The 57377-nt window shown below is 54.8% G+C and carries 52 protein-coding genes, 3 tRNA genes and 1 riboswitch (2 of these 56 only partly in view); of the genes, 26 read left to right on the top strand and 29 right to left on the bottom strand.

The window, feature by feature from the left end; translation table 11 throughout:
- Together ACR0L3_RS11605 and ACR0L3_RS11610 are read left to right on the top strand one after the other, a co-directional pair.
- On the top strand, positions 1-1177 hold the 3' portion of the coding sequence (locus ACR0L3_RS11605) for an ABC transporter permease (RefSeq protein WP_480745884.1). Its footprint begins 488 nt before the window's first position; 1177 of the gene's 1665 nt are visible here — the last part of the coding sequence; the start codon falls outside the window, past its left edge; its stop codon occupies positions 1175-1177.
- Positions 1178-1254: 77 nt separating this feature from the next.
- Positions 1255-1605: a DUF2794 domain-containing protein gene (locus tag ACR0L3_RS11610; RefSeq protein ID WP_480745885.1), complete on the top strand. Its 351-nt coding sequence runs from the start codon at positions 1255-1257 to the stop codon at positions 1603-1605.
- On the opposite strand, the gene ACR0L3_RS11615 is transcribed toward ACR0L3_RS11610, so the two are convergent.
- The 3 genes from ACR0L3_RS11615 to ACR0L3_RS11625 all read right to left on the bottom strand — a co-directional run bounded on the left by ACR0L3_RS11615 (position 1602) and on the right by ACR0L3_RS11625 (position 4172).
- Positions 1602-2339: a C40 family peptidase gene (locus tag ACR0L3_RS11615; RefSeq protein WP_480745886.1), complete on the bottom strand. Its 738-nt coding sequence runs from the start codon at positions 2337-2339 to the stop codon at positions 1602-1604. The two genes, ACR0L3_RS11610 and ACR0L3_RS11615, sit on opposite strands and share 4 nt — an antisense overlap.
- A complete protein-coding gene (locus ACR0L3_RS11620; RefSeq protein ID WP_480745887.1) occupies positions 2336-3718 on the bottom strand; it encodes a leucyl aminopeptidase family protein in 1383 nt (460 codons plus the stop codon). Before ACR0L3_RS11620 ends, ACR0L3_RS11615 begins: the two co-directional genes overlap by 4 nt.
- Before the next feature lie 64 nt (positions 3719-3782).
- On the bottom strand, positions 3783-4172 hold the full coding sequence (locus tag ACR0L3_RS11625; protein ID WP_480745888.1) for a hypothetical protein: 390 nt from the start codon (positions 4170-4172) through the stop codon (positions 3783-3785).
- 144 nt (positions 4173-4316) lie between these two features.
- Between ACR0L3_RS11625 and ACR0L3_RS11630 the strand changes: the two genes are divergently transcribed.
- From ACR0L3_RS11630 to ACR0L3_RS11665, 8 genes are all read left to right on the top strand, one after another.
- Positions 4317-4967 carry a carbonic anhydrase gene (locus tag ACR0L3_RS11630; protein WP_480745889.1) on the top strand — a complete coding sequence of 217 codons (651 nt, stop codon included), beginning with the start codon at positions 4317-4319 and terminating at the stop codon, positions 4965-4967.
- A 309-nt stretch (positions 4968-5276) separates the two neighbouring features.
- Entirely contained in the window at positions 5277-6407 is a 1131-nt protein-coding gene (locus ACR0L3_RS11635) for a LacI family DNA-binding transcriptional regulator (protein ID WP_480745890.1), read from the top strand.
- A 21-nt stretch (positions 6408-6428) separates the two neighbouring features.
- Positions 6429-7784, top strand: coding sequence for an ABC transporter substrate-binding protein (locus tag ACR0L3_RS11640; protein WP_480745891.1), 1356 nt, complete (start codon positions 6429-6431; stop codon positions 7782-7784).
- 65 nt (positions 7785-7849) lie between these two features.
- Positions 7850-9085 carry a carbohydrate ABC transporter permease gene (locus tag ACR0L3_RS11645; protein WP_480745892.1) on the top strand — a complete coding sequence of 412 codons (1236 nt, stop codon included), beginning with the start codon at positions 7850-7852 and terminating at the stop codon, positions 9083-9085.
- Positions 9085-10293 carry a carbohydrate ABC transporter permease gene (locus ACR0L3_RS11650; RefSeq protein WP_480745893.1) on the top strand — a complete coding sequence of 403 codons (1209 nt, stop codon included), beginning with the start codon at positions 9085-9087 and terminating at the stop codon, positions 10291-10293. The genes ACR0L3_RS11645 and ACR0L3_RS11650 overlap by 1 nt, the downstream gene beginning before the upstream one ends.
- A 5-nt stretch (positions 10294-10298) precedes the next feature.
- On the top strand, positions 10299-11546 hold the full coding sequence (locus ACR0L3_RS11655; RefSeq protein ID WP_480745894.1) for an MGH1-like glycoside hydrolase domain-containing protein: 1248 nt from the start codon (positions 10299-10301) through the stop codon (positions 11544-11546).
- On the top strand, positions 11546-12592 hold the full coding sequence (locus ACR0L3_RS11660) for an ABC transporter ATP-binding protein (protein WP_480745895.1): 1047 nt from the start codon (positions 11546-11548) through the stop codon (positions 12590-12592). The genes ACR0L3_RS11655 and ACR0L3_RS11660 overlap by 1 nt, the downstream gene beginning before the upstream one ends.
- 147 nt (positions 12593-12739) lie before the next feature.
- On the top strand, positions 12740-13672 hold the full coding sequence (locus ACR0L3_RS11665; protein ID WP_480745896.1) for a YHYH protein: 933 nt from the start codon (positions 12740-12742) through the stop codon (positions 13670-13672).
- 88 nt (positions 13673-13760) lie between these two features.
- Here ACR0L3_RS11665 and ACR0L3_RS11670 read toward each other — a convergent pair whose 3' ends face one another.
- The 3 genes from ACR0L3_RS11670 to ACR0L3_RS11680 all read right to left on the bottom strand — a co-directional run bounded on the left by ACR0L3_RS11670 (position 13761) and on the right by ACR0L3_RS11680 (position 17127).
- The gene (locus ACR0L3_RS11670) at positions 13761-14783 is read right to left on the bottom strand and encodes an aspartate-semialdehyde dehydrogenase (RefSeq protein ID WP_480745897.1); all 1023 of its coding nucleotides are present in this window, start codon (positions 14781-14783) and stop codon (positions 13761-13763) included.
- A gap of 113 nt (positions 14784-14896) precedes the next feature.
- Positions 14897-15934, bottom strand: a complete 1038-nt coding sequence (locus ACR0L3_RS11675) for a glycosyltransferase family 4 protein (protein WP_480745898.1) — start codon at positions 15932-15934, stop codon at positions 14897-14899.
- 20 nt (positions 15935-15954) lie between these two features.
- Positions 15955-17127: an MFS transporter gene (locus ACR0L3_RS11680; protein WP_480746107.1), complete on the bottom strand. Its 1173-nt coding sequence runs from the start codon at positions 17125-17127 to the stop codon at positions 15955-15957.
- Positions 17128-17268: 141 nt separating this feature from the next.
- Here ACR0L3_RS11680 and ACR0L3_RS11685 point away from each other — a divergent pair, with 141 nt between their 5' ends.
- Positions 17269-18411 (top strand): DUF3095 domain-containing protein, encoded by a 1143-nt coding sequence (locus ACR0L3_RS11685; RefSeq protein WP_480745899.1) that lies wholly within the window; start codon positions 17269-17271, stop codon positions 18409-18411.
- Between the two features lie 4 nt (positions 18412-18415).
- On the opposite strand, the gene ACR0L3_RS11690 is transcribed toward ACR0L3_RS11685, so the two are convergent.
- Positions 18416-19186: an HpcH/HpaI aldolase family protein gene (locus tag ACR0L3_RS11690; RefSeq protein ID WP_480745900.1), complete on the bottom strand. Its 771-nt coding sequence runs from the start codon at positions 19184-19186 to the stop codon at positions 18416-18418.
- A gap of 10 nt (positions 19187-19196) precedes the next feature.
- Positions 19197-20609 carry a pyridoxal phosphate-dependent decarboxylase family protein gene (locus tag ACR0L3_RS11695; RefSeq protein WP_480745901.1) on the bottom strand — a complete coding sequence of 471 codons (1413 nt, stop codon included), beginning with the start codon at positions 20607-20609 and terminating at the stop codon, positions 19197-19199.
- A gap of 211 nt (positions 20610-20820) precedes the next feature.
- Here ACR0L3_RS11695 and hpaR point away from each other — a divergent pair, with 211 nt between their 5' ends.
- The gene (gene hpaR, locus ACR0L3_RS11700) at positions 20821-21255 is read left to right on the top strand and encodes a homoprotocatechuate degradation operon regulator HpaR (protein ID WP_480745902.1); all 435 of its coding nucleotides are present in this window, start codon (positions 20821-20823) and stop codon (positions 21253-21255) included.
- Positions 21256-22158: 903 nt separating this feature from the next.
- Here the strand turns inward: hpaR and ACR0L3_RS11705 are convergent.
- Both ACR0L3_RS11705 and ACR0L3_RS11710 read right to left on the bottom strand, forming a co-directional pair.
- Positions 22159-23367: a winged helix-turn-helix domain-containing protein gene (locus ACR0L3_RS11705; protein WP_480745903.1), complete on the bottom strand. Its 1209-nt coding sequence runs from the start codon at positions 23365-23367 to the stop codon at positions 22159-22161.
- 4 nt (positions 23368-23371) lie between these two features.
- Positions 23372-24397, bottom strand: coding sequence for a LacI family DNA-binding transcriptional regulator (locus ACR0L3_RS11710; protein WP_480745904.1), 1026 nt, complete (start codon positions 24395-24397; stop codon positions 23372-23374).
- Positions 24398-24512: 115 nt separating this feature from the next.
- Here ACR0L3_RS11710 and ACR0L3_RS11715 point away from each other — a divergent pair.
- A tRNA-Arg gene (locus ACR0L3_RS11715) sits at positions 24513-24589 on the top strand.
- An 88-nt stretch (positions 24590-24677) separates the two neighbouring features.
- Here ACR0L3_RS11715 and ACR0L3_RS11720 read toward each other — a convergent pair.
- The 5 genes from ACR0L3_RS11720 to ACR0L3_RS11740 all read right to left on the bottom strand — a co-directional run bounded on the left by ACR0L3_RS11720 (position 24678) and on the right by ACR0L3_RS11740 (position 30977).
- On the bottom strand, positions 24678-26390 hold the full coding sequence (locus ACR0L3_RS11720; protein ID WP_480745905.1) for a glucosamine inositolphosphorylceramide transferase family protein: 1713 nt from the start codon (positions 26388-26390) through the stop codon (positions 24678-24680).
- Positions 26391-26837: 447 nt separating this feature from the next.
- Entirely contained in the window at positions 26838-27890 is a 1053-nt protein-coding gene (arsB, locus tag ACR0L3_RS11725; RefSeq protein WP_480745906.1) for an ACR3 family arsenite efflux transporter, read from the bottom strand.
- The gene (gene arsJ / locus ACR0L3_RS11730) at positions 27887-29152 is read right to left on the bottom strand and encodes an organoarsenical effux MFS transporter ArsJ (protein WP_480745907.1); all 1266 of its coding nucleotides are present in this window, start codon (positions 29150-29152) and stop codon (positions 27887-27889) included. Before arsJ ends, arsB begins: the two co-directional genes overlap by 4 nt.
- Positions 29149-30147 (bottom strand): ArsJ-associated glyceraldehyde-3-phosphate dehydrogenase, encoded by a 999-nt coding sequence (locus ACR0L3_RS11735; RefSeq protein WP_480745908.1) that lies wholly within the window; start codon positions 30145-30147, stop codon positions 29149-29151. Before ACR0L3_RS11735 ends, arsJ begins: the two co-directional genes overlap by 4 nt.
- Positions 30144-30977, bottom strand: coding sequence for an arsenate reductase/protein-tyrosine-phosphatase family protein (locus ACR0L3_RS11740; protein ID WP_480745909.1), 834 nt, complete (start codon positions 30975-30977; stop codon positions 30144-30146). Before ACR0L3_RS11740 ends, ACR0L3_RS11735 begins: the two co-directional genes overlap by 4 nt.
- Positions 30978-31314: 337 nt before the next feature.
- Between ACR0L3_RS11740 and ACR0L3_RS11745 the strand changes: the two genes are divergently transcribed.
- Positions 31315-31390 (top strand) — tRNA-Thr (locus tag ACR0L3_RS11745).
- A 509-nt stretch (positions 31391-31899) separates the two neighbouring features.
- Positions 31900-33480, top strand: coding sequence for a hypothetical protein (locus ACR0L3_RS11750; protein ID WP_480745911.1), 1581 nt, complete (start codon positions 31900-31902; stop codon positions 33478-33480).
- A 769-nt stretch (positions 33481-34249) separates the two neighbouring features.
- On the opposite strand, the gene ACR0L3_RS11755 is transcribed toward ACR0L3_RS11750, so the two are convergent.
- The 4 genes from ACR0L3_RS11755 to ACR0L3_RS11770 all read right to left on the bottom strand — a co-directional run bounded on the left by ACR0L3_RS11755 (position 34250) and on the right by ACR0L3_RS11770 (position 38108).
- Complete coding sequence (locus ACR0L3_RS11755; protein WP_170337130.1) at positions 34250-34630, bottom strand: hypothetical protein; 381 nt, start codon at positions 34628-34630, stop codon at positions 34250-34252.
- Between the two features lie 114 nt (positions 34631-34744).
- Positions 34745-35923, bottom strand: coding sequence for a carbohydrate porin (locus ACR0L3_RS11760; protein WP_170337128.1), 1179 nt, complete (start codon positions 35921-35923; stop codon positions 34745-34747).
- Positions 35920-36684 (bottom strand): DUF3299 domain-containing protein, encoded by a 765-nt coding sequence (locus tag ACR0L3_RS11765; protein WP_170337125.1) that lies wholly within the window; start codon positions 36682-36684, stop codon positions 35920-35922. Before ACR0L3_RS11765 ends, ACR0L3_RS11760 begins: the two co-directional genes overlap by 4 nt.
- A gap of 26 nt (positions 36685-36710) precedes the next feature.
- Positions 36711-38108 carry an amidohydrolase family protein gene (locus ACR0L3_RS11770; RefSeq protein WP_170337131.1) on the bottom strand — a complete coding sequence of 466 codons (1398 nt, stop codon included), beginning with the start codon at positions 38106-38108 and terminating at the stop codon, positions 36711-36713.
- 132 nt (positions 38109-38240) lie between these two features.
- On the opposite strand from ACR0L3_RS11770, the gene ACR0L3_RS11775 reads away from it, so the two are divergent.
- Together ACR0L3_RS11775 and ACR0L3_RS11780 are read left to right on the top strand one after the other, a co-directional pair.
- A complete protein-coding gene (locus ACR0L3_RS11775) occupies positions 38241-39248 on the top strand; it encodes an AraC family transcriptional regulator (protein WP_480745912.1) in 1008 nt (335 codons plus the stop codon).
- A gap of 292 nt (positions 39249-39540) precedes the next feature.
- Positions 39541-40002 carry a hypothetical protein gene (locus ACR0L3_RS11780; protein ID WP_480745913.1) on the top strand — a complete coding sequence of 154 codons (462 nt, stop codon included), beginning with the start codon at positions 39541-39543 and terminating at the stop codon, positions 40000-40002.
- Positions 40003-40034: 32 nt separating this feature from the next.
- On the opposite strand, the gene ACR0L3_RS11785 is transcribed toward ACR0L3_RS11780, so the two are convergent.
- Positions 40035-41003, bottom strand: a complete 969-nt coding sequence (locus ACR0L3_RS11785) for a tyrosine-type recombinase/integrase (RefSeq protein ID WP_480745914.1) — start codon at positions 41001-41003, stop codon at positions 40035-40037.
- Positions 41004-41386: 383 nt separating this feature from the next.
- On the opposite strand from ACR0L3_RS11785, the gene ACR0L3_RS11790 reads away from it, so the two are divergent.
- Entirely contained in the window at positions 41387-42286 is a 900-nt protein-coding gene (locus ACR0L3_RS11790) for a hypothetical protein (protein WP_480745916.1), read from the top strand.
- A 250-nt stretch (positions 42287-42536) separates the two neighbouring features.
- Here ACR0L3_RS11790 and ACR0L3_RS11795 read toward each other — a convergent pair.
- Positions 42537-42612 (bottom strand) — tRNA-Lys (locus ACR0L3_RS11795).
- 212 nt (positions 42613-42824) lie between these two features.
- Here ACR0L3_RS11795 and dapF point away from each other — a divergent pair.
- Positions 42825-43667: a diaminopimelate epimerase gene (gene dapF / locus ACR0L3_RS11800; protein WP_480746108.1), complete on the top strand. Its 843-nt coding sequence runs from the start codon at positions 42825-42827 to the stop codon at positions 43665-43667.
- Entirely contained in the window at positions 43664-44920 is a 1257-nt protein-coding gene (gene mtaB, locus ACR0L3_RS11805) for a tRNA (N(6)-L-threonylcarbamoyladenosine(37)-C(2))-methylthiotransferase MtaB (protein WP_480745917.1), read from the top strand. The genes dapF and mtaB overlap by 4 nt, the downstream gene beginning before the upstream one ends.
- A gap of 137 nt (positions 44921-45057) precedes the next feature.
- On the opposite strand, the gene ACR0L3_RS11810 is transcribed toward mtaB, so the two are convergent.
- The 3 genes from ACR0L3_RS11810 to petA are packed head-to-tail and all read right to left on the bottom strand — an operon-like array spanning position 45058 to position 47788.
- Complete coding sequence (locus tag ACR0L3_RS11810) at positions 45058-45840, bottom strand: cytochrome c1 (protein WP_480745919.1); 783 nt, start codon at positions 45838-45840, stop codon at positions 45058-45060.
- Positions 45841-45857: 17 nt separating this feature from the next.
- Positions 45858-47189 (bottom strand): cytochrome b, encoded by a 1332-nt coding sequence (gene petB, locus ACR0L3_RS11815; RefSeq protein WP_480745920.1) that lies wholly within the window; start codon positions 47187-47189, stop codon positions 45858-45860.
- A gap of 14 nt (positions 47190-47203) precedes the next feature.
- Positions 47204-47788: a ubiquinol-cytochrome c reductase iron-sulfur subunit gene (gene petA / locus ACR0L3_RS11820; protein ID WP_480745921.1), complete on the bottom strand. Its 585-nt coding sequence runs from the start codon at positions 47786-47788 to the stop codon at positions 47204-47206.
- 488 nt (positions 47789-48276) lie between these two features.
- On the opposite strand from petA, the gene ACR0L3_RS11825 reads away from it, so the two are divergent.
- Complete coding sequence (locus ACR0L3_RS11825; RefSeq protein ID WP_480745922.1) at positions 48277-48723, top strand: c-type cytochrome; 447 nt, start codon at positions 48277-48279, stop codon at positions 48721-48723.
- Between the two features lie 42 nt (positions 48724-48765).
- Here the strand turns inward: ACR0L3_RS11825 and ACR0L3_RS11830 are convergent, their stop codons facing one another.
- Positions 48766-49374 (bottom strand): glutathione S-transferase, encoded by a 609-nt coding sequence (locus tag ACR0L3_RS11830; protein ID WP_480745923.1) that lies wholly within the window; start codon positions 49372-49374, stop codon positions 48766-48768.
- Positions 49375-49429: 55 nt separating this feature from the next.
- Positions 49430-50059 (bottom strand): FMN-binding negative transcriptional regulator, encoded by a 630-nt coding sequence (locus ACR0L3_RS11835; protein WP_480745924.1) that lies wholly within the window; start codon positions 50057-50059, stop codon positions 49430-49432.
- Positions 50060-50113: 54 nt separating this feature from the next.
- A riboswitch (FMN riboswitch) is annotated at positions 50114-50261 on the top strand.
- Positions 50262-50332: 71 nt separating this feature from the next.
- Here ACR0L3_RS11835 and ACR0L3_RS11840 point away from each other — a divergent pair.
- From ACR0L3_RS11840 to cobO, 5 genes are all read left to right on the top strand, one after another.
- Positions 50333-50773, top strand: coding sequence for a 6,7-dimethyl-8-ribityllumazine synthase (locus tag ACR0L3_RS11840; RefSeq protein ID WP_480745925.1), 441 nt, complete (start codon positions 50333-50335; stop codon positions 50771-50773).
- A gap of 94 nt (positions 50774-50867) precedes the next feature.
- Positions 50868-51968 carry a chorismate synthase gene (gene aroC / locus ACR0L3_RS11845; protein WP_480745926.1) on the top strand — a complete coding sequence of 367 codons (1101 nt, stop codon included), beginning with the start codon at positions 50868-50870 and terminating at the stop codon, positions 51966-51968.
- On the top strand, positions 51952-52614 hold the full coding sequence (locus tag ACR0L3_RS11850) for an HD domain-containing protein (RefSeq protein WP_480745927.1): 663 nt from the start codon (positions 51952-51954) through the stop codon (positions 52612-52614). The genes aroC and ACR0L3_RS11850 overlap by 17 nt, the downstream gene beginning before the upstream one ends.
- Before the next feature lie 52 nt (positions 52615-52666).
- On the top strand, positions 52667-53602 hold the full coding sequence (locus ACR0L3_RS11855; protein ID WP_480745928.1) for a DMT family transporter: 936 nt from the start codon (positions 52667-52669) through the stop codon (positions 53600-53602).
- 59 nt (positions 53603-53661) lie between these two features.
- Complete coding sequence (cobO, locus tag ACR0L3_RS11860; RefSeq protein WP_480745929.1) at positions 53662-54261, top strand: cob(I)yrinic acid a,c-diamide adenosyltransferase; 600 nt, start codon at positions 53662-53664, stop codon at positions 54259-54261.
- A gap of 35 nt (positions 54262-54296) precedes the next feature.
- Here cobO and ACR0L3_RS11865 read toward each other — a convergent pair whose 3' ends face one another.
- The 3 genes from ACR0L3_RS11865 to ACR0L3_RS11875 all read right to left on the bottom strand — a co-directional run.
- Complete coding sequence (locus tag ACR0L3_RS11865; protein ID WP_480745930.1) at positions 54297-54491, bottom strand: hypothetical protein; 195 nt, start codon at positions 54489-54491, stop codon at positions 54297-54299.
- Positions 54492-54706: 215 nt separating this feature from the next.
- Entirely contained in the window at positions 54707-56275 is a 1569-nt protein-coding gene (locus tag ACR0L3_RS11870) for an alkaline phosphatase D family protein (RefSeq protein WP_480745931.1), read from the bottom strand.
- Between the two features lie 496 nt (positions 56276-56771).
- Positions 56772-57377, bottom strand: partial view of a branched-chain amino acid aminotransferase gene (locus tag ACR0L3_RS11875; protein ID WP_480745932.1) — the 3' portion only. It continues 261 nt past the right edge of the window; only the last 606 of its 867 coding nucleotides appear in the window; its start codon lies off the right edge, out of view; it ends in the stop codon at positions 56772-56774.

The raw sequence follows: 57377 nt of genomic DNA on the forward strand, positions 1-57377 counted from the left end.
GTACCCCTACGTGTATTTGCTGGCCCGCGCCGCTTTTCTACAGCAAAGCGCCTCGGCGTTTCTGGCTGCACGTGCTCTGGGCAAAAGCCCTTGGCAAGCGTTTTGGCATGTGTCCTTGCCAATGGCGCGCCCGGCGATTGCCGGCGGGGTCTTACTGGCGATTATGGAAACCATAGCTGACTTTGGCACTGTGGCTTATTTCGGTGTGCAGACCTTTGCCACCGGCATCTACACCAGTTGGTTCTCGATCGGAGACCGCGCTGCCGCTGCGCAATTGGCGCTGTGCCTGCTAGGCTTTGCATTGTTGTTGGCTGTTATTGAGCGCACCCGACGCGGCAAGGCAAAGTATCATCAGGCCGGCAAAAGCCACGCTGCTTTGCCCGCAACACCCCTGAAGGGCTGGCTTGCGGTTTGGGCTTTCATTCTTTGTTCTGTTCCGGTGCTGTTGGGCTTTTTGTTGCCGGTGTTCGTCCTGGTGCAAATGGGCTTGGGATCAGAGCAGGACCTGTTGTCGCGACGATATATTGGTTTCATCCAAAATTCCTTGACGCTGGCCGGAACGGCAGCCGTGATCACCGTATTTGCAGCGATTTGCGTTGGCTTTTTTCAACGGCTGCGCCCCGGCCGCCAGTCGCTGGCAACGGGGTATATCGCAAGATTGGGCTACGCGGTGCCCGGCGGAGTGATCGCCGTGGGTTTGATGGTGCCCTTCGCCAGTTTCGACAACGCATTGGATTCGTGGATGCGGCAAACCTTCGATATATCAACCGGATTATTGGTTACGGGCTCGATCTGGTTGTTGGTTGCCGCTTATATGGTGCGCTTTCTGGCCGCTGCCCTTAGCGCTTATGAAGGCGGACAAAGCACAGTGCACGTGAACATGGATGCAGCCGCGCGATCTTTGGGTCAGACGCCGTTGGGCACCTTGCGGCGGATTCACTTGCCGATCCTGACACCGTCACTGCTGACGGCGCTGTTGATCGTGTTTGTCGACGTAATGAAAGAACTGCCCGCGACCCTTATCATGCGACCGTTCAACTTTGATACGCTGGCAGTTCAGGCCTATCGCCTAGCCTCGGATGAGCGGTTGGAGGGTGCCGCTGTGCCGTCTTTGGTCATACTGGCGGTGGGGCTGTTGCCAGTGATCCTGATCTGCCGGCAGGTCGGGCGACGCTAGGACACAGCTGGCCAAAAATACCGCCAGCTTGCTTGCTCGGGCTTGATTCAAACGCGTTTTCCGGCAAGGCTGAGGGTATGAACATGCAGCCTCCCAGCCGGTTCTCTGCAAACTCGGCACAGATGCCCGTCGCGTTTAACCGGCACGAGATGTCCCATATCCTGTCCGTCTATGGCCGGATGGTCGCCGCCGGAGAATGGCGCGATTACGGTATTTCCAACCTTCGGGACATCGCAGTGTTTTCCATCTTTCGGCGCACAGCTGAACATCCGATTTATCGGGTCGAAAAACATCCACGCCTAAGGCAAAAGCAAGGGATGTATTCGGTGGTGGGCATGGATGGCCGTATCCTGAAACGCGGCCATGATTTGCGTACGGTTTTGCGCGTACTTGAACGCAAGCTGATCCGATCAGTTGACCTTGATTAGAGCCGTTTATGGGACGTAACTGGGCCGTCGCCCTGATTCAGAATACGCGTGATAGCTTGATCCATCGGCTCAAAGGTCACATCCATGTGATAGGCATTGGCGTGTAGTAACATGTTGTCGCCATAGACCCAAGCGACGTGACCTTTCCAGAACAAAAGATCACCGCGTTTGGGTTCGGTTCCTGCTGGTAAGGCTTCGCCCAATTCCCGCTCTTGGTCGCTGCTATCTCCGGGGCAAGGAATACCACACGCCAGCAAACCGGCCTGTACCAATCCGGAACAATCCAAACCAAAGCGGCTGTTGCCACCCCACAAATAGGGTGTTCCCAGAAACAACTCAGCCACTGAAACTGGATCGGTCAGCCGTGTCGCTGTGAGCTTGGCGTGCACGGCGGGAATAAAGCCCAATTCCGTTTCCAGGAACCTGCCTTGTTCCGACAGAACTTGTACCTTGCTGCCAAAACTCAGCGACACCTGATCAGGGCTTTTCATATCTGGTTGAGCATAGGCGTGTGTTGCGGGGGCGGTTATCCAGTGTGTATCCGGCACGGGCGCAACAAGTTGGTCCGAAGTTACCCAGCCCATGTAGCCATCTTTGTCAGCTGTCACGCGGCTCCAATTGTTCTGTGTCTCATTAACAGTGACCGTGTCTCCGAATAATAGCTGCCGGTCCCGAGGGCCGTCGGGGTGGCGCAACAGGTCGACCACGGGGTTAACGATGCGCTGTTGAGTCATAGGTTCAATATCTCGGGCAGGGCAGTCAGCAGGGCGCGGGGGCCTTGGCCAAGGCCACCTTTGCTTCGGCCCGGTGCTTTGCTGGGCTGCCAGGAATAGATGTCAAAGTGCATGTATGGGCTTTCGCCCGCAAACCTGCGCAGAAACAACGCGGCTGTTATTGAGCCAGCAAACCCGCCCGAAGGCGCATTGTCCAAATCGGCTATGCCCGGTTCGATCATCGTCTCATAGGGTTCGTGGAACGGCATGCGCCAAACCGGATCGGCGGCCTGATGCCCCGCGCGGGCCAGTGCCGCAGCAATACTGTCATCATCGGTGTAGAACGGTGCCAGATCGGGCCCCACGGCCACCCGAGCCGCACCGGTCAGTGTCGCCATCGAGATCACCAGATCCGGATTGCCCTCGTCCGCCAGAGTTAGCGCATCAGCCAAAACGAGCCGTCCTTCGGCGTCGGTGTTGTTAATCTCGACCGTAAGACCCTTTCGCGATGTCAGGATATCGCCGGGGCGAAATGCGTTTCCTGCTACTGAATTCTCAACTGCCGGGATCAGAACACGCAGTTGCAGCGGCAGCTTCAGCGCCATTATCATCTGCGCCAGACCCAGCACATTGGCTGAGCCGCCCATGTCCTTTTTCATCAGCGCCATGGAATTCCCTGGTTTCAGGTTGAGGCCACCGGTATCGAAACATACACCTTTGCCAACTAGCGTGAGTTTGGGGCCGGACTTGCCCCAGTTCATCTCGATCAAGCGCGGCTCCTGCTCGGCGGCGCGGCCAACGGCGTGGATCATCGGAAAATTCTGTTCCAGCAGGGCTTCCCCCGTGATCACGTCGAAAGACGCACCAAACCTCTGTGCCAATTCCTCGGCAGAGGCTTGCAACTGGTCAGGGCCCATATCCGCGGTTGGTGTGTTAACCAGATCGCGGGTCAGCGCCTCGGCCTGAGCCAGAATTTCGATCCGATTTGCATCGACGCCTTTGGGGGCTATCAGACGTGCTTTGGCGGGGGACTGTGATGCGTATCGGTTGAATGCGTAGCCGGTTAACAACCAGCCAAGGCATTCCTTTTCCAAAGCATCGTCAGGTAAACCAGATGCGACGCGATAGACACCTTCGGGCAGCGCCTCGGCGGCAGCGGCAAGGGGAAACCTCTTTCTCGCGCGGCCTGATGCGGTGCCGTAACCCGCCACCGCAAACTCTGGCGCGCCATCTGCACCTGGGATCAGCGTAACTTGACCCATTGCTCCGGTGAAACCGTTGGCGCGAACCCAGTTCACCACGATCTCTGGCTGGCTGTCCAACCAGCTGTCCAAATCAGATTGCGCGATAACATGGAGTGGTATGTGCGGATCGGCAGGTGAAGCGAAAGACAGGGTCATGGGCATCTCGGCTGGTTCGATTTCGCGCCCAGCCTAGCCGCCCACGGCCCGTCCGCAAGCCCCGTCAGACTGAAAGGTCCTGCTGATCCCAGATTACCGTTAGTGATTTTTCGCCCACCCGGATCAAACGTGACAAAGTGGCGCCAGTTGCCACCGCATCTCCGGCATCGACTGACTGCGCCACATCCCCGGCGACGCGGGCCAACGCGGTCATGCCGATCTGATCCGCGATCGCCACCAGTGAGCGGGCGCATTTGTGAAGCCCAGCCCAGTCTCTTTGCCTCCAGTAGCGTTCGCAATTCGACAATCGCACGGCCAGCTCCTCGACCGTGCGACAAAGTACATCCAATGCGTTTTTGTCACCCAGTTGCCGATACAGCCCGTTCAACTGCTCCGGATTCAGACGGACGGTTTCTTTGTGTTTAAGCGTGAGTATTTCATCCACCACATTCACCCCAATTCTTTATGCCCCCACGGCATAGATCGACCTTGCAGGTGAATTCCTTTGCAAAACCTTGCGCTCGCGCAGGATTATTGCTCGAATTTTCTATGAATTCGAGCTAGAGCAGCCAGCAATGAATAATCGAGGGACAACTGAATGGACCATGCCAAACCCCTGCCGTCCTACTTGGTCAAACGGTACCACGGCTGGAAGGCCACCACGTACTCGGAAAACCAAGTGTGGTATCGCCGCTTGGCCAACGAGGGGCAGCGACCGCGCGCGATGGTGATTTCCTGCTGTGACAGCCGGGTTCACGTTACCTCAATCTTTGGTGCCGATCAGGGTGAATTTTTTATTCACCGCAATATCGCCAACCTTGTCCCCCCCTACGCACCCGATGGCGACCACCACGGTACGAGCGCGGCCATCGAATACGCGGTGACGGCGCTTAAAGTGGCGCATCTGATCGTTTTGGGACATTCGCAATGTGGCGGTGTTCAGGGCTGCATTGACATGTGCAAAGGGCAGGCTCCGCAACTCGAAGCCAAGGAAAGTTTTGTTGGCCGCTGGATGGATATCTTGAAGCCAAAGTTCGACCTGGTTGCCGACGTTGAAGACCCAACGGATCAGGCGCGACAGTTCGAACGTCAGGCGGTTGTAGCCTCGTTAGAGAACCTCATGACCTTCCCATTCGTGTCCTCGCTGGTTCAGGACGGCTCACTCAGTCTGCATGGCTTGTGGACCGATATCGGCGAAGGCGGGCTGGAATGTTATGACCCGCAAGAAAAGAAATTCGTGGTCGTCTGAAGCACTAATACTTTTTTTGTTATTGGGCGCTGGATCAGTTCTCTGATTCGGCGCTTTTTTATTTGGTGTAGTCTCCTAGTCCGACATTGGACTGAAACTGATGGGTCTTCTGTCAGATAGCGAAGCACGTCCGAACTTCAGTGCTGATCGAAACAGATTGTTGTTTCGTGGCTTAACTATTTGCGCCTGCGCAATATCCCCTGACCACGTGTTTGTTTACCCAGAAAAACCGTCAAAAATTGATCAAAGTGCAACTTTTTTAACTTTTTCGTTGCCGAAACCGGTTTCGGAACCAACAAATAAAAAAAGATGGACACGAATCTTTCATATCCAAAGCGCGTTTCTGCGAACCGCCCATCGGTTTCGGGGCGCGTCAAGCTGGATGATCTGGCTGCACATCTGGGCTTGTCCAAAAGCACGGTTTCGCGAGCGCTGAACGGTTATACGGATATATCCGAAGTCACTCGGTCGCGCGTCGAGACCGCTGCCCGAAAGTTGGGGTACCGCCCGCTGAGCCACGCGCAAGCCATACGCACCGGTCAAGTGCGCGCGATTGCGATGGTGCTGAACAACGAAGAGCCGGATCAGCACTACGCTTTCCTTCACGAGTTTCTGGGCGGTGCCTGCGATGCCGCCAGCAGATTCGGTTGGACCATGACGATTGCGACAGCTACTTCTGAGCGGAATTCCCTGGAAGTGCTCAATCGTCTGTTTGAAGAGCACAAAGCCGATGGGTTCATCCTGCAGCGTACAATGGTGAAAGACCCGCGGGCCCGCCTGTTGCGCAGCCGCGATGTGCCGCACATCCTCTACGGTCGTACCGGTTACGGCCAGACGAATCCGTGGGAGGAGACCTCGTGGTTCGACATCACCGGGGAAACGGCAATGCGCAAGGCTGTTCACCGGCTTGCAGAGTTTGGGCATACCCGCATCGGCTATGTGGGCAGCGATCCAAAGTTCAATTACAGCCATCTGCGTCGGGACGGATATATCGAGGGACTGCGTGATAAAAACCTGCCACTTGATCCCGATCTGATCCGTGACAGTGCACGCACCCGCGGTGAAGGTGCTGCGCAGGCTCGTGCTCTGATGGCGCTGGATAAACCGCCAACCGCAATCGTCTTTGCCACCGACCTTGCGGCGTTGGGCTTTTATTCCGTTGCTGATGACCTGGGCCTTGAGATCGGAAGTGACGTGTCAGTCATTGCCTATGATGGTGTGCCCGAAAGCCGCCATGCACGCCCGGCACTGACAACTTTTTCGGTCGATTCCCGCATGGCCGGTGAACGGCTGGCCACACTGTTGATTCGGCAAATCCGCGGCGAAGATCCGGCAAGCCTGCGAGAACTGGCTGATGCCACTCTGATCGAAGGTGGATCGGACGGCCCACCAAGTCTGACGTCTGCGGAGCTGGCGCAGAAGCTAACACAACCAACGTGAACACAACCGGGGAGGAAACCGATGAAACTTACACCCAAAGCCGCGAAGCTGATGCTTGGCTCGTCCCTTGCACTGGCGCTGACGGCGCTATCGGTGCAGGCCGACACGATCCGCTTCTGGACCACTGAGGAACAGCCCGAGCGCCTTGCCATGCAGCAAGAGATGGCGGACCAGTTCAAGGCTGAAACTGGCACCACGGTCGAAGTGATCCCGGTTACTGAAAGCGATCTGGGCACACGCGCCACCGCCGCTTTTGCCGCCGGTGATCTGCCGGATGTGGTCTATCACACGCTGCAATATGCGCTGCCCTGGGCCGAGGCCGGTATTCTGGACACTGAAGCCGCGACCGAAGTGATCGAAGAACTGGGTGCTGACACCTTCGCGCCCGGCGCACTGGCAATGGCTGCATTCAACGACGAAACCGCCTCGGTGCCCGTTGATGGCTGGACCCAGATGGTGGTTTACCGCAAAGACCTGTTTGACGAAGCCGGTTTGGAAGCGCCTAACAGTTTTGCCAATATTCAAGCTGCGCTGGAAGCACTGCACAACCCGCCCGAGATGTATGGTTTTGTTTCGGCAACCAAGGTCGATGAAAACTTCATGAGCCAAGTGCTGGAACATGTCTTCCTTGCCAATGGTGTGTCTCCCGTCGGTCCGGACGGTTTTCAGCCGCTGGACGAAGCCAAGACCACCGAGGTTCTGGATTTCTACAAAGCGATTTCCAAGGCGTCACCTCCGGGTGAGCTGTTCTGGAAGCAATCGCGCGAGCTGTACTTTGACGGCAAGGCCGCGATGATCATCTGGTCACCCTTTATTCTGGACGAACTGGCCGGTCTGCGCGACAGCGCGCCGCCGACCATCAACGATGATCCGACTTCGCGCGATCTAGCGGGTAAAACCGGCATTGTGACCAAGCTGTCCGGTCCGTCGAACCCCGATGGTGCTGCTTGGGGTGACGTTCGTTACTTTGGCATCACCAACGACGCGGATACGGATGCTGCGATGGAATTCGTGAAGTACGCCATGGATCAGGGTTATACCCAGACGCTGGCGATTGCGCCCGAAGGCAAGTTCCCGGTTCGTCGCGGAAATGCTGACAACCCAACTGCCTTCTCGGAAGCCTGGGCCGAATTGCCCGTGGGTGTAGACCGCAAAGCGCCTCTGGGTGAGCTGTATGAACAGGCGATGATCGACGAGATTGTTGGCGGCCTGGACGTGGCGCAGCGTTGGGGCGTGGCTGAGGGTCAGTTGGCACTGGCCTCGAAAATGATCAACAGTCAGGCAATCAACCGAATTGTTCGTGAGTATATCGACGGTGAGGTTGACGCTGCTGCAGCGGTCGCAGCGATGAACGAAGAACTCGCCAAAGTCGAGTAACAGCACCACCGACTGGTATCTGCAGCGGTGTTTATGCCGCTGCTCCCAACCCTTTGAGGTACAACATGACTTCGGCCACCCCACCGAGCGGAACCGGGGCGTTAGCCAAACGCGAGGCGCGTCTGGCCTGGACGCTGCTGGCTCCGACCATCATCAGTGTGTCACTGGTTGTGATCCTGCCCCTATTGGCAATCATCTGGATCAGTTTCAAACCCTTCACACTATCTGACCTGCGCCCACCTGCGCCTGTTGTCCGTGAAAGCCTGCGTGGATCGGGTGACGATCTGCAGATCGAATACCGATTGCGCAACTCAAGTCAGGAAACCGCCGTCACAGGTGTGACCTTTCGTGACGCTTTGCCCGACGGTGTGACGCCCACAGGTGAAATTGTCGCCCCCTGCGTTCTGGACGGGCAAGAGCTGTTTTGTGATTTCGGGACATTGGAAGGTGGTCAGCGCGAGCGGATCCGCATCCCGGTTACGGTCGATGGTGACGCCGACGCGTTCGAAGATCTGGTTGAAGGGTCTGAACCTGATGTCACGGGTAGCGGTCCAAGTGTTCTGACCAATTTCGAGTTCAGTTTCGAAAACTTCGCCCGTGTCTTTGACGGGGACGAGTTCTGGGGCGTGCTTGGGGTAACCCTGTTCTACACAGTATTCGGCACCATCGGCGCGTTGGTTATGGGGCTGTTTGCTGCCCTGCTGCTGAACAAAAGCTTCAGAGGCCAAGGATTCATTCGCGGCCTCTACTTGTTCCCCTATGTGGCACCGGTTATCGCTGTGGCCTTTACATGGGTGACGCTGTTTGATCCCTTCTCGGGCTCTGCCAATGCGCTGCTGGTGCAGATGGGGTTGAGCAGTGAGCCGATCAACTTTTTCGGCGAACGCCCTCTCGCACTGGTTATGGTCACAGTGTTCGAAATCTGGCGCTATTTCCCGCTTTCCTTCCTGTTCATTCTGGCGCGGATGCAGTCCATCGACTCCAGCATGTATGAAGCGGCCGATATGGATGGGGCCTCGCCTTTCCAGAAGTTCTGGCTGCTGAGCATTCCGCAATTGCTGGGCATCCTGTCGGTGCTGTTCCTGTTGCGCTTCATCTGGACGTTCAACAAGTTCGACGACATCTTCCTGCTGACTGGCGGTAATGCGGGCACCCGCACGCTGACTGTGAACGTCTATGAACAGGCCTTTGCTGTCTCGAACATCGGGGCAGGTGCAGCGGTAGCTGTTGTGATCCTGATGTGCCTGATTGCCTTCAGCTTTGTCTTCTTCAAATTCATCAGCCGTGAGGAGGGTCTGTGATGCGTAAAGGGTATTTCACTGGCCCGGTTCTGGGCGCGCTGTGGTTGGTGGTCATTGCCACGACCATCGCGATCACAATGTCTTTCGCAACTGGCGCGGCATTCCGACCGCAGGTTCTGCTAAGCCTGATCTGGGGTGCAATTGCAGGTCTGGTCTATGTCCGGTTTCCGGTTCGCAATGCACCTGCGCGTCTGGGCGTATCGGCTCTGTTGGGTCTGGTCTGCCTGACCGGCTTCGGCCCAGTTCTGATCGGATCGGATACCACGCTGCTGGCGCTTGTGGTCACTGTGCTTGCGATTGCAGTCGTCATGCACCTATCTATGGCGGAAATCCTGAAAGAGCTGCCGTTTGACGAACTCACCCGTCACGAATTCGAGGATGCGGTGATCCGTTTCTGCACCGGCTTTGGCTATATCTTCTTTACGGCCATCGTCATCATCCCCTTCTACGTCATGGTGATGACCAGCCTGAAGTCGCAACAGGCACTCTTGCAAAACCCGCTGGATTTCTCGGTTGACCTGAGCCAAGGCTGGGCGCTGCTCCGCAGCTATACCGAGCTGTTCCGCGACTTCAACTTCGGCACATATCTGTGGACGTCCTTCTATGTTTCGTGCCTGACTGTTTTCATAACGCTGGCCTTCAGCGTACCGGGGGCCTATGCGGTCGCGCGGTTCCGGTTCAAAGGGCAAAAGGCATTCTCACGTTCGATCCTGCTGATCTACATGGTGCCGATGATCGTTCTTGCGCTGCCGATCTATATCGCGTTTTCACTGACCGGCTTACGCAACTCGATCCTTGGCATCGTAATGATCTACCCGGTCACGACGATCCCGGTTGCGCTGTACATGCTGCAAGGTTACTTCCGCGGCCTGCCGACTGAGGTTGAAGAAGCTGGGCTGATGGACGGGTTGTCACGTCTGTCGGTGATCTGGAAAATCACCCTGCCGCTCAGCTTGCCTGCTCTGGCGTCGGTTTCTCTCTATGTCTTCATGATCGCTTGGAATGAATTCCTGCTGGCCTTCATGCTGCTGGACGACCCGTCGAAATTTACCCTGACCCGAGGCGTCACAATGCTGAACTCCTCGGAAATTCCCCGCCAACACCTGATGGCCGGGGCGGTGATTGCCACCGTTCCGATCATGGCCCTGTTCCTTGGGCTTGAACGTTTCATGACCAAAGGCCTGACAGCAGGCTCGGTCAAAGGATGACAGACATGAACCACTTCACTCCGCCGACTGAGTCGGCACGCAACATCCTGATTGCCAACGATCGGGGTGGCTACACGGTCCCGACCAGCGGCCTTTATCCCTATCAGTGGAACTGGGACAGCGCGATTGCCGCGCTAGGTTTTGCCGAGTTCGACATCGACCGCGCCTGGGTTGAACTTGAGACCCTGTTCTCGGGCCAGTGGGAGGACGGCATGGTGCCGCATATCCTGTTCCATCAGCTCGATCCCGGTTATTTCCCCGGACCAGACGTCTGGGGTGGCATCGGGCCGATCCCTTCGTCAGGGGTGATTCAGCCGCCCGTGGCCGCGTCGATGGCACGGCGGGTTTGGGAACAGGACAAAAAGGTAGGTGATGCCCGCCTGCGGGCACTGTTTCCTGGCATGCTGGCCTGGCACCGCTGGATCATGAAATGGCGTTTGGACGAGCATGGCGCCGTCTGTACAACGCATCCTTGGGAAACTGGACGTGACAACGCTCCGGACTGGGACAAAGCCATGGCCGGTATCGATGCCTCGGACGTGGGTGAGTATCAGCGACGCGACATCAGCCACGTCAACAGCGCCGACCGGCCCACCAAATATGACTACGACCGTTACATAAAACTGGTGCAGATCGGCTGCGAGGCAGGCTGGGATCAGCAAAAACTGCTAACCCTAAGCCCTTTCCGCGTCGCAGATCCGACGCTGACCTTTACCACCCTGCGTGCCGCTCGTGATTTGCTGGCGATCAGCCAAGACCTGGGACTTGAGGCCGAGGGATTGACCGCGGATATTGATCGGCTCGAGGTGGGCGCGCTGTCGCTGTGGCACGCCGAACTGGGTTCGTTCGACTCTCGTGATGCCCTGACTGGGGAATGGTCTGAAAGTATTTCGAATGCCGCTTACTTGTGCTGGTATGCGGGTATAGAGTCGGATCAAATGATGGACCGCTTGAAAACGGTTCTGACCACGGTTCCGCACCCGATCCCCAGCTATGATCCAAACTCACCCAAGTTTGACGCGCGTCGCTATTGGCGCGGACCAACCTGGGCTTTCATGAACATGCTTATTGGCTTTGGACTGGCCGAGATGGGCCACGGCGACCAAGCCGAAACACTGCGGCTGAAAACCGCCCGCCTGATCGCGGGCCATGGCTTCGCGGAATATCACGACCCGATTACCGGCAGCCCAGCCGGCGGGGACACATTTACATGGACAGCCGCCGCTTGGTTGCATTGGGCAGGGAGGAACTGATGGGCAGCATCGAACTTAAAGCCGTCGAAAAATGGTTCGGCGAAGTGCAGGTGATCAAAGGTATCGACCTGCAGATCGAAGAAGGTGAGTTCGTCGTCTTCGTCGGCCCCTCGGGCTGTGGCAAGTCGACCCTTCTGCGGATGATCGGCGGGCTCGAGGATATCTCGCGCGGGTTGCTTTTGATCAACGCGAATGACGTTACCGATCACCCACCGTCCAAGCGCGGACTAACCATGGTGTTCCAGTCCTACGCGCTTTATCCCCACTTGACCGTGGCCGAGAATATGGGTTTTTCGCTTAAGGTTGCTGGGGTGCCTAAAGCTGAGATCGCCGAGCGTGTCGGTCGTGCGGCTGACGTGCTGAAGCTTGAGCCTTATCTTGAACGTCGTCCCAAGGACTTGTCCGGTGGGCAGCGTCAGCGTGTGGCCATTGGCCGATCAATCGTGCGTGATCCAACGGCATTCCTGTTCGACGAACCTCTGTCGAACCTCGACGCCGCCCTGCGGGTCGAGATGCGGTACGAGATCGCGAAGCTTCACCAAAGTCTCAACCGCACCATGATCTACGTGACTCACGATCAGGTCGAGGCGATGACGTTGGCCGACCGCATCGTGGTGTTGGAGTTCGGAAAGATCGCGCAGGTCGGCACTCCGCGCGAACTGTATGAACGCCCTGCCAACCTGTTCGTGGCGCAGTTCATCGGAAGCCCGAAGATGAACGTCATTCCTTGCACCGTATCCGGAGACCAATTCCAATTGGAGAACGGCGGCAGCGGCCCGTTTGACCGCGCTGGCGCGGCCACGATGCTCGGCATCCGCCCGGAACACATCAGTGTAGTGGAGCCTGGCGCGGGTCACAGCGACGGCATGGTCGAGGTGGTCGAATACCTTGGCGCCGACATGTTCGTGATCGTCGATTGCGGCACCGAGGAAAAGGTCACTGTCCGTCTTGGTGGTGATACTGAATTGAAGCCCGGCACCAAGATCGGTTTGCATTTCGCACCCGAAAAGTTGCAGTTCTTCGATGGTGATGGGCAGGCGCTGTGAACCCATTAGCGCGGGGGAAAACTCCCGCGCTACACATGGCAGAAGCACCGGTAAAAATTCTGCTGTAAGGTGCTTTTAGGTCACCATAAACCTGTTATCGTCCAAGTGGATTCACACATCCTAGAAATCCACGAGGAGGCCAAAAGCGTGGACAGGTTGATTTTATGCATTTCGATTGCGGTGTTTGCTGGTCCGGTGCTCGCTCAGGAGAGTGAAGGCACAGATATCAAGAACGCCATCTTGACCAACAGATCGGGTGACTGCGCGGATTACGTTGGCAGTTACACCGCGGATGTAGAGGACATTCAGAAGGGCAAATCGTACAGTGCTCAGGTCAAGATCGACGCAGATGACGAAACCTGCACCATTGCGTCAAACGGCACGCCGAACCACGATTTCAACGGTGCGACGGCGCGATTTGCAAATGACTTCCAACCCCTGCTGAGCGAATTTAAGATCGCGCGAAACCCTGAAAAAGCAGCTCAGCCCACACAATTGGGACAACAAGCGTACAACGCCATTTTGTTGAACGGTGCTCCTGTCGATTTGCTTTCAGCAGGGTGTTACCGCCCTGATGGTCCCAGAGCAGATAAGAATGGCAATGTATTGGCGGGTTGTACTACCCGCGATCCTTGGCTGATCGACCCACCATCCTACGACAAGTATTTTGGCGTGGATTTGCACAATGCTCATACACAACCGGACGGACGGTATCACTATCATGCCAATCCAAACGCTCTGTTCAATGATCGCCAGTTCAATGTGCCTTCACCCGTAATCGGATTCGCTGCAGACGGATTTCCAATCTTCGGCACGATTTTTCAGGATGCGGATGGCAACATTCGGGCTGCGGTTTCGGGTTATGAACTTAAAACCGAAGAACGCCCTGCGCCGCCCGAGGGGCCGGGTGGCATGCCAGATGGCACCTATATCGAAGACTATGAGTTTAAGGGGAATGGCGATCTGGACGAATGCAATGGCATGTCAGTTGACGGCCAATATGGATACTACGTTACGACCTCTTATCCTTGGATAATGAATTGCTATGTCGGAACGCCCGATCCGTCATTTAAAAAGTAAAACAGGTTCGAAGGCTCTGCTGTGCTGTACTAAATGAAAAACCCCGCCGAATGCTCGACGGGGTTGGCAATGTTGGCGCGTAGAACCTTCAGCCCTTTTTCAGAACTTCGCGGCCCAGCAGTTCGGCGATTTGGACTGCGTTCAGGGCCGCACCCTTGCGCAGGTTGTCCGAGACACACCACAGGTTGATGCCGTTCTCAATCGTCGAGTCCTGGCGGATGCGGCTGATGAACGTGGCGAAGTCGCCCGCGCTTTCGATCGGCGAGACGTAGCCGCCGTCTTCACGCTTGTCGATCACCATGATGCCCGGTGCTTCGCGCAGGATGTCGCGGGCTTCGTCTTCGTCCAGGAAATCCTCGAATTCGATGTTCACCGCCTCAGAGTGGCCGACAAACACGGGAACGCGAACGCAAGTGGCTGTGACCTTGATCGACGGATCGACGATCTTTTTGGTTTCGACAACCATCTTCCACTCTTCCTTGGTCGAGCCGTCTTCCATGAAGACGTCGATCTGCGGAATGACGTTGAAAGCGATCTGCTTCTGGAACTTCTTCGGTTCAACCTCGGTTGTGGGGTTGTAGATGGCTTTGGTCTGATCCCAAAGTTCATCCATGCCTTCCTTACCCGCGCCCGAGACCGACTGATAGGTCGACACAACCACCCGCTTGATCTTGGCGCGGTCGTGCAGCGGCTTCAAGGCGACAACCATCTGCGCGGTCGAGCAGTTGGGGTTGGCGATGATATTCTTGTTCTTGTAATCGTGAATCGCCTCGGGGTTACATTCCGGCACGATCAGCGGAATCTCCGGGTCATAGCGATAGAGCGACGAGTTATCGATCACGACACAGCCAGCGGCCGCCGCCTTGGGGGCGTAGACTTTGGTTGCTTCGGAACCCACGGCAAACAGCGCCATGTCCCAGCCAGTGAAATCGAATGTGTCCAAGTCCTTGGTCGTGAGCGTCTTGTCGCCAAATGTCACCTCAGTACCCAGCGAACGACGGCTTGCCAGAGCAGCAAGTTCATCAACGGGGAACTGGCGTTCTGCCAGGATGTTCAGCATTTCGCGGCCCACGTTACCCGTGGCGCCGACGACTACGACGCGATAGCCCATTTCATGTCTCCAAAGTTAAGGACGCGCGTTCATAGCCGCGTTGCAGCAAAGAAAAAAGGGCTTTCGATGCCAATTTCTACGATTAACGGCGAATTGATACTTATCAGTGCGTCCTAGGCACTGTTCAGCAATGACCGATAGACTTTTACGATGGCTTCCGCTTCGCCTTCGATTCGAAAATTTTGTTCGACATGGGCCCGAGCAGCGCGTCCTGCCTCAGCCAAATTGTCTGGGTCGTCCAGCATTTGAGTCAACGCTGTGGCCAGCGCTTCGGCGTTGTCTTTTTCGACGAGGCGGCCGGTCTCACCATCCTTAATTTGTGCGCTGAACGCCCCGACATTGTGGCAAGCGATGGCAGGCACGCCTGAGGCCATTGCTTCAAGCGGGGTAAGGCCGAAGCCTTCGTGGCGCGCAGGAGCGACGAACAGGTCCAATGCCCGATATGTCTCTACTATTTCCTCCCAAGGGCGTTCCCCTAAGAAATGCACCCGGTCAGCTAGACCTGCTTTTTGCAGCTTTTGTTCCTGTTCGCGTTGAAAAGCTTCGAATTCAGCGGTGGTGCGGCCCGTAAAGATGATGCTGGCATCGGGACGATTGGGCAAAACCTCGATGGCAGCATCCACCAATAGGTCCACGCCTTTCTGCGGACGTATACGGCCGAAACATCCGATCAGGGTGCCGCCCGGCAAACCCAGTTTCTCGCGTAGTGCCTGTTTGTCCTCTGCGGGGTGAAACAGCTCAGTGTTCACGCCATGCATGATGACGGTCGACGGATGTTGCAGGAACGAGGCCGCCTGAGGTGTCGTGGCGATCAACGCATCCATTTTCGAGATCAGCCTCTTGGTAAACCCGGAATGATCCCGCTGCGCCGCAGATGTGAATAGAAGTTTCAAGTTCCGGCGAAGGACATGACGCAAGAACAGGCCCATCAGCATTTCAGTATTGCGGCGCGCGTGCCAGACCCTCAGTTTGCGGTTTGACAAGAACGGAACTTTGATCAATCGGATATGAGGCAGGTCATCAGGCAGGCCGGGCCCGGTGGCGACAATGCCAATCATCTCTTTCTGAATTGGCAGCAAACGGATGACCGTTGTTGTCACCCCCGACAGGCTGTGTTTCAGGTTAGGTGCGATCACCTCGATGTCCTGCACAGCGCTCTCCATGTTTGATGTCAGTTCACGTTGTCACGGCTGAATAGATAGATTGCGCAGCCAATGGCAAGCGTGACTGCAAAGAAGCCGAATATCGCTGTGTAGGGTGCAGTCGGGCTGATGTCCACTGTGGCGGCGTGGATGCGACCCGTAACGAATTGCGCCAGCCCGACGCCACCAACACCAAAGAGATTGAGCAGGGTGATGCCGCGCCCGACCAGATGTGGCGGAGCGAAAGCCCGGCCATGAGCCATAATGACAGGAAAACTGGCCCCCAGCAGCCCGATGGCAGCCATCAAAATCACAGAGAGCCAGACCGCATCATCGACCCACAGGCACAAGAGTATCAAACTGGCTACGGCCATAGTATTGCCGCCAAAGATCACCCATTTTCGGGTGCCAAGCATCCTGTCCAGGGGACCATAAGCAAAGGTCCCGGCAATCATTGCTGCGCCCATGATCAGTGTGGCCTGTCCGATTTGGGTCGTGCTTAGACCGAAAATATCACTTAAGTACGGGCCAGCCCACAAGCCGCGGATTGCGCCGGACGGGGCGTAAGAGACCAGCATCAATGGCAATATCGTCCAAAGTGCCGGTTCCTTGAGTAGATCCAGAAATGACCCTTTTTGTTCTGTTTCGATCTTTTTGGGGTCTTTCACATTGATCCAGATGCCAAGTGCGATGAGCGCTGAAAATACGGACAGGCCGACCATCGTGGCGCGCCAACCCATCAACTCGACTGCCAACGCGGTGGGGTAAGAGGCCACCAGATTACCCACTGACCCGACACCCAACATCACAGCAGCCAGCGTTGCAAAGCGCGCCGGAGGGTATTCGCGCGCAAAAATATAATAGGACGCCATGAGGACTGGAGAGCACCCGATCCCTATCAACGACATAGCAATTGCGATGTGTAGTGGTGTGCTGGCTGCTGCAAACAGCGCCGCACCGCCGGCACCTCCAACCAACAGCAGTACTGCCGCTGTCAGGCGCGGCCCAACCTGGTCCAACGCCCATCCTACGGGCAACTGCATGGCAGCAAAGATCAGAAACCAAAGGCCCGAAGCAAATGCCAGATCCTCGGGAGTTGCACCGATGTCGCGACCCAGATCGACGCTAAGTACCGCCAGAAAGGCACGAAAAAACTGGCTGAGAACATAGCCCAGACACAGAACCACCAGACCTGCCTGCATGAAATGCCCCTTCTCGCCCAAGCTGCGGGGAATGCTTGGCATGTTGCGGTGCCTTGCACAAGCACGTGTGCTATACTGATTTCACCGGACAGAGAACATAATCGGGCTACCTAAAATCTAACACGCCGCCCCGAGGTACCGATGAAAGACGCACAGGCTGCATTTTATGAAAACCTGCCCTTGCAGCGGGAGTTTTCCCGATTGGCTCAACCCACTCGGTTCGCGGCGGTGCCAGATGACTGGGCATTGGGCGTGGCTGATATTGTCGACTCCACCGGGGAAATTGCCAAAGGGCGCTACAAAACGGTCAACATGGTCGGTGCAGCGGTGATCTCGGCCATGATCAACGCCTTGAAGGGGCAAGAGTTTCCCTATGTTTTCGGCGGTGACGGGGCTGGATTTGCAATTCCCGCAAGTTCTGTAGATACGGCCCGAGCCGTTCTGGCCGATCTCCGGCGCTGGGCGGAAGAAGAGTTTTCGATCGCATTACGCGGGGCATTGGTTCCCGTGTCCGAACTCCGGCAGGCGGGCAAGGATTTGCGCGTGGCACGCTATGCGCCATCGGCCGGGGTGGATTACGCCATGTTTTCTGGCGGCGGTCTGGCCTGGGCCGAAACGCAGATGAAAAAGGGCAAGTTCGAGGTTGCACCCGCCGATTCCGGCGCGCAGCCCGATCTGACGGGACTGTCTTGCCGATGGTCCAACAGCAGGGCACGGCACGGCAAGATTGTTTCCTTCGTGGTGCAACCTACGTCAAAAGCAACCGAGAGTGATTTTTCCGATTTGGCCCAATTGGTGCTGTCAGCTGCCGAGCGGCTGGAACGCGCCGGTCACCCGGTACCGGAGAGCGGCCCACCTATTAGCTGGCCGCCACCTGACACGACGCTTGATGCGCACGTGTCGCGAGCCGGCAGAAATCTGTTTGTGCAGAAAATGAAACTTCTGGGGCAAAACCTGTTGATTGCCTTGTTGTTCAAAACCGGCAAGCGGTTGGGTCAGTTTGACCCTGAACACTACAAGCATACAGTCAGCAACAACGCCGACTTCCGCAAATTCGATGATGGTCTGAAAATGACGCTGGATTGCGATCCGGTCACCTTTTCACAGATCCAGGTGATGCTGGAGCAGGCACGCGGGCAAGGCAAAGTCCGCTATGGGCTGCATACACAGGATGAGGCAATGATGACTTGCTTTGTGCCGTCGGCCATGCGCGACGACCATGTGCATTTCGTCGACGGGGCTTCGGGTGGTTACGCGCAGGCCGCCGCCGCTATGCAGGGCTGATGCGTTATTTTTCTTTCCACTTGGTCGCCAATGCCCGTGCGGCTTGGGTCAGTAGCATCACGTCGAGCCCGACCGCCAGAAACTGCGCACCCATGTCCATATAGGCCTGGCGCGCCTCGTCATTGGTGGCCAGAATTCCGGGGGCTACTCCCGCCGCTTTGATCCGAGAGATTGCATCTGTGATTACGGCGCGCACCTCGGGTGCGGCGCTGTCGCCTTGATAGCCCATGTCAGTGGACAAATCCGCTGGGCCGATGAACACCCCATCCACGCCTTCAACTTGCAGAATGTCGTCCAATGCCGCTATTCCAGCGCGGTTTTCGACCTGAACCAGCAGGCATACCTGCGCATCGGCGGTTTTTACGTAATCGGGAATACTGCCATAGAATGTCGCGCGTGACGCGATGGCACCAACCCCACGTACACCATCAGGCGGATAACGACAGGCGCGCACCAGTTCGCGGGCTTGCTCTGCGCTTTCCACCATCGGCACCAGAATGGTCTGCGCACCGATATCCAGCACCATTTTGATCAATGCCGTGTCCCCGACGGGCACCCGCACCACCGGATGTGTAGGACTTGTCGCCAGCGCCATTAGCTGATCGCGGATCGAGCGGATGTCGTTGGGCGCATGTTCGCCATCAATCACCAACCAATCAAACCCGGCAGTGCCCATGATCTCGGCCGTAACAGCTTCGCCGAAACTGCTCCAGCAGCCGATCAGTCGATCTCCGTTGATTAGAGCCTGTTTAAATGTGTTGTTGGGCGTGATCATGTTTAAACTTTCAAGTAATTGAACGGGCGATTTCCGTGATGACATCATAGGCCATACGAACATCATTTTCTGTGGTTTCGAACTGGCCAGCCTGAAAGCGAATGACCAAATTTCCGTCGACGCGAGTTTGGGTCAGGTAGATTCGACCGTCATCGTTAATGGCGTTCACTAATTGAAGGTTCAGATCGTTTAGGTTTGGATGTCCTGCTGGTGCATAGCGAAACGTCCAAAGCGACCACATTGGTGAAGTGGTGACCTGGAAATCCGGCTCAGCAGCCAGTCTGTCATGCAGGTCTACGGACCAGTTCACATGGTTGCGCAGCCTTTCCCGCAACCCCTCCAGCCCATAAGCGCGCATTACGAACCACAGTTTCAGCGCTCGGAACCGGCGGCCCAGTGGAACCGACCATTCTGAGTAGTCGATGATCCCGTCCTTGCCGTGGGTCTTGAGGAATTCCGGGCTGATCGCCAGCGTTTTCACAAGATCGTTCGGGTTTTTCAGGAAATGCGCGCAGCAGTCGAATTGCACACCCAGCCATTTATGCGGGTTGAATACGATACTGTCAGCTTGATCTATTCCCGGCCAGTAGTCGCGGTATTCAGGGCAGATCATTGCCGATCCTGCCCACGCAGCGTCCACATGGGTATAAAGCCCATATTTTCGTGCGATCATTAGGCATTCATCCACGGGGTCGGTCGCCCCGGTGCCTGTCCCTCCAACGCACAGGATGACCCCTGTAGGCGTCATATCAGAGTCTAAATCAGATTGTATTGCCACTTCTAACGCTGCTGGGTCCATTCCACGCCAATTGCCTTTGATCGGAACCCGCACCAAATTGTCCTCCCCCAGGCCCGCGACCCAGATGGCGCGATCTACCGACGTATGAACCTCGGCCGAGCAGTAGACCCGCAGCGGTTTTTGCCCGAACAACCCCTTTCGATTGCCCTGCCAGTTCAATGCCTTTTCCCGCATCGTCAAGACAGCGGCGAGTGTCGCGGAAGAGGCGGAATCCTGTATAACGCCCGCGAAATCCTCGGGAAGGCCCAGCGCTTGTCTCAGCCAATCCATCATTCGCGTTTCCATTTCGGTGGCAGCGGGTGAAGTTTGCCAGAGCATGCATTGTGGCGCGATCGCACTGGCTAGAAACTCTCCCAAAACCGAAGGGGCCGAAGCGTTCGAATTGAAATAGGCAAAGAACCTAGGGTGCTGCCAATGCGTGATACCCGGCATTACGATCTCTTCGAAATCGCGAAAGATATCTTCCATCGCTTGCGCTTTTTCTGGCGGGTGGACAGGCAGGGCATTCAACACCTCTCCCGGCTGGGTTTGCGCACGCACCGGCTTTTCACCCACGGTTAGATGATAAGCTTGCGTCCATTCGGCGATTTTCTTGCCCCAATCCGAGAATTCATCCCATTTCATTTGATACCTCAACAGGCTTCAGGATGGGGTGATCCCCCGCTGATAGTGATGGGCATCTGCGGCCGAAGGTCAACGATCTTTCGATTTCATACAGCCTAGGGTAGATTCTATCACGTGCTGCCACGTGCATAGTACGGGCTAAATCTTGATAAACACGCAGAAAAACAGATTGTTGAGTTGCGAAATTTGCGGTTTTCAGCAAGAATTTCTTATGACCAATGAAGTACCATTGACGTCACGTTCATTGCCCATTGCGTTGCTGCGGGCTCGAGAACGGGTCATGGGACCCATTCGGAGGATGCTTGCAAACGCAGGTATAACCGAACAGCAATGGCGTGTATTGCGTGTCCTGAATGAGGAAGGTCCGCAAGAGCCAACCCATATTGCGGACCGGGCCTGTCTTCTGTTGCCAAGCCTTACCCGAATTCTTCAAAAGCTCGAAGCCAAGGGTCTGATCTTGCGGCGTGCGCATCCCTGCGACAAGCGGCGGCAGATCGTCGATATTTCGGACAAGGGGAAGCAAATTATCCAAGATAATATACAGGTGACGGTTCAACTGGCCGAAGATCTTCGAAACCAGTTTGGACCTGAACGCCACGAGGCCTTGTTGGACCTGTTGAACGAGCTGCGTGATTTGGAAACGTGACGCCCTAAAATCGAACCCCGCCAGAAACTGGTGCCGTTTCTGGCGGGGCGGCCAGACGTGTACTGGATCTTTTGCCTGGCCCGAGGCCGGTTGCGTCGGTTCATTTTCGACGGTCCGACCCGCGATCCAGAGAACGTACCAGCCCGAAATATGGCCGAGTGTCTGGCGCAAAGACATGTGGGGGCGTGTCTTTTGCCATAGTTCCCTGGAATAGTATTTCCCAATTTGCCAGTGGAGCACACCGGCGCATCGGGTCGTCTTCTTATTTCGGCGGATGCTTGGGGGTCCACCGAACGTGTGAGCGGTGGCCAGAACGTGTGGCACCCCGATTTGCCACTGGTCAAACGTTCTGCCACCATTCAACTTAGAGCTGTTCAGGCCATTTTCAAAGACAGTCACTTAAATTGTGAACGCAAAGTTAACAGATTTTTTAAGTTAATGGAAACTCCCAAGAAAAATTCCGAAAAACCAGCGCGAAAATGCGGTTTTGATCTCAACCTTCTTCTGCAATCACGTTTGCAAAGCTTGGGCTTCGCGATGTCTGTCAGTTTGTTTGCTTTAACTGGCCCGTTCTGAATTCTGTTGCAGAAAAGGACGCGGAGTATTTCGTGGGCTGGATTTTCAGTGTTGGTCGCAATCATGCGGCATCTGCAGCCCAGACGGTCCGCGAGGTTGATTGCGAAGTGCCTGTCTACTTCGAAAGGTGGCGACGTCCGCAGTAACAGTTCTACACCCTATTAGGGCATAAAACATTCACAACAAAGCGGATTTGGCCGTAAGTACAAGTCAACCGTATCCCAAGGCCACCAACAAACAGGTTTGATCCATATCGGCATATCTACGGGAGCGACAATTGCGGGTGGAAAAGGCGGGTTGCAGCTGGTCGTTTCCTAACCGGCAACCTTATTTAGGGTCTTTTAGCCAGTCTTTCGCAAATTCTACGTCTTCTAAACCGGCAAAGCGGCGAACCCGGTCCAGTTCTGATTGTAAGCGTCGGGTGCGTGCATCCGTCCAGCGTACTGAGCGTTCCGGCCAAAGTGCGCTCACCTGAAGAATACCGCTGTCTCGACGCGCTTTCATGTCGATGCGGCCGATCATCCGATCGCCTTCCAAAAGCGGAAAAACATAGTAACCGTAGGTTCGCTTTGCGGCCGGGACAAAAACTTCGATCCGATAGTGAAACCCAAATAAACGCTCTGCTCGATTTCGGTCGCGCAGCATCGGATCAAATGGGCTTAATACCCGGATTCGACCTGGTGGGTGCAGGGTATCAGTCTGGGTTATACTTGGCCGGGCGAACAGTTTGCGAACCCGACCGTCGGCGCAAGTGATTTCAATTTCCTGCAAAATACCCTTATTCAGAGCCTGATCAGCCCATTGTCTGGCTTCGCTCACGCTGACTGTATCCCAGAATGCCGCCAGCTCCCCCGACGAGGCAAATCCCAATCGGTCCAAGGCTGCGTTGCACAGCCAATCCACCGTTTCCTCGGTATCGCAAGCCATGTTGCCAGGGCACAGATGAGTTTCAATCACCCTTTCTGTCAGGTCATATCGTTTCTGAAATCCGTTGCGGCCAACCACAGTTAATGCACCCGACCGCCACAGGAATTCCAGCGCAGTTTTTGACGGGTGCCAGTCCCACCAGCCGCCCGAGCCCTTCTTTTCGTCCTTGCCGACATCCGAAGACGACACCGGCCCATGATCGCGGATATGTTGCAGGACAGTGGCGAACTGTTGTTCAAAACCATCCCGGCGCCAGTTCTTCCAGCGTGATTTTAACAGCGCCGCATCGCGCTGAAACCGCAGGTGCCAATGAGGGTAGAACTCCTTCGGGATGACGGCGGCATCGTGTGTCCAGTGCTCGAACAGCGCTTTTTCACGCTCATAAAGATGTTTGAGATTTTTCGCGCGATAAGACGGCCTGCGCGAATACAGGATCATGTCATGGGCGCGGGCGACGGTGTTGATACTGTCAAGCTGCACAAAACCCAGCCGGTGGATCAAGTCCAGCAAATCCGCGCCCTTCGCTCCGCCCGTTGGCTGCTCGGCCAAGGCGTGGCGATCCATGAACAGCGCACGGGCTGCCTTGTTATCCAGCCTTGGCAGCGCCATTGACTTAGCGCCGCTTCAGCGTGTCGCCGTAGTTGATTTTGGGAGTCAGGGTCACTCGAGTATCGCCCTCGGCGTTCGGGTCGGCCAACCGAGCGGCAATGATCTCTGCCGCTTTGCGCCCGATTTCCAAACGGCAGGCGTCCATCGTCGCCAATTTGCGCGGCAGCCCTTGCAGCAGTTCGACATTGTTGAAGCCCGCAAGCCCAATCTGACCCGGAATGTCGATCCCTTGTTCCAGTAGGTACAACAGCCCACCCGCACCAATCATATCATTGGAATAATAAAGGAAATCCAGTTCGGGTGATCGCTCCAGCATGGCTTGGGTCATCTCGCGCCCTTTGGCCAAAGCAGAGCCACCAGAATAGAACTCTCGGTCTTCGATTTCGATACCGTTTTTGCCCAAAACTTCGGTAAAGCCTTCAAACCGCTTCCGTGCCCGATGATCCAGCGGCATCTTGGTGCCCATGAAGCCAATATGTTGATACCCAGCCTTTAGGATCGCCTCGGCCATCTCGCGCCCAGCGCGGCGATGAGAGATCCCAACCATGGCATCAACCGGCTTGCCATCCGTGTCCATAATCTCAACCACCGGAATACCAGCGGAATCCAGCATGGCTCGGGCGGCTTCAGTATGCTCGAGTCCCGCAATGATTACGCCCGAAGGCCGCCACGAGAGCATCTCGTACAGAACCTTTTCCTCTTTCTCGGGCAAATAATCCGTAACGCCGACAACAGGTTGTAACTCAGTATCCTCCAGCACCTGATTCACGCCTGTCAGCACCTCTGGGAAGACCATGTTTGACAGTGACGGAATGATCACCGCAACCAGATTGACCCGGCTTGAGGCCAACGCCCCCGCGATCTTATTGGGTACGTATCCAAGCTCTTTCGCCGCTGCCAGAACGCGGGTGCGGGTAGCGTCAGACACATCGCCCCGGTTTCTCAGAACCCGGCTGACCGTCATCTCAGATACTCCGGAAGCCTCGGACACATCACGAAGGGTAAGCGGGCGTTTTGTTTCTGTGTTCACGGAGAGCACCTGCACTGTTGTTTTGCCCGATGGTAGCGTGAACAGGACGCGATTTACAACTGTTGTGCAAAGGTCATGACAACCCCGAAAAACCAAGGTAGAGAGAGCCTTGCGCGGCCCCGTGGCTCAACTGGATAGAGCAGCCCCCTCCTAAGGGGCAGGTTGCAGGTTCGAATCCTGCCGGGGTCGCCATGGCAACACGCTGATCCGCAACTATGCACGGTACTGTCGCCCAAAACAAAGAACGGATACGCTCAACAGTTCGTTTGTCGCCAATATGCTACCACGCATCCCGCTCGGCGAGCGATCTCATAAAGTCGATAACCATGTATTCACCGTTTGTGTGGAAGTGGTGCGTCGAGATAATGTTCTTTTTGAAATTTGGGAAAACTGAATCAACCTTGATCTCTGCGTATGAGTCGACGCTCAGCTCCAACACTTTGTTCAGCTCGAAACTGCGTCCGTAGTGATTGATATCCTGAACTTGATTAACCCTATAGAGCTCACCCTCGTGCACGAAAAAGCCGCCGTTACGCGCCCGCTGAGAGTCAAAGATAATCGGATTTCCGCAGGTCAACGGTTTCCAATTATTTTCGAGTGGGTTATCGGCGTAGAATATATGCAGTTCCGAGTTGTGTTCGCCCAAACCGGAGGTGCAGATATTTGAGAAAAGAAACCATTCAGAGCCATGCTGGATCACCATAGAGTCCGCCGCATTGACATCGTCGATCAGGACTTTTTCGAATTCCCATTTCATAGGAAAATCGGTGCATTTATAGAGTCTGATTTGGCGAGCTTGGTACGTTTCCGGGATCATATAGATCTCTCCATCGTGCCTGAAAACAAAGGGGAAGGATAAGTGAAACTCTTCATCCAACACTGGCCCCAAGAATTCGTAATTGTCCCCGTTCAGCTTAACCGCTGAGATTTTTCCCTTTTTCTCATCAAAAAAGTAATCCTCAACGAAACAGATGTTCTCTCCATCCGAACTGAAGACAAATGGATCGGCCAGAAACCTTTTCCTGGGGTTTTCAATTTCCACATATCTGAATAGCGATTTGTGAAGCCCATCGAACTTGCTGAATGCCACGCTCCAGACGGGGTATTGTTTGGGAGTAATTGAGCGCCGAAGTCTGCGATAAAGAAATCCAGAATAAACGTTCCACAGATATTTAAACAGCACGCTGGAACGGCCATCCAACTTTAGCAGCTGTTCATGATAGAGAGACGCGGTTTTTTCGAACTTTAGCTGACGATGTTTCGCTAGATCATCGAAAACTTTTATCATGTACGTGAGAGACGCCTCACGCAATTTCGCTTGATTGGCATACCAAAAGTCTTCCGTCGTGATGTTTCCACGAAAAACAACCTTTCCACCGTTAAGTTCACTGTTGAGCTGTTGAATGATAAATCCACTGCTTGGTGTCGCATTCAAAACTTCCCAAAACCCAGCGGGACCGCCACGGTTGACGCGGTTGTCTCCGTGGTGAAATGAAAGCACTCCAAATTTTGCAGAGTCGAGTATTGCCCCGCGGATAATGTCATCGCCGCATCCGAGTATGACGTCTAAGTCTTCCGCTTGGATTTTTTGTAAATCCTCTTTCGAAAAGTCCACGTAAGACCCAGCTTTGGACCAACTCCCGTCCAACTCAACAGCTTGCAGTTCAAAACCTTCCAAGTCTTTGTGAGATCTAAAATTTGGGTTTCTTCGTGCAATTTTCCGAGTCTCAACCTTATCAATTAGTCGGATTAGTAAATTAAATATGAACAAGTTCAGTGCTTTAAAAAGCTTGCCGGATTGGGCCAAACTCCAAAACTGTTGATCTCTTTTGGTTGCTGGTTGTGATTTCGCGTACCCCGTTATCAATACCGGAGGATCAAAAGAATCCGAGTTCACCAAATGCTCAACTATTCTGTAGCTGTAGTAATCGACTGAGGTCCCGCCACAAAGTATTCCCACCCGTAGAGGTTTCTCTAAGTCAGGCTGTCCCATTAATTTGATACTCCTTTACGTGATGTCGCGCCGCGACATCCTCTGATAGTTGAGAGTCCGAGAAGAGATTGCATAGCAACCGTACAAACACGGCAGGAAGATGAAACCTTGAAAATAGAATTCACTCAATTCTATAGCGGTAGAAGAGTATCTGAATAACGGGACGTACTACGAATTGTGCGGAACAGTACGCTGCACTGAAACTTGACCTACTAAGTCAATTCAGGCCAGCGGCACTCAGCAATTCGGTGTTACTAGGAATTCAGCCATCAAGATGGCGCAAGACCTAACAAAGCCTGATGCCGCGTTGGCGAAGAGGTTTTCTTGTCGCAAACGGCGCGACGAGAATGAGATCATGTTCGGAAAACCCAACTGTGGGGTCGAGCGGCAACATGAAACAATCGATGACTCTTGGTCATCGCCGTGGCATCAGCCGTTATTCATTCGCTATGGCCGTGACCCTAACTCGTCAGCGCCGAGCGTTTCCAAGGGATCAGGGAATCGGGCACGCGTGCGGTTCGCAAAAGCCACCAGCGACAGCATCACCGGTACTTCGACCAGAACACCAACGACCGTTGCAAGCGCTGCGCCAGAGTTCAGGCCGAAAAGGCTGATTGCGACGGCGACGGCCAGTTCGAAAAAGTTCGATGTGCCAATCATGGCGCAAGGGGCGGCGATGCGGTGTGGAACTTTTAACGCATAAGCCGCGCCGTAGGCCAACGCAAAGATGCCGTAGCTTTGGATCAGTATCGGAACCGCGATCAGTACGATCACAAGCGGTTTGGCTAAAATGGTCTGGCCTTGCAGGCCAAAAAGAATGACGACTGTCGCAATCAAACCCATGATTGACCATGGTTTCACACGGGCCGAAAAGGAATCGATGGCTGTTTGCGAGCCGAGTTTCCGGCGCGTTATCAGCCCTGCGATCAGCGGTAGTACCACATACAAAACTGTCGCCAGTACAAGTGTCTGCCAGGGAACCGAGATATCCGTGACACCAAGAAGGAATGCGACAATGGGGGCAAAGGCCACCACCATGATCAGGTCATTTACTGACACTTGTACCAGCGTATAGGTCGCATCCCCTTTGGTCAGTTGGGACCAGACAAACACCATCGCAGTGCAGGGGGCCGCACCCAAAAGGATCAGGCCTGCGATGTATTGCGCGGCGTCTTCAGGATTAATCCAAGGCGCAAAGATGTAGTCGAAAAATAGTACCGCCAACAACGCCATGGTGAAGGGTTTAATAAGCCAGTTGACGACCAGCGTTACGATCAAACCCTTTGGCTGACGAGCAACCCCTGCGACAGCACCGAAATCGACGCCGACCATCATCGGGTAGACCATTGCCCAGATCAACAAAGCCACCACCAAGTTGACGCTGGCGACCTCGGCCGAAGCAATCAGACCGACCAAGCCGGGCGCGGCAAGGCCGATGAGGACTCCGCCAATCATGGCCAGTGCGACCCAGACGGTCAGGTAGCGCTCGAATATGCTCATGAGTATGCCTCAGTTGTTTGATCGGTCAGTTTGCCCGAGGTCAGCGCTGCCAGTGCGACCATCACGGCGGTTGTGCCCAGAACCAGTGACAGCCCTCCGACCTGGTAGGTGAAGCCCGACAGGACAGTGCCCACAAGTCGACCGGTAGCGTTGGCCATGTAGTAGAACCCCACATCCATCGTAACACGTTCAGACTTGGTAAAGGCGAGGATCAGGTAGGAATGCAGCGCAGAATTTACCGCAAAGATTGCACCGAACACGAGCAAACCCAACACAAGTGTTATGGTCAGCCAAGTCTGCGGTCCCGAGGATGCAAGAACGGCCACGGTAAGCGCGGCGGGAACGCAAAACAACGCCGCAGCCCAGCTGCGAGCGGCACGGATAAGATCACTTTCACTGCGTTCCGTTGCGCGCAGAATCTTGGGCGCGCTGGCCTGAACAGCTCCGTATAAAATGATCCAGACCGCCATGAAGGTGCCGATCATGAAGAACGCGGCGCGATTGCCATCCTCGGTGCCGTCCGACAGCACGGCGTAGAAATAGATCGGGATGCCGACCACGAACCACACATCGCGCGCGCCGAATAATAAGACGCGCGCCGCCGACAGCCAGTTCACATTGGCTGATTTCGAGAAGACTTCGGAAAACTTGGCACCCTTGCGCCCTTTGGGCAGGCCCGGCGGCATGAACAAGATGACTGCGGCAAGGATCACCGCCAGCACAATCGCCATGACCAGTACCGCCCAGGTAAAGCCCAGAGTGGCCAGCAGGGCAGCACCCAGAAGAAAGCCCAACCCTTTGACCGCATTCTTCGATCCGGTCAGCATGGCAACCCAGCGGAACAACCCGCCGCCTTCGGTCGGTGCAAGCAATTTGACCGCGGATTTCGAGGACATCTTGGCCAGATCCTTGGCGACCCCACTGGCGCCCTGCACTAGCATGACAAAGGCAACAGATGCGCCAATCGCCCAATTAGGGTCTAGTTGCGTCAGCGCAAGCAGAGCCACGACCTGTAACCCAAGTCCGGCATACAGCGTCGAGGTCAACCCGAAACGCGCCGCGATCCAGCCCGCTGCAAGGTTCGTCACCATGCCGGCGATCTCATAAAGAACAAACAAATAAGCCAGCTGAACCGGCGAGAAGCCCAGCGTGTGAAAGTGCAGCAGCACCAACATGCGCAAGGCCCCGTCGGTCAGCATAAACGCCCAGTAGGCCGCCGTTACTGCAATATAGGCCGACAGACCTTCGGGCCGCTGGGTCACAGCGAGGCCCCAACCATCAGCGCCACGTCAACCAAGCGATGCGCATAGCCCATCTCATTGTCGTACCAGGCATAGATCTTTACCTGCGTTCCGTTCACCACCATTGTCGAGGGCGCGTCGACGATCGAGGAGCGTTCGTCGTTGGTGTAGTCGGTCGAAACAAGCGGTCGGGTTTCATAACCCAGAATGCCTTTCAGCGCGCCCTCTGCCGCAGCCTTGAAGAGAGCATTGACCTCTTCCACGGTGGTTTCGCGTTCGACCTCAAAGACGCAATCGGTCAGCGACGCATTCAGCAGGGGTACGCGAACTGCGTGACCGTTCAACCGTCCTTTGAGTTCCGGGTAAATCAACGTGATCGCAGTTGCCGAACCGGTGGTGGTTGGGATCAGCGAATTCAGAGCTGACCGTGCACGCCGTAAGTCCTTGGCAGGGCGGTCTACGATGGTTTGTGTATTGGTCACGTCATGGATCGTGGTCATCGAGCCGTGGCGGATGCCGAGGTGCTCGTGGATGACCTTAACCACCGGCGCGAGGCAATTGGTTGTGCAGGACGCGGCCGTCACGATTTGATGCACAGCCGGATAGTAGACCCCATCGTTAACCCCTACGACGATATTCGCGGTCGGACCGTCCTTTACAGGGGCTGAGACGACGACTTTCTTCACGCCCGCCTCGAAATAGGGCGCAAGCTTGGCCTCGGTCTTGAACACGCCGGTGCAGTCAATCACGACGTCGACGCCATCCAAAGGCAGTTCTTTCAGGTCCTTGGTGCCGATAAAGGGCAAGCGGGTGCCGTTGACCGTAACGCTGTCCGCGTCATGCGAAAACTCCGCATCCCAGCGGCCGTGCACTGTGTCAAACTCCAGCAGATGTGCGTGCATCTCGGGATCGCCAACCCCGTCGTTGATCCAGGCGATGTTCGCGCCCTTTTCCAGCAGCGGCTTCAAGGCCAGTTTTCCCATCCGGCCCAAGCCGTTCAGTGCATAAGTCGTCATGATTGATCCTCAAAAGACGCTCTGCCGATATCATCGACAGCAGATTGCAATGCGATCCGGTCGAGGCTTTCGACCGGCAAAGACGTAAAAGCCTGAATTCGTCGTTGCAGCGCGCCATAAGTATTTTGAAAAGCCAAGCTTTTCTCGGCATCCGTGCCTGTCGCTTTGACCGGGTCAAACATGCCCCAGTGGCCGCTAATTGGCTGGCCTTCCCAAGCTGGGCATTCTTCGTTCGCGGCCTGGTTGCAGACGGTGAAAACGAAATCCATTTCGGGTGCACCCTCGGCTGCAAACTCTGACATGTGTTTGGATCGCAAAACCGAAGTATCGTGTCCCTTGTCCTTCAGAACTTGCACGGCAAACGGGTTGAGTTCCGACGATGGTTGAGTTCCAGCAGAATAGACATTGAACCGATCACTGCCCAATTCGCGTAGCAGCGATTCAGCAAAGATCGAGCGGGCTGAATTACCCACACACAGAAAGAGTACATTATATTTGCGGTCCGTCATGGTGTCATTTCCTTGTTTAAAGGGCATGCAAATATCAGGGCGACCACGGCAGCAATCGAGGACCAGAAAATCCAACATCTGCTGCACGTTTTTCATATCAACCGAATAGAGCAGAGAAGTTCCCGCCCGTTCCTGTGTCACTAACCCCGAGCGTTGCAACGCGTTCAGATAGTTCGACAGGGTGCTGGCTTTGATACTTAACTCTGTCGCCAACTCACCCGCAGGAACAGCGTCGGGAAAGCGTCGCATTAACATGCGAAACACCGAAATACGCTGAGGGTGACCTAGTATGGACAGTTGGTTCGTTATCTCTATTATCATATTTCATGAATTATAGAAGTATAGATTGTTCGTCAATTGGCACCACGGGCTGTAATCAAAGTTTCACAATCGGAAAGCGCCTTTGATTTTAGGCTGATTTCCGGATTTATCTGTCAGGTATGTTCATCTGTGGCTTGGTCGCAGATTGAAAATAGAGCCCACGATAGTGCCGAACGAGGCTTGCGCGTATTACACCGACCGTTTAAACGATGCCTCGCTTGCCCCAACAGCTTAGGCTAGTCCTTCGAGCCTCGTGTAACGACTTTCGATTGACTTACCATACAAAAAGTTGGGGATGCAGGAGAAGATATGTCGAGGCTATCACATAGTCTCGAGCGCCGCTGTAGCTCAGCTGGTAGAGCACGTCATTCGTAATGATGGGGTCGTAGGTTCGAGTCCTATCAGCGGCACCACTCTTCTCAGCAAAAACAACTACCTACCGGGTTGCAGTTTGAGTGGAAACTGTAGCACGGAGTGTGAACGTTCACAACAAGACCCGCAGTTTTCGTTTAGCTTCACAGTTCGATTGTGAACAACCCCCATCAATGCGAATGGCCATTGCTTCGCAATGCCCCTTGCTCAAAAGCAAGGACGTGCTCTACCAGCTGAGCCACAGCGGTGACGAAAATTTCTCGCAGAAAACCTAACAACCAGCATTGCAAAACGAAGGAAATCACGCGCGAACAAGACGTTCACATGAAAAAATTTGTGAACGACACGGCCAAGTCACTGTTATCATTGAGATAGCCGTATCATACTTTATGTCCGCTTCATTCTGTTCTTTTGGAATGACGCCCCCAACAAGGGGGTGCGGGGTTGCAGTTAATCCTCATCAGCGCAAAAAATTATCTAGAAAAAATTGTGACAAACCAGCTTGGGCACGTGATTGATTGGATTATGAACTCGAGTGAAAGAGCCCGGCATGAGCCTTAACGCGAATATCCAAGAACCTTGGAAAAGTTCGAGAAGGAACCGATTAGGCCTTAGTAGCCTCGCTGCCGAAGCTATTGCCTTGGTAAGCGATTATGTTGAGTCGATGGACGCAAGAAGAAACAGGCGTTTTAACGATGCACAGCGGGACGAGTGCCAAGCCAATGTGATGTGCCTACTGATGGACCTATTGTCAGTTTCTTCAGTTAGCGATGAACTTTGGATTGGTTATAGTCGCGGAAAAGCCAATTACCTTCGTGGGGGTAGCTATTTCGATCACTATCGAGGCTGTAGCCTACTCTCGTATACGTACTATTTAGACGCAATTGATCTTTTAACCGAGTTGGAACTAGTTGAGAATGTGAATGCTAAAGCGGGGTTTTCAACTTTCTCTTCTCGTTTGAGACCCACTGAAAAGATGAGGCAAATTTTCCAAAAACTCAATCTGGACTGGACGTGTATCACTGAAAAGTCCGATGTCGCAAACATTATTGTAAAGGATGACAGCAAAGCCGTTGTGACTTGGCCAGAGCCTGGGCAATTCGATCTTCAACGGGCGATTGAGAACTTGGCACGGATCAATGATAACCTGTCCCGAACGTTCATTAACATCAACATTTCAGATGATGAACTGTTTGAACTGAACCGCTCGCGAGTCGCCAATACACTCGACGAGGGCTTCGATGCCGAAGACCTCACTGGAAGACAACCTATCGATTTCAGCCACAGAACAATACGCCGCATTTTTGCAATGAATAGTTTCAGCAATGCAGGCAGGTTCTACGGCGGTTGGTGGCAAGGTGTTCCAAGCAGCTTACGGAAGCACATTCAAATCGATGGCGCGGTAACGGTCGAGCTCGACTATTCGACCATGCAGCCACGTATTCTCTATGCTTCAGTTGGCTTAGTGCCGCCCAAGGATTCGTATCTGATACCCGGTTGGGAAAATGTTCCCCGTAAGACAGTGAAGAAGCTCTTCAGCCAACTTCTGAATAGCGATGAATCGTCCCGAAATCCTAATCAATGGCACCGCTTTGCCCCATCCGAAGACCCCGACTTGCTTCCCGATAATTGGAGCGAACTCGACCGGGCCGCGAAAGACAAGTATCGGCGAAGGCATTTCTCTGAAAGAACAGGCAAAGACTATTCTGAGCTAATAAGGGATGTTTTGAAATTTCACGCGCCAATCGAAAAAGATTTTTTCTCAAGTGTCTGGGGGGCCACGCAACACATCGACGCTCAAATAGCAGAGCTCACTATGTTAAAGATGCTCGATCAACCAGTTCCAACTACTGTCCTACCAATTCACGATTCATTTATTGTACGAAGGGGAGGAGAAGAGGCACTTAGAACTACTATGATTGAAGCGTTCGACGAAGTGGTCGAAGCAGATATTAAGATCGATAGGGACGAAGCGGTATTCGACCGACCGGAAGGAAACGAAGGAAAAGAAGAAGGGATACTTCTTTCAGGGTCAGAATTGCATGCACAAGTTCGAACCATGTTGGATACACACAAGGGGTACTTCAGTCGGGAAAGACAATGGGAAGTCAGATGGGGACCGATTGACTAATATTTCTGGAAACATACCTCCGCCACTATCCTTCTTCTTCGTTCTAAACCTCAAACCAAAACCCAATCCCCCTTACTAGACCACGTAAGAATTCCTCCTTACACGTTGGGCACAGGTCCCGTTTAGGGCACTCAGTAACGAGTTTGGGTGCATTTTTTCCTACGTCACCTACAGTTGGTATTTTCGCGGGAGAGTTTTAACTGATAATGTCACGGCTAGTGCCACAGACGAAGCTACGGCCAATATTCTACAGAGATTAGCGGGAATATTTTGTTCCGCCCCACACCAACGGAAACTCATCAGGCACCTGTTTTATATGAGCTTTCTTAAACTTGGGAGGTTACATACCCGCCGAATGGTCATGCAATCGATCTTTTGAAAATGAAAATGTTCAGAAACAATCCTGAGCAGACACCTGTGAGCCGTCGCTCGCCGTAATCGATTCCAATGACTGCTACGCGCAGAAAGCAGACTTTGCAAAGTCCGGTTGACCACATTGTCCACCAAAGGCGACAGTTCTGCTTCGCGACTGGGCTATACATAGCCCTCAAAGCGTATTGTTTGCGGGACTTCAGTTGCACCGTTTTCCTGAGCGAGTAGGGCGCGTGCTGACGAAAAGGTAGCAAGCGCAAAAAGAACAAGAAGGGCCTTTATCATCGTAGCGCCTCGGATCCGGGTTTTGAACTTGGGCCGGGGTTCACAAAATGATCGCCCCGGCCAGCGTCAGGGCAAACGAGGTAGTTCTTGCCCTGAAACATCGTACTTTCGCCTAATTTAGAAGATCACCGACGATGCCGACGGCATCGACCACGGTAGACAGGTCATTCGTAACTTCGAGGACTTCGTCATCGACCAGAATGTAGCGGTTTCCTTTGCCCGGCTCCCCAAGCTTCCATTTGGAAAGGTCTCCAATATCCTCGAACTCCAGGTCAGATGGGAGCTTGGCACCGCGCGTGTAGCGCTTGATCTGTCCAGGTGGTACAGCTTTTGGGCCTTTGCCGGGTTTGTCTTCTATCTGAATGCTGACATCACCGTTCTTGCCCCCCTTGTTCGGCTTTTTACCCTTGTTGTCTTTGGCATGGGCATCGCTGCCTCCAAGGATGAAAAACACAACTGCTAAGGCTGCAAGAATTCCGTATGCAATCTTCATAGATTGTTCCTTTGCTTCCCAACTTCATTCGACCGGCGTTGAAAATTCCGGCACGCGCTTGATCTCTCTTAGTTGCCCTTTGGCACACCCCTTAGTGACTGCCTTCACCCCGCATTAGAAAACGATCCGGGTTCTTAGACCGAACAGGGTAATCCGGTCCTGATCGGGATTTAGAAGCGGGTCGGAAATGAATTGTACCGATGGCGTGATCTGCAGTCCGGGTGAGATTGAAAAGCGGTAGAAAGCTTCAAGCGTGAACTGATCGCCATCTATGCCTCTTGCTTCGGCCCAGTTTAGGCCCAGACCGGCCAAATCGGTGTTGCGACCATAGTAACCGAGACCGGCAGAAATCGACCGTTCATAAAGCGCTGCGGTTCCCTTCGAGGCCCCTGCACGGAAGAACGGCATCCATTTATTGTCAACAAACCATGCGGCGGAAAACGCTGCGCCGTAATCTTCTGCTCGACTGCCATCGTCAGCCGCATCCGCATGCCAGAGGGTCAGATGGATATTGTCGAAGTAGATGCGATCAAAGCCGGACGTGTACCCAAGTTCGAGCGACTTGAAGAGATTGCCGTCGCTAAACACATCAAAGTTTGGATCGGACGGGTCGGCGTTTGCGTCTGATACGCTGGCAACGGCGTAGAGGTTCTCGCTCAGCTTTACCCCACCGGCAATACCAAGGCCTTGGTTGGGCGTGTTGATTGTCGGGTTGGTATTGAAAGACAGGTTTTGAAAACCACTGTAGGGGCTTACCAACCCGTAGATATCCACAAAGTCCGTTACATCAATCTGGCCGACTTGCAGCGCCCACGACCCATTCTCAGCCCTTTGGGTCCAGAACAAATTGGTCAGAAGCAAACCGTTGTCATTGAAGGCTGTTCCCGTGATTGAAAGGGCTCCGCCATCCAGCCCGAGAAATTGCGGAGCAACGTCAGTATAACTGTGCCTGTCTTCGATCTTGAATGTCAGAGACCCCCGTTCAGTTGCCTGCCAACTGCCGTAGAACCGCGCAATTCCGCTGGCTGCTTCGCCGGTTCCCAGATCAGCATCCGTGGTTTGGCCCAATGCCAGGTAGTCAATGTTGAACCGAAAACCACCCTCAGCCAGTCGGTCTTTCCACTGAAACCAACCCGGTGCGATGTTGCGTGGAAAATCGGAACGATATTGCGGATCGGTGAGCCCGTCTCCGGGCGCAAGATCGGCTTCGACTGAAGATGGCCCGGATAGTCCCTGAGCCGACGCTGCGCCAGCAAATGCAATGCTCAATGCGGCAACCAGAAGTCTTATCATTTTGACGCCTGTGCCCCACCGGTCTTGCGATTTCCTGCCGCGCGGATGCGATCAGCAGCACGCTGCTTCCATTCCAACCTGTCTGCCTCGGTTTCCAGAGTTTCGACACGTTCCGCCTCTAGCTGGAAAGTCGCATTCATAGGCATGAGGCCATCCACAACCATCATATTATGAACGGAAGGATCGATAGTCAGCGTGCCTGTCAGCCGAACGGGTTCGTGGAAATAGCTAGGCGCCCAGTCCCCGTTCAACCGCACACGGATCATCTGGTTAGGCGGAGGTGGAGGCATGTGGCTGCACATCCCTCTTTCTGGCACCAAATACGCCACAGGCCGGCCGTCCGGATCGCTTGGAGCAGGAATGGCAAAGCCCGCGAGTGTGATTGTTCTGCCGTCGAATTGCGGGTTTCCGCTCGTTCCAGCCTTTCTTCGACGTTCAGTCACAACCTCGCGCTGATCGAGTAACCAGTCGACGTCAATTCCGTCTGACACCAAGGCGTCTTCGGTCTCTGCTAAAAGCAATTGCCATTTCTGCCGTTCTTCGGCGCTGCCAACCTCCTGCTGCAACCTGCCGCGTATACGCACAACGAAAAGAACATCGTCGAACTGTTCGGGGCTGAGTTCACGATAGGGGTCATCAAAGACCTGCGCAGACGGATCTGGCAGATCTGCCCAGTCCAACGCGGTTCCAGGCGTCGCCGCAGCATCATAACCGCACAAAACTAACCCTGCGAATACTGCGGAGCAAAACCAATTTCGCATGAATGCTCTCCGGCTGCTTTATCTGGTCAATCCAGTGTGTTTTTGTAGATCACACCGTCCTTCATGATCAGGCGGATTGTTTCCGGGCTGTCCGGCCTCGGGTCCGCACCGAACCACTGATCGCCTGTTCCAACGACAGAGAAGTCTTCGAGGGGGTTGCCGTCTATCAGCAGGATGTCGGCATAGGCGCCTTCTTCGATCACACCCAGTTTGCCTTCCGGATAGGGGTTCATGAAATCACCGCTAAGTGCCGCGATCTCGCCACCTACCGAAGTTAGGGTTACCATCGACGCATAGGGGCCGAAGAAATGGTTATTCAGATGTTTCTCGTAGGCGATCTGGATGTTGCACGCTTCGACCGAGCCGACGCAATCGGTTTGGAAACCGCGCGGCGCCGGGCATTCCTTCATACTTGGAATGTAGGCTTCGAAGGTCGCCGAGGCCGATTTGGCCTTCCTCAAACTGTTGGGGTTGTTTTTCACGGAAGGAACATCAAGTAGGCCTGGATCAAATGCTGTGATGTTCGTCGTGATGTACGCTCCTTTTTCTTTCATCAAAGCAGAAATCTCGCAGTCAAAGTGAAATCCGTGTTCAATGGTTCTGACCCCTGCATTCAGGGCATTGATGATCGCTTCTTTGCGGTAGGAATGTGCCATGACATAGGTGCCGTACTCGTTGGCAACCTGAACAGCGGCCTCGATCTCTTCCTTCGAACCGGCGAGCAACTGCCATGGATCGAATGCCGAAATCACCCCACCCGATTGCATGAACTTCAGTTGCGTGGCACCCATGCGCAGGTTGTTGCGACCATACATGTAAATCTCGTCAACACCGTTGACCTGTTGGGCCATGTTCAGAGTGCCAAAGTTGGTCACCCCGCCCGGTGGAGATGTGAAGGATGCGAAGTCGGCATGGCCGCCGCGCGTCCCGAGAAATGCGCCGGAAGGATAAAAGCGGGGGCCGACGATCTGGCCTGCGTCTATGGCACGCCGCAGCCCGCCGCCAGCGCCCCCGGCATCGCGAACGGTCGTGAAGCCCTGCATCAGGTACATTTCGGCCATCCGGGTCCCGTGGATGGCGAAATCCTCCCAGGTCGAGTTGGTTTCCATCTCGGCAATCGATGGCCCCATGAGCATCAGGTGCGCGTGATTCTCTATAAAGCCCGGTGTCAGAGTGCGCCCCCCGCCGTCGATAACCGTCGCGCTCGGCGCATCAATGGCATCGGTTGAGACGGACTTGATCAGATTGCCCTCGACCAGAACACTGGCATTTTCAATGCGTTGCTCATTCACACCGTCGAAGACATGCACGTTGGTAAACAGCGTTTGGGGTTCTTCTTGATCCTGAGCCTGCGCGGTCGCCGAAAAAGAAAGAACTGCCGCGACAATTGCCGTCGAGCAAAGAGACATTCGTAAGCCGGACATAAGTACTCCCTTCATATTCATGTTTTGCCAACTATAGTCTGGAATTCATTGGCTCGGTTGCCCCTTTTGAATTAGGATGTACGAATGTGACTGCAAAAATGGCCACTTCTTAAAGCTAATCCAACAAGGGTTATGAGCTTGCCTTTCAACTCCACCTCCCGAGAGCATAGCGAGGGCTTTGTTCGCCTCTCTTTAGCCGCTCCCTTTCTACAATATCTCACCGAACGTAAGATCAATCCGCAACCAGCATTGGATCAGGTCGGCTTGAAAGCTGAACTGTTGACTAACCCATCCGTGTTCGTTCACTCCGAGTTGGTTTACGGCTTGGTAAATGCCTTCTCAGAAGTATCAGGGGATCGATACCTAGGACTAAATGTAGGGGAGTCGTTTGACCTACAAGGATGGCCGCCCTTCGCTCAAGCCTTGCAATCTACAAAAACGCTGTTCGAGTTTTTTACCCGCTTTGTTGAGCTCGTGCCGCAGGAGTCCAATTCTGTGCGGCACAGCCTTGTCATTGAAGCAGACAAAGCGACTTATCGTATCGAGAGGCAACAGGAACCAACCGTCCCACCCATTCAGGTGACCGGTTTTGGTGCCGCAATCTATGTACGCCTATTGCAGACCGTCGTCGGAGATTCCTGGGACTCTTCCCGTGTGCGATGGGAAAGCAGATACATCAATGGGCTGCCTATCGACTACAAAGGGATCGAGGTTGGCCTTGGGACTGATCCCGGAATGCAAATTAGTTTTCCTGTGGAATGGTTGTTTTTGCACCACGTCTCTGAGGGTTCTGCCAAGCCCATAGCATCACTTCGACAAGATGAAGAAGTAACCGTGGTGGCAGCTTTGCGATCTGTCTTACGCGACAAACTGGATGAAACCGATTTGGGACCAGAGATGGTGGCTGGAATGCTGGGAATACAACCGGAACGGTTTCTGAAAGCGCTTCAAAAACAAGGCACAACGCTACCGCGCGAAATCAAACGGCTGCGTATCGATGTCGCCAAGGAGCACCTCAAACAAAACCAGATGACAATTGCAGAGATCGGACTGATGCTCGGCTATTCTGACAAGTCCCATTTCACTCGCTTTTTCCGAGGTCAGACCGGAATGACACCGACCAAGTTCCGAAGCAAGTAAATGTGGTCGAGCCAAATGAACGCTTCGAAGATTAGGTCCTCGTGGGATCAGTTCGGAGAAGTTGTAGTGCGACGTTGAACAGGTTAGTCGACGACATGAATGGTTGGTTGCCACCGCCGATACAACCTCTGCAACTGGCCGTTTCGTTGTGTATTTCGGAGTTAGCAAAGCTTGGTTGCGAAGGTCCGCTTCGGGCTGAGTGCCGACTTTAGAAGCATGTCGAAATTGGACATTTCAAACCGAAGGCCTTAAGACTGAAAGACATTTCATCGTCTCCAGTAAAGCATTCAATATGGCTGTACCCACATTATCAGTTTTTTTCGGAGAGAAAGAAGACCGGTTGCGCTACAATATTTTAGGCCTGATTTGGTTTGCGGTGATGTTGTTTCCAGCACATGTAGACGCATCGGAAAAGCGTTTAATATGTGTATTAGAGAAAACCTGCATTCAAGGCCGAGGCTGTTTCGATGGAGCGACCCCTTGGCCAGCTGAATACATCTTGAAATACGAGGGCGATGTCTTGATTGCGGCAACAGCGTCAGAGAGCATTTGCAAATCAAATAACCGGGTCAAGATAGACGAACGATACATTACGTTCAGCTGCAACACCGTGATAGAGGGTGAACACTTGTTGCTTTGGAGCATCATCGATCGGGTCACAGGTGCGTATGAGGATGGGCAGCAGAAACTAGATGACCCGGCAGAAAAGATATTCGAACAAGGGAACTGTTCGGAACAAGCGAGAAAGTTTTAACTTGGCTTTTCAATCCCCCTAGCTCGGCAAATCTAGTCTAACAAGTTGAGAACATCTTTAACGTTTAAATGCGTGTAGCGCTGGACACTACGAATATCTCTATGGCCACTTACCAACATAATTTGGGCTTGATTGAAGCCACGTTTGGCAACTTCAGTGATTCTTGTATGCCGAAGCTGATGCATTCTCACGTGATCTTCCAGTCCCGCACGTTTGCGAGCCCTTCTAATGGCCGTAGAGACGCTGTGTGGCGCGACAGGATACAGCCTAGACTCTGATGTCGAACATCGCTGTACCCCCCCTTGCAGAAGCGCTACGGCTCTCTTTGTCAAAGGCACGACCCGGTCTCCCGTTTTGCCATCTTCGACAGTAAGTACTCTTTCTTCTAGAGAAAGGTGTCGCGGCGTTAGATTAGTGATTTCTGACCTTCGCATTGCCGTTTCGTAGGCAAGTTCAACAATTTCACGCATGAGTGGGTTGAGGTTGGACATAAGAAGTTCAAGTTCATGCCTTTCTACAACTCTCTCAATTGGCTTGGACGCTGGGGGCAAGGCGATATTTCGAGCTGGCGAATTAACAACGATATCTCCGAAAATCATCTCCCTTTCCACCCATCGGAACAGCTTGTTAAGTGATTGGATTTCTTCTCGGACAGTCGAACCGCTTACCTGCGCCAATCGCTTGTTCTTATATTCGTTCAAATCCACCCGAGTTATCGACAGAAATGACTGCGGGAAAAATTTGGACATTCTAGAATAGCGAAGAAGCATCATGTGGCGCGAAGCCTTACCCCGAAGTTGCTTATCGCAGTATAGTTGGCCGATACTGAGTACAGTGTGTTCCTTTCTTTTGGTTCCGTTTGTTCTTAATTGTGATGTTTGTCTTTCAACCCAAACCTCTGCCTCCATTCTGGTGTCGAAGGTTTTTGAGATTGAGGGGCGACCTGCTAGTCGAATTTGAACATTTATTCTTCCGGATTTGAGTGTTCGGTAGGATGCCATGTGAACGACCTATCTTATTGATTTGATAGGCAGTATTTTCGATGAGATTCGTAATGATGGGGTCGGGGGTTCGACTCCCTTCAGCGGCACCACTCTTCTCAGCAATATGTCACTTCGACATGAGATTTTGTTTCGTTCTTTTGGGACTTACAGTCGAATTAGACATTCCTTGGCCCACACGGCGTTTAGGTCGGTTGGTAGCGCTCGCGTGTTTCTCCGGATCGTTCAGGTCATTAAGTAGATAACCAGACGGATATTGATTTCTCTAAGCAAGGTTCGCGCCAAACACGACAGCATTGTATGATGGTCATGCGAGCTTAGTTCAGGGGACCAGTATTATGCAGACCTTTCGGATGAGAAACAGCTTCACCTTCGCAGCTTTCATGGGATTAGCTTTTCTGTTTTCGCCTGCGAATCTGGCTGCTGATCAAAGTGACGCAGACAAAGCGGTGGACGACTTCAATGACGCGATGCTCTCAATATTCCACCGAGGTCAAGATACGCTTTCAAAAGATACCCGGCCAATCATGGTAATTGCGCGCGATGTTGTCGTGATTTCGGAAGATGGAGAGGCAACCTACCCAAGGACTGCTCCGCGTTATCAACAGCTCAAGTCTACGACTCATGTTCTCTTGGGGATTATCGGCGCGGTAACGCCCTGGCCTGATGACGCCGCCGGAGAAGAACGCTGGAAGCGTGAGTTTTCGACCATTTCTGACGAGATTGGCACGCTTCTAACGGCGATTGATGGTCTTGGGCTGTCAGAAGACTCATCGGCTAGTCAGAAGGAAATGCTTCAGAAAGCCCAAGCCTTTACTAAAGACGCTCTGAGCCAAGGCAAACTCACACGTGAAGCGGTTTCCAAGATCATCAACGAAACACGACCGATTTGGGTTGAAAACATGCGTGAGACCGCGCGTGCAGAACTTGCGGCCCTCCACTCTGCAGTGTCTCAGGCGCGCGCTGATATGGATGAGGGCGAGTGGGAAAAGATGTACATAGTCCATCACGGTGGGTCCAGCGTGGAAGATGTCAATGTTGTTCTCTTATACCTGCAACGGGTAATGCCCGAGAAAGTTGCCGCTGGACAAGTGATGTTTGCTGAGAACGCTCATGGAACAGACGCTCTGGCAAATCACGTGGGCTACGTGATTATGCAGCGCAATGTGGGCTCTTGGGCGTTTGGAGACCCAGCACGCATGGAAGTTGATCTTCTGGGTTACGAAGCCGGATCGATACTGGACGAAATGATCGATGCTCCACCGCCCGCAAGGGCCAAGTGATATGGCAATGCGTCGAGTGCCGTAGACATGTGTTTCTGAAATGAATGACCAGAGCTAGTTCCCCTGAATTCACTACAAAGAGAATAAGGAATGGGCGACAGAAACTAAGATTAGATCATCCAAGCGCTGAAACGTCATGAACAGCTTCAGAACCTATCGCAGGTCTCTTCCATAGCGAACCCGGAAGGTAACAGGCACTAAGTTGAATTCCGGCTATCAGAGCCAATCGCAGTCTAGTCTTTGAAAACAGTGGTGAGCCGTGCAGGATTCGAACCTGCGACCCACTGATTAAAAGTCAGTTGCTCTACCAACTGAGCTAACGGCCCACTCTTTTGTTGGATCTTTTTTGATCCGTGGCGCTCTCTAAGGCATTTTCCCGACTGGGTTCAAGACCTTATTTTGCGCCTCGTTTCGCCTTAACTTAACTTGTTTCCAGCGTCCCGATAGGCGGCCTAATTAGGCAGGTGGCGCGGGGGGGTCAACCCCTTTTTTCAGGATTCTTCACCGTAGGGTGGATTCCTTTCCTGACCATCGTTATATGCCCGCCATGCAACAAACACACGACACCGGATTGCCATTCATGAAGATGCACGGGCTGGGCAATGACTTCGTCATTGTCGATGCGCGCGCGCAGCCTATAGAGATTTCTCCTGCCGTGGCCAAGGGAATCGGGCAGCGGCAATTTGGTGTGGGTTTCGACCAATTGGCCGTGATCGAAAACGGCGAGTCGGATGCGCATCTTGTGTTCTACAATGCTGATGGGTCCACATCGGCCGCTTGTGGAAACGCTACGCGCTGCATCGCTCGGTTTTTGATGGAAGAAACCGAAAAGCCTGAACTAACCCTTACGACAGAACGCGGCACATTGATTGCGCGTGACGCTGGCGACGGCATGACCTCGGTGAATATGGGCCAGCCGCAGTTGAAGTGGGACGAAATTCCGTTGGCCGAAGCGGTCGACACGCTGGAGTTACCGATCGAGGGTGGCCCGACGGCGACGGGCATGGGCAATCCACATTGCACTTTCTTTGTGGAAGACGCAGAGGCGATTCCCTTGGCGGAGTTCGGCGCGCGGTATGAATATCACCCGCTGTATCCCGAACGCACCAATGTGCAAGTGGCGCAGATCATCGGGCCGGACCACATCCGCATGCGCGTGTGGGAGCGTGGTGTTGGCATTACGTTTGCATCCGGATCGTCCTCTTGCGCCACGGCCGTAGCAGCCGCGCGTCGCGGTCTGACTGGCCGCAAGGTGCAGATTGATCTGGACGGCGGCACCATCTGGATCGACTGGCGTGAAGATGGCGTTTGGATGACCGGACCGACGTGCCACGTCTTTTCAGGTACTCTGACGCCGGATTTTCTGAGGTCGTTGGGATGAGCGCGCCTAAGTTCACCACTCTGGGCTGTCGCCTGAACGCCTATGAAACCGAGGCGATGAAGGAACTGTCTCAGCAGGCGGGTCTGAAAAACGCTGTTGTGGTGAACACCTGCGCTGTCACGGCCGAGGCCGTTCGCAAAGCCCGGCAGGAAATTCGAAAGCTGCGGAGGGAGAACCCCGATGCCCGGTTGATCGTAACGGGTTGTGCCGCGCAGACTGAACCCGAGACCTTTTCCCGGATGGATGAGGTCGATGCAGTGATCGGCAACACCGAGAAGATGCAGCCAGACACCTGGAAGGGCATGGCCGCCGATTTCATTGGTGAGACCGAGGCTGTACAGGTCGACGACATAATGTCCGTCACCGAAACTGCTGGTCATCTGATCGACGGGTTCGGCACGCGGTCGCGTGCATATGTTCAAGTTCAGAATGGCTGTGACCACCGCTGTACCTTCTGCATCATCCCTTATGGACGCGGCAATTCACGCAGCGTCCCAGCGGGCGTTGTGGTGGATCAAATCAGACGGCTAGTGGACAAGGGTTATAATGAGGTTGTTCTGACCGGCGTGGATTTGACCTCGTGGGGTGCGGATTTGCCGGCGCAGCCAAAGCTGGGCGATTTGGTGATGCGCATCCTGAAACTGGTGCCCGATCTGCCGCGTTTGCGGATCAGCTCGATCGACTCGATCGAGGTGGACGAAAACCTGATGCAGGCGATCGCTACTGAATCGCGCCTGATGCCGCATCTGCACCTTTCACTGCAGCACGGGGATGACCTGATCCTGAAACGGATGAAACGTCGCCACCTGCGCGACGACGCCATCCGGTTCACCGAAGAGGCCCGCAAGCTGCGCCCCGAGATGACCTTTGGCGCAGACATCATTGCTGGCTTCCCGACCGAGACCGAGGTGCATTTCGAGAATTCGCTGAAGCTGGTCTCCGACTGCGATCTAACTTGGCTGCATGTGTTCCCTTATTCCAAGCGCGAAGGCACACCGGCCGCCCGGATACCGCAGCAAGTTAACGGAACCATCATCAAGGATCGCGCAGCCCGCTTACGCGCAGCGGGTGGTGCGCAGGTCGTTAAACACCTTAATGCTCAGATCGGCAAAACCCATCACATCCTGATGGAAAACCCTCATATGGGGCGGACTGAACAATTCACTGAAGTTGTCTTCACTTCGCCGCAGCTCGAAGGTCAGATCGTAACCGCCACCATTGGTGGCGCGACGGAATCTCGGCTTACAACCTGATCCGCTTTTCATCCGGCCAAAAATATCCCGGGGATGAATTGGCCGCAGGCCAAGAAGGGGCTGGCCCCTTTTCTCTTCTCAATAAAAAACCCCCGTGGCCTGTGGCACGGGGGTTTCTTCATTCAAAGCATACAAGCTTAGTGCAGTTTCTTGCCTTTGTGGGGCGCCCACAGGCGCTTGTTGACAAGATACAGCAGCACCGACAGCACCGACAGGAAGATCACGCCAACGAAGCCAGAGTATTTGCGCTCCATCATCTTCGGCTCGGCCGTCCACATCAGGAAAGCAGCGATGTCTTCGGACATGGCCTCAACCGTGGCCGGATGACCATCGGCGAATTCTACTTGATCGTCCGACATCGGTGGCGCCATCGAAATCCAGCCGCCCGGGAAGGCTTTGTTCTCATAGAGAATGGTGCCTGCCTCTTCCTTTTCCTCACCAGTATAGCCATCCAACAACGAGGCGATGTATTCAGCGCCACCCATGCCTTTGAACAACTGGTTAATTCCCAGCCCATACGGGCCATGGAAACCAGCACGGGCCTTGGCCATCAGGCTCAGGTCCGGTGCGCCAACGCCATTGTTGGCTGGGAAGTGATCGGTCGGGATCGCCGGGCGAAAATCGTCCAGCTCTGGGTCGAATACTTCGAAGTTGTCGGCCGCATAAGCGATTACTTCTTCTTCCGAATACCCCAGCGCTTCCAGATCACGCAGAGGGACATATTGCAGGCCGTGGCAGGCCGCGCAAACCTCGGTATAAACCTGAAGACCGCGCTGCAACTGGTTCTGATCCCAAGTGCCAAACGGCCCCTCGAACGAGAAGTCGAAGTCCTCGACGTGACCTGCACCGCCTGCTGCGAAAGACGCAGCAGGAGAAATGGCCAGAGCAAACGCGGCACCGATTGCAAGTTTCTTGAACATGATTCCGGTCCCTCTTCTTACTCGGCCGGCGTGGCGTCGGCGTCAGCCTTGCCATAATGCGCGTTGAAGTCTTCTTCGATGGTCTCGGGCTGGGCCAGAGGTTTCTCGATCACACCGAGGACCGGCAGGATCACGAAGAAATAGGCGAACCAGTAGGCGGACGCGATCAGCGAGAATGTCGCATAAGGCTCTTCCGCGGGCATCGCACCCAGCCACATCAGGGCAAAGAAGTCGATGACCAGCAGGTAGAACCACCATTTGAACATCGGACGGTACTTGCCCGAACGCACGGTCGAAGTGTCCAGCCAAGGTGCCAGAGCCATCGCCAGGATCGCACCGAACATCGCGATCACACCAAAGAACTTGGCGTCGATGATGCCGCCGGTGATAAAGCTGGCGAACTGAACGACCCAGACCTCACCGGTGAAGGCGCGCAGGATCGCGTAGAACGGCAGGAAGTACCATTCGGGCACGATGTGTGCAGGTGTCACCAGCGGATTGGCTTCGATGTAGTTGTCCGGGTGGCCCAGGTAGTTTGGCATGAACCCGACAACTGCCCAGAACACGACCATGATCACGGCCAGCGCAAACAGGTCTTTGATCACGAAGTAGGGCCAGAATGGCAATGTGTCTTTCTCGGCCTCGGCCTTCGAACCACGGCGAACCTCAACACCAGTGGGGTTGTTGTTGCCTGTGGTGTGGAAGGCCCAGATGTGCACGATGACCAGTGCCGCAATTACGAACGGCAGCAGGTAATGCAGCGAGAAGAAGCGGTTCAGCGTGGCGTTGTCCACCGCGGGTCCGCCTAGCAACCAAGTCTGGATCGCGTCGCCAACGAATGGGATCGCGCCAAACAGGCCGGTGATCACAGTTGCACCCCAGAAGGACATCTGGCCCCAAGGCAGAACGTAGCCCATGAAGGCGGTGCCCATCATCATCAGGTAGATCAGCATCCCGATGATCCAAGTGATCTCACGCGGGGCTTTGTAAGAACCGTAGTACAGGCCGCGGAAAATGTGGATGTAAACCGCAACAAAGAACAGTGATGCGCCGTTCATGTGCAGGTAGCGCAGCATGTAGCCGCCATTCACGTTTCGCATGATGTGTTCGATGCTGGCGAAGGCCAAATCGACATGCGGCGTGTAGTGCATCACCAGAACGATACCGGTGACGATTTGCAGCGCCAGACAGAACGTCAGTACGATGCCCCAAATCCACATCCAGTTCAGGTTCTTGGGGGTGGGGATCATCAGGGTGTCATACAGCAGGCCGACGATGGGCAGGCGGCTATTCAGCCACTTTTCGCCGTTCGTCTTCGGCTCGTAATGATCGTGGGGAATTCCGGACATAAGTTGGGTCTCCCTTAGCCGAGTCTGATGGTGGTGTTGTCTGTCCACTCTGCGGGCGGAACAGGCAGGTTTTCAGGCGCTGGACCTTTGCGGATACGGCCGGCAAGGTCATAGTGCGAACCGTGGCACGGGCAGAACCAGCCACCGAAGTCACCAGCGTCACCCAGAGGTACGCAGCCCAGGTGCGTACACACGCCCATCTGAACCAGCCATGCACCGGGTGCTTCGCCTTCGGGCGATGGCATCACGCGGTTTGCATCGGTTGCCGGGGCATCCGCGTTCAGGTTCGAGTTCCGCGCCAGCGGATCTGGCAACGCTGCGACACCTTCGGCATCCTGTTCCTGCGCTTCAGCGATCTCGGCACCAGTGCGGTGACGGATAAAGACAGGTTTACCCAACCATTTCACGGTCAGCTGCGTCCCCGGCTCAACGCCGCTCACATCCACGCGGATCGAGGACAGCGCCTGAACGTCTGCCGAGGGATTCATTTGGTTGATTAGGGGCCATACGGCTGCACCCGTCGCAACGACACCTGCGCCGCCAGCGACGTAGTAGAGGAAATCTCTGCGGGTGCCTTCGTTGTCTTCTGCGTGGGACACGAGGTTTTCTCCGATTCCGGCGCCCGGGGGTGACCCGAGCAAACATGCATCAGCACCGCATCAAAGCGGCGTCTCATCGCGGCTATCTAGCCGGGAGAAATCGGTTCGTCCAGCGGTCATAGGCGCGCACTACGCCGCATCTGGGCATTCATGTCACAACGAAGGGCAAAAATTTCAAGATATGGGCGGGTTTAGATGGGGAATTCCGCCAATCGTTCAAAATTTCGATCTATGTGATTCGGTTCAGGAAAATCATTCACAAACACGTCCGACTGCCTGACCAAAGTATTCCATACTCACGGCACACCGCCGGAGTTCTGTCAAAATTCTGCCACGCAATTTCCCACATTAATGAATTGTGTGACCGGATAAAAACTGTGTCAAAAATAGATATTTTTTAACGACTTACCCACGTTTGAATTCGATTGCACTTTGAACACGAACCCTTGATGGGCTGGGAAACCCCTAACCTTCTCAGGACGTTTCCCATGTCAAAACTCTTTTTTCCTAAGCTGGCCCTTGTTCTTGCCCTTGCGTCACAGGCTGCAGCCTCCGGTGACCCAGTCAAAGGCGAAAAACTCTACAACCGTTGTTCATCCTGCCATGCGATCATCAAAGATGGAGAAGTTTTGGTCAAAGGTGGCATCACCGGACCGAATCTGTTCGGGGTCGTGGGCCGCGTTGCTGGATCCGAATCTGACTACCGCAACGGAAGCGAGCGTTTGCCCATCGGCATGTTCACCGATGACATGATCCGCGCAGGTGACGAAGGGCTGGTTTGGACCGAGGAAAACATCTCGGCATATTCGCAAGACCCGATCGGTTTCATTCAGGAGTTTCTGGATGATGAAGCCGCCCGGCCAAACATGAGCGTAAAGCTCAAAAAAGGTGCCGATGACATCGCAGCGTATCTCGCCACCTTTGAAGCGCATTAGCAAAAAGCAGCCCTGCACCGCGCAAGGTGCGGGGCCCATGGCCTAACTCGGTGGGCAGGTCGCAATCATGCTGGGGCGTTCACTGAACGTGGCGTACCAAGCGGCCAGCGCGTCATTGCCCTTGCGCCAACCGCGCGCATCGTGGCGCAGGTCCAAATAGCCCAGCGCGCATCCGACGGCCACTTGCCCCATATCCAATGATCCAGACAAATGCGCCATCCAGCGCTGGTTCAATGCTGCACAGGCGCGTTCGATTTTGACCCACTGCGCCTCGACCCAGTCATCCCATTGCTTTTCTTCGGGGCGCAAGCGGGCTTCGTAAGTCATCAGCAGGGCAGCATCCAGAATGCCATCGGCAAGTGCTTCAAGCGTCAGCACATCCCAGCGCGCTGAGCCGGTCGGGTAAAGCCCAGCCTGCGCGCGCGCGTCCAAAAACGCGCAAATCACCCTGCTATCGAACAGCGTTGGCCCATCAGGGCGTTCCAAAGCCGGAACTTTTGTCAGTGGTGCTTTGCTCAGCAGTTTCTCTGCCGGTGCAACCGGTGTGCTGGCTACTGTCTCAAGCTCAACATCTTGCAACTGTTCAGTTTCGTGAAGCAAAACCATGACTTTACGCACATATGGCGACGTAGGGCTGTGATAGAGTTTCATTTGTGCTCTCCCTGATTACGCGAACCTTAGCGGAAGGTGGGCGAAACGGAACCCGTCAATCGCCCGGCTCGTTCACTTCACGCATCAGCGCTTGCAAGACGGATAGCTCGGACCCAAGATCATGCTGCGCAACTCGATCAGCGGCCCGTAGACGTACCTCATCCGGTTTATTCTGATTAAGCTTCCAAGTGCCCTCGATATTGTCGACGCGCAGGCGGCAAGGCACGATCATGCGCAGCATCCGTGCCAACGCATCGTCGCCCATCTTGCCGGTGGTCCAGGGCTGCTTTGGATACAAGTGATTCTCATAAAATGCCGACTGCCTATCCAACAGATCCCGCAATTCTTCCTGAGGGCGCGATTCCAGCACGCCAGTCAAATGGACAGCGACATAATTCCAGGTCGGTACTTGATCCGCGACCCCGTACCAATCCGGCGAGACATAGCTATCCGGTCCCGTTATTGCGATCCGGGCGGCTTGCGGCTGCTTCAACAGCCTGACAATCGGGTTCGATCGCACCAGATGCAATTCCGTGACTGATCCATCCTCAGAGAGCAAGAACGGGATGTGGCTTATGAGCGGCGCATTGTCTGTCGACAGAGCCAGAACACCAAAGCCACGCTCACGCGCAAACGCGATGTTGCGGGTGCGCTCCTCAGCTCGGAAAACTGGATTGGGATGCATGGTGGTCCTCCTGTCAAACCTCTTGCAGACCAGATCGGTTCTTGGCAAGGTCCGCCTCGTTCTCAGGGCGGGGTGAAATTCCCCACCGGCGGTATGCGGGCAATGACCCGTCAGCCCGCGAGCGGCCCCGATGACCGGGGTGTCAGCAGATCTGGTGAGAGGCCAGAGCCGACGGTTAAAGTCCGGATGAAAGAGAACGTGCAGCATACCGCTTTGCGGCGTGTCTGCTCGTGATCGCCTTGGGTGACGTGTCTGTTACGAAAGGAGATCACGATGACACACACCCGCTATGCTTTTGTAAAAGCCAACTGGCATTCTGATATCGTCGACCGCGCGCTTGATGGCTTCCTCGAGCTCATTCCCGCCGAGCAGGTCGATGTCTTCGATGTCCCCGGCGCGTTCGAGATGCCCCTGCTGGCGCGTGATCTGGCCCTGACCGGAAACTACGCTGCTGTAGCTTGCGCAGCCTTTGTTGTGGATGGAGGCATCTACCGGCATGATTTTGTGGCGCAGGCAGTGGTTGATGGGCTGATGCGCGCCGGGATGGATACTGGTGTTCCGGTTCTGTCGGTGTCCCTAACACCGCACCAGTACCAAGAGACGGATCATCACAACGCCATCTACCGTGCGCATTTTGTTCAGAAGGGTCGCGAAGCCGCCCAAGCTGCATTGAAAATTGCTGCGACCCGGGCGCAATTGTCATCGGCTGCTTGATGATCTTGGGTTGGGGCCTAAACGCCCCAACCGCAAATCCGCTTGAGGCTGCGGCCCTTGCCCGCTAATCACGACCCGCAAAGGAGCACGCCCCATGTCGATGAACAGTTTTGGACACCTCTTCCGCGTCACCACCTGGGGCGAAAGCCACGGACCTGCATTGGGTGCGACCGTCGATGGCTGCCCTCCGGGCGTGGCTATAGATGAGGGCATGATCCAGCACTGGCTGGACAAGCGTAAACCGGGACAGAACAAATTCACCACGCAGCGGCGAGAAGCTGACCAAGTAAAAATACTGTCCGGAGTGTTCGAAGGTCAGACCACCGGCACACCTGTGCAACTGATGATCGAGAACACAGATCAGCGGTCAAAGGACTACGGCGATATCAAGGACAAGTTCCGTCCGGGTCATGCCGACATCACGTATTGGCAGAAATACGGCATTCGCGATTACCGCGGTGGCGGGCGCAGTTCGGCTCGTGAAACCGCGTCGCGTGTGGCCGCGGGCGGGTTGGCGCGTGAAGCAATCAAGCAGATTGCGCCGAATGTGCAGATCACCGGCTACATGACCCAGATCGGGACGTACAAGATCGACCGCGCCAATTTCGACTGGTCGCAGATCGAACAGAACCCGTTCTGGACCCCTGATGCACAATCTGCCGAGGAATGGGCGACTTATCTGGATGATCTACGCAAGTCCGGCAATTCGGTCGGCGCTGTGGTCGAGGTGGTCGCGCGCGGCGTACCCGCAGGCATCGGCGCGCCCGTTTATGCCAAGTTAGACACAGATCTGGCAGCTGCGATGATGTCGATCAACGCGGTCAAAGGTGTCGAGATTGGCGAAGGCATGGCCGCTGCGGAACTGACTGGTGAGGCCAATGCGGATGAGATTTTCATGGGCCAGAACGGCCCGCAGTACAGCTCGAACCACGCGGGCGGTATTTTGGGCGGCATTTCGACCGGGCAGGACATCGTTGTGCGTTTTGCGGTCAAACCGACCTCGTCGATTCTGACCACGCGAAAGACGATCACCAAATCTGGCGAAGAGACCGAGATCATTACCAAGGGTCGTCACGACCCGTGCGTCGGCATTCGTGCGGTACCGGTGGGTGAGGCGATGATGTCCTGCGTGATCCTCGACCATTTGCTGCTGCATCGCGGTCAGATCGGAGAGAACCGTGGACGGATCGGCTGATCTGCGCGCGCGCTTGCGTGCCGTTGTCGCGCAGAGGATGGAGACGGATCCGGCACATGATCTGGCCCATCTGGATCGTGTTTGGGTGAACGCCCAGGCTATTGCAGATGATCAAACCGACATGCCCGTCTTGCTGGCCGCCAGCTATCTGCATGATCTCGTGAATCTGTCAAAGGACGATCCGGAACGGCACTTTGCCTCGCGTCGGTCAGCAGAGGAATCAGAGCCTATTCTGGACAAACTCGGCTATACCAAGGATCAGATTCGCGCGATTCAGCATGCAATTGAGGCCCATAGTTTCTCGGCCAACATCGCCCCGACATCACCCGAAGCCTGCATCCTGCGCGACGCAGATCGGTTGGATGCGTTGGGCGCGATCGGCATTGCCCGGAATTTTTCTGTTTCAGGCGCTCTGGGGCGGGCTTTGTATGATCCGGCAGACCCGTTCGCCGCAAACCGACCACTGGACGATCTGACGTATTCACTCGACCATTGGAAAGTTAAACTGTTGGCTCTGCCCGATGACATGCTGACTGATGGCGGCAAGGCCGTCGCACAGGTGCGCGTCCAACGCATGATCCGCTTTCTAGAAGAATTTTCAGAAGAGATTGGTAGCGCTCTGCCTTCCAATTGGGTCAATGACTGACTGCGCGGAAGGGCCGTTGATCTTTCTCTACTAAAAGCGCAGGGTCGCTCGCATGGCGAAATCGTTAACATCGCATCGACCTCTTTTGGCCGTCGCTCTGAAAATAAGTGCGGTGTTTCTGTTCACCGTCATGGCGGCGCTGATTAAATCGCAATCCGATCATTTCCCGCCGGGCGAGATGGTGTTCTTCCGGTCATTGTTCGCCATCCCGGTGATCATCATATGGCTGATCGCACGCGGAGAATTGGCACAGGGGTTCGTCGCACGCAAACCCATGGGTCACTTCTGGCGCGGTGTACTGGGCACCACCGCAATGGGGCTGACGTTCACCGGGCTTGGCCTGATCCCTTTGCCCGAGGCCACAGCGATTGGATATGCTACGCCGATCTTCACCCTGATACTGGCGGCAGTCATGTTGGGTGAGCGTATTCGCCAGGTTAGAATTGCTGCCGTGGCCATCGGCCTTTTGGGGGTTCTGATCATGATTTGGCCCCGGCTGGGCGGCAACAACATGCAGGCCGCAGCCACATTTGGCGCGCTTTGCATTCTGGGTGCGACTGTCGCCCGGGCGTTCGTACAGATTCACATCCGGCAGCTTGTGCAGGTCGATCACCCTGCCGCCATCGTATTTTATTTCTCGATGACGGCGACCTTGCTGTCCGGGCTGACCGCGTTCTGGGGCTGGGTTCTGCCCACATGGGAGCAGGCGGCGCTGCTGATCCTGGCTGGGCTGGTTGGGGGAGTGGCGCAGATTCTTGTAACTTCATCTTATCGCTTCGGGCAGGCATCTATGCTTGCGCCATATGATTATACTTCGATGCTGTTCGCGATCGTTATCGGCTATGTATGGTTCAGCGAATTGCCAACTTTGGTAATGCTGGCCGGTGCGGCACTGGTGATCGCTGGCAATATCGTGGTGATTTGGCGCGAACATCAGTTGGGGCTGGAACGCGGCAAGGCGCGCGCGGTGACCGACCCCAAAGCCTGACCTTTACCTTTGCCAAACTTCCCCTAGGGTGTGCCCGACAAGAAAATCGAGGGTTTCCCATGAGCGACGCACAGGATCACAAGGAAAAAATGCAGAAGGTGCAGGCCCAGCACCGCAAGAAAGTCTCAGAAGCGGTCGACCCGAACCGAGGACTGGTGCTTATCAACACTGGCAAAGGTAAGGGTAAGTCTTCTGCCGCCTTTGGGGTGGTTATTCGCGCTTTGGGCTGGGGTCAGAAAGTTGCCGTTGTACAGTTCATCAAAGGCAAGTGGAAAACTGGCGAGCGGCGGTTTTTCGAGGAACGCGATCTGGTCACTTGGCACACGATGGGCGAAGGATTCACCTGGGACACACAAGACCGCGAGCGGGATATCGCAGCAGCCACTGCAGCTTTTGACAAGGCCTGCGCCCTGATGGCGAGCGGTGAGTACGATCTGGTCGTACTGGACGAGATCAACATTGCCCTACGCTATGAATACCTATCGGTTGATCAGGTGATTGAGGGACTGAAGCAACGTTCGGACAAGACTAGCGTATTTCTGACTGGTCGCGATGCTCCGCAAGCGTTGCGCGACTATGCGGACTTAGTCACGGAAATGACCGAAGAAAAGCATCCCTTTCAGGCAGGGATCAAAGCCCAACGCGGTGTTGATTTCTGAGGTTTAGAGCCTAAACAGCCCCAACTCGGGGGCTGTTATCCCGCCAAATTCTCATTGAGAAATCGAACTGACAGGCGGCGGCTCGCAGCACCGGCTGGCAAGTATTCCTGCAGATTGCTTGCAGCTTTTGGTGTCTTGTCGACATAGGCGCAAAAGTCGTCATCGCAGTTGCATCCGCACGCGGTGGCCGCCTCATGCCGTGCCATGATTTCGTCCAGTGGATCGCCCATGATCTCCTCCTGACCCCAGTATTTCGTTTCCGAGGCGGTGGCGGGCTCTCACCATGTCATTTGCTAAGCCCGCAAACCGCCTCGAAACCATGTGCTAGATGATCTCACATCTGGCGTTGCACTGTATCTGACTATTTTAGTCGGAATTTTCAAGACCACTCCAAAAAAAGCGCCGCGCAAATTTTGGCGCGACGCCAGTCTTGGGGAAACCCGATTCAGAGCGTGCGGTCTTGAGGGTCGAGCGTCACAGACCACAGTTCGGTATCAGCACGATCCATAAGTCGAACGGTCATTTGCTCGGTCGCTCCATCAATATCGACCAGACCGAAGAACTGTAGCCCTGCACTGGGCGGCAGGTTAACGCCCTGTCCCTCGGCTGGTGCCTTCACGAATTTAACTTCGGGTCCAAAAGTACCGTCCAGATCGTTCGGGCCGAATGTTCCAGCGTGTAAGGGGCCTGAGACAAATTCCCAAAACGGTTCAAAATCCTGGAATTTAGCCTTGTTAGGGTCATAGAAGTGCGCGGCGGTGTAGTGAACATCTGCCGTAAACCAAACTGTGTTGGTGATCCCAGCTGTCTTGATGAAGCGCAGTAAATCCGCGATCTCAAGCTCACGTCCTTTGGCTGGGCCGTTGTCGCCGTTCGATATCGCTTCGGCCCCGGCCTGTTCTTTCCAGTTGTCCCGTACGATCAGTCCAATGGGCATGTCGGACGCAATGACTTTCCATGTGGCGTTAGACGCTTCCAGTTCCCGCTTTAGCCAGTCCAGTTGCTCGGCCCCCAGAATGCGGGACTGATCGGTGATCTCAGTTTCCATCGAAGGGCCGTTTGGGCCGCGATAGCTGCGCAGATCCAAAAAGAACACGTCCAGCATCGGTCCATAGGAAATCTTGCGGTACACACGTCCCGGTTCCGCTGGTGTAATCCGCAACGGCGTCATCTCGTGAAAGGCGCGCCCGGCGCGGGATTGCAGCACATGGACGGACTTTTCGGTATAACGGTCGTCCGAGATCAGGTCTTTAGCGTCCGACCAGTTGTTGACCACTTCATGATCATCCCATTGAAAGAAAGTCGGGCAGACTGCGTTCATGGCGCGAACATGATCATCCATCATGTTGTATTTCCATTGGGCGCGGAATTCGTCCAATGTCTCTGCCACCTTGCGTTTTTCGTCGATCAGTGTGGTGTTTTTCCAGATCAGTTGACCGTCCTTTTCCACCTCATCTTGCATCGGACCATCGGCATAGATCGTGTCACCAGAGTGAATGAAGAAATCTGGTTTGTGCTGCGCCATGGTTGCGTAAGTACGCATACCTTCGTCATCAATGCCCCAGCCTTGCCCCGCCGTATCGCCTGACCAGGCAAAGCGGATATTCCGGCGCGAGGTCGGAGCAGTGCGGAATTGGCCCACAATAGGCTCTGATACTGTGTTGATGTCGCTCAGATCAGCGGCCACGAACCGATAGAAGATGTCCTGATCAGCAGGCAACCCTTCAACCAGACGCTTCACCGCAAAGTCGCTGTTGGGGATTGCATCCATAGGAGTAAGTTGTCGGGCGTCGGCGAAGCTCTCGGTGGTCGATACCTCCATCATCACCCGCGCCGGTCGGTCGGTGCGGGTCCAGATCATGCCAGAGCTTGTGTCCACATCGCCTGACTGTACGCCATGTGTAAAAACAGGGCGGGATGCGGCGCGGCTGATGGCGGGCATCGAAAGCGAAGCGGCAAATGCGGTGCTGCCTGCCAGAAACGCACGGCGGTTGGGGCGAAGGAATCGGGTCATATGGGCTCTCCTGTCTGGTGGTCTTAATGACCACGCGATTGGTGAGCGGCACTGAGCCGCCTGATTGTAAAACAAGTGGCTCAGATTCTTGAAAGTATCACGATGATATTGTGACACCTTTTTTAATGAACCACTCAGGCAGTCGCACCCATACCGGTGCGTTGAGCGGAATTACGGCGACCATCGCCGCGCCGTTCAGCCAGTAGTATATCGGATACAGGTCCGAAAACCCAAGTTGGACAGGGGTGGCGAGAAACACCGCGACCGCGTCAGGCGCGCTTGTGAACCAAGTCCAGATTCCCAAAGATCGGTCGGAACGAAGTGCCTAAAAAGCGGGTCGACGTTGTTGGCAATCAAGAGAGGAAATTGCTGAGCGGGTCCAAAAGGGTGGCAGCCAAAACCCTGATAGAGTGTTCGTTCTGCACATAAACCTGAACAGTTGGCAAAGAAAAACCCCCGCCAAAAGCGGGGGTAAAGAACGCGCAGATTGTGCAGATCAGGCCCGGACCAGCGCCTCGTAATCTGATGCAATCTCTCGGGTCAGGTCGCCCACCTCAAAGGTATAGTCACCGATTTGCCCGACCGGAGTGACCTCAGCTGCCGTACCGGTCAGCCAGCACTGTTCAAAATCCGCCATCTCTTCCGGTTTGATGCGGCGTTCGTGAACGGTGATGCCCTTGTCTTTCAGCATCTGAATAACAGTCTGACGCGTGATACCGTTCAGGAAGCAGTCAGCAAGCGGGGTATGCACTTCGCCATCCTTAACAAAGAACACGTTGGCGCCGGTTGCCTCGGCCACATAGCCGCGCCAATCCATGAACAGCGCATCCGAGCAGCCTTTGGCCTCGGCCTTATGCTTCGAGATGGTGCAGATCATGTAAAGACCTGCCGCCTTGGCATGGACTGGTATGGTTTCGGGGCTGGGGCGTTTCCATTCAGCAATGTCCAATTTGGCGCCTTGCATCTTGGCGTCGCCATAATAGGCACCCCATGGCCAGACGGCCACAGCCATGCGAACCGGGTTTTTGGCTGACGCCACGCCCATATCTTCGCCCGAGCCACGCCAGACCAGCGCACGCACATAGGCGTTCTGTAGGCCGCT

The sequence above is a fragment of the Ruegeria sp. CK1 genome (assembly GCF_056536545.1).

Bases quoted from the DNA above. Each gene is read 5' to 3' on its own strand.
- ACR0L3_RS11740 (WP_480745909.1), bottom strand. From the start codon at position 30,977: ATGATAATAGAGATAACGAACCAACTGTCCATACTAGGTCACCCTCAG.
- ACR0L3_RS11840 (WP_480745925.1), top strand. From the start codon at position 50,333: ATGACACACACCCGCTATGCTTTTGTAAAAGCCAACTGGCATTCTGAT.
- ACR0L3_RS11770 (WP_170337131.1), bottom strand. From the start codon at position 38,108: ATGTCCGGCTTACGAATGTCTCTTTGCTCGACGGCAATTGTCGCGGCA.
- cobO (WP_480745929.1), top strand. From the start codon at position 53,662: ATGAGCGACGCACAGGATCACAAGGAAAAAATGCAGAAGGTGCAGGCC.
- ACR0L3_RS11615 (WP_480745886.1), bottom strand. From the start codon at position 2,339: ATGACTCAACAGCGCATCGTTAACCCCGTGGTCGACCTGTTGCGCCAC.
- ACR0L3_RS11865 (WP_480745930.1), bottom strand. From the start codon at position 54,491: ATGGGCGATCCACTGGACGAAATCATGGCACGGCATGAGGCGGCCACC.
- ACR0L3_RS11640 (WP_480745891.1), top strand. From the start codon at position 6,429: ATGAAACTTACACCCAAAGCCGCGAAGCTGATGCTTGGCTCGTCCCTT.
- ACR0L3_RS11610 (WP_480745885.1), top strand. From the start codon at position 1,255: ATGAACATGCAGCCTCCCAGCCGGTTCTCTGCAAACTCGGCACAGATG.
- ACR0L3_RS11835 (WP_480745924.1), bottom strand. From the start codon at position 50,059: ATGCATCCCAATCCAGTTTTCCGAGCTGAGGAGCGCACCCGCAACATC.
- ACR0L3_RS11830 (WP_480745923.1), bottom strand. From the start codon at position 49,374: ATGAAACTCTATCACAGCCCTACGTCGCCATATGTGCGTAAAGTCATG.
- ACR0L3_RS11825 (WP_480745922.1), top strand. From the start codon at position 48,277: ATGTCAAAACTCTTTTTTCCTAAGCTGGCCCTTGTTCTTGCCCTTGCG.
- hpaR (WP_480745902.1), top strand. From the start codon at position 20,821: ATGACCAATGAAGTACCATTGACGTCACGTTCATTGCCCATTGCGTTG.
- ACR0L3_RS11655 (WP_480745894.1), top strand. From the start codon at position 10,299: ATGAACCACTTCACTCCGCCGACTGAGTCGGCACGCAACATCCTGATT.
- ACR0L3_RS11685 (WP_480745899.1), top strand. From the start codon at position 17,269: ATGAAAGACGCACAGGCTGCATTTTATGAAAACCTGCCCTTGCAGCGG.
- ACR0L3_RS11785 (WP_480745914.1), bottom strand. From the start codon at position 41,003: ATGGCATCCTACCGAACACTCAAATCCGGAAGAATAAATGTTCAAATT.
- ACR0L3_RS11755 (WP_170337130.1), bottom strand. From the start codon at position 34,630: ATGAAGATTGCATACGGAATTCTTGCAGCCTTAGCAGTTGTGTTTTTC.
- ACR0L3_RS11645 (WP_480745892.1), top strand. From the start codon at position 7,850: ATGACTTCGGCCACCCCACCGAGCGGAACCGGGGCGTTAGCCAAACGC.
- mtaB (WP_480745917.1), top strand. From the start codon at position 43,664: ATGAGCGCGCCTAAGTTCACCACTCTGGGCTGTCGCCTGAACGCCTAT.
- ACR0L3_RS11680 (WP_480746107.1), bottom strand. From the start codon at position 17,127: ATGCAGGCAGGTCTGGTGGTTCTGTGTCTGGGCTATGTTCTCAGCCAG.
- ACR0L3_RS11735 (WP_480745908.1), bottom strand. From the start codon at position 30,147: ATGACGACTTATGCACTGAACGGCTTGGGCCGGATGGGAAAACTGGCC.
- ACR0L3_RS11630 (WP_480745889.1), top strand. From the start codon at position 4,317: ATGGACCATGCCAAACCCCTGCCGTCCTACTTGGTCAAACGGTACCAC.
- arsB (WP_480745906.1), bottom strand. From the start codon at position 27,890: ATGAGCATATTCGAGCGCTACCTGACCGTCTGGGTCGCACTGGCCATG.
- ACR0L3_RS11765 (WP_170337125.1), bottom strand. From the start codon at position 36,684: ATGCGAAATTGGTTTTGCTCCGCAGTATTCGCAGGGTTAGTTTTGTGC.
- ACR0L3_RS11670 (WP_480745897.1), bottom strand. From the start codon at position 14,783: ATGGGCTATCGCGTCGTAGTCGTCGGCGCCACGGGTAACGTGGGCCGC.
- ACR0L3_RS11870 (WP_480745931.1), bottom strand. From the start codon at position 56,275: ATGACCCGATTCCTTCGCCCCAACCGCCGTGCGTTTCTGGCAGGCAGC.
- ACR0L3_RS11635 (WP_480745890.1), top strand. From the start codon at position 5,277: ATGGACACGAATCTTTCATATCCAAAGCGCGTTTCTGCGAACCGCCCA.
- ACR0L3_RS11810 (WP_480745919.1), bottom strand. From the start codon at position 45,840: ATGTTCAAGAAACTTGCAATCGGTGCCGCGTTTGCTCTGGCCATTTCT.
- ACR0L3_RS11660 (WP_480745895.1), top strand. From the start codon at position 11,546: ATGGGCAGCATCGAACTTAAAGCCGTCGAAAAATGGTTCGGCGAAGTG.
- ACR0L3_RS11690 (WP_480745900.1), bottom strand. From the start codon at position 19,186: ATGATCACGCCCAACAACACATTTAAACAGGCTCTAATCAACGGAGAT.
- ACR0L3_RS11620 (WP_480745887.1), bottom strand. From the start codon at position 3,718: ATGACCCTGTCTTTCGCTTCACCTGCCGATCCGCACATACCACTCCAT.
- ACR0L3_RS11695 (WP_480745901.1), bottom strand. From the start codon at position 20,609: ATGAAATGGGATGAATTCTCGGATTGGGGCAAGAAAATCGCCGAATGG.
- ACR0L3_RS11855 (WP_480745928.1), top strand. From the start codon at position 52,667: ATGGCGAAATCGTTAACATCGCATCGACCTCTTTTGGCCGTCGCTCTG.
- aroC (WP_480745926.1), top strand. From the start codon at position 50,868: ATGTCGATGAACAGTTTTGGACACCTCTTCCGCGTCACCACCTGGGGC.
- ACR0L3_RS11720 (WP_480745905.1), bottom strand. From the start codon at position 26,390: ATGGGACAGCCTGACTTAGAGAAACCTCTACGGGTGGGAATACTTTGT.
- ACR0L3_RS11790 (WP_480745916.1), top strand. From the start codon at position 41,387: ATGGGATTAGCTTTTCTGTTTTCGCCTGCGAATCTGGCTGCTGATCAA.
- ACR0L3_RS11750 (WP_480745911.1), top strand. From the start codon at position 31,900: ATGAGCCTTAACGCGAATATCCAAGAACCTTGGAAAAGTTCGAGAAGG.
- ACR0L3_RS11775 (WP_480745912.1), top strand. From the start codon at position 38,241: ATGAGCTTGCCTTTCAACTCCACCTCCCGAGAGCATAGCGAGGGCTTT.
- ACR0L3_RS11705 (WP_480745903.1), bottom strand. From the start codon at position 23,367: ATGGCGCTGCCAAGGCTGGATAACAAGGCAGCCCGTGCGCTGTTCATG.
- ACR0L3_RS11650 (WP_480745893.1), top strand. From the start codon at position 9,085: ATGCGTAAAGGGTATTTCACTGGCCCGGTTCTGGGCGCGCTGTGGTTG.
- dapF (WP_480746108.1), top strand. From the start codon at position 42,825: ATGCCCGCCATGCAACAAACACACGACACCGGATTGCCATTCATGAAG.
- petB (WP_480745920.1), bottom strand. From the start codon at position 47,189: ATGTCCGGAATTCCCCACGATCATTACGAGCCGAAGACGAACGGCGAA.
- ACR0L3_RS11760 (WP_170337128.1), bottom strand. From the start codon at position 35,923: ATGATAAGACTTCTGGTTGCCGCATTGAGCATTGCATTTGCTGGCGCA.
- ACR0L3_RS11780 (WP_480745913.1), top strand. From the start codon at position 39,541: ATGGCTGTACCCACATTATCAGTTTTTTTCGGAGAGAAAGAAGACCGG.